Origin of the sequence: Embleya sp. NPDC008237 (genome assembly GCF_042956465.1) — a bacterium.
GTDB lineage: Bacteria > Actinomycetota > Actinomycetes > Streptomycetales > Streptomycetaceae > Embleya.
Genome location: NZ_JBIBGL010000014.1, coordinates 1 through 57104, shown reverse-complemented (window position 1 = coordinate 57104; position 57104 = coordinate 1). Strand labels below are relative to the sequence as shown.

Annotated in this window: 53 protein-coding genes, 1 tRNA gene and 1 pseudogene (1 of these 55 running past the window's edge); 32 read left to right on the top strand and 23 right to left on the bottom strand. The window is 70.2% G+C overall.

Translation table 11 applies throughout. The annotated features are described in order from the left end of the window. The 3 genes from cydD to ACFZBU_RS32075 all read left to right on the top strand — a co-directional run. Positions 1-1421 carry the 3' end of a thiol reductant ABC exporter subunit CydD gene (cydD, locus tag ACFZBU_RS32085; protein ID WP_391587205.1) on the top strand. Its footprint begins 2140 nt before the window's first position, so only the last 1421 of its 3561 coding nucleotides appear in the window; its start codon lies off the left edge, out of view; it ends in the stop codon at positions 1419-1421. A gap of 228 nt (positions 1422-1649) precedes the next feature. Beyond that, positions 1650-3407, top strand: a complete 1758-nt coding sequence (locus ACFZBU_RS32080; RefSeq protein ID WP_391587204.1) for a GAF domain-containing protein — start codon at positions 1650-1652, stop codon at positions 3405-3407. Between the two features lie 93 nt (positions 3408-3500). Further along, positions 3501-4571 carry a medium chain dehydrogenase/reductase family protein gene (locus ACFZBU_RS32075; RefSeq protein ID WP_391587203.1) on the top strand — a complete coding sequence of 357 codons (1071 nt, stop codon included), beginning with the start codon at positions 3501-3503 and terminating at the stop codon, positions 4569-4571. 282 nt (positions 4572-4853) lie between these two features. Here ACFZBU_RS32075 and ACFZBU_RS32070 read toward each other — a convergent pair whose 3' ends face one another. Beyond that, positions 4854-5510, bottom strand: a complete 657-nt coding sequence (locus ACFZBU_RS32070) for a response regulator (RefSeq protein WP_391587202.1) — start codon at positions 5508-5510, stop codon at positions 4854-4856. Positions 5511-5873: 363 nt separating this feature from the next. On the opposite strand from ACFZBU_RS32070, the gene pdhA reads away from it, so the two are divergent. The 4 genes from pdhA to ACFZBU_RS32050 all read left to right on the top strand — a co-directional run bounded on the left by pdhA (position 5874) and on the right by ACFZBU_RS32050 (position 10888). Further along, positions 5874-7001: a pyruvate dehydrogenase (acetyl-transferring) E1 component subunit alpha gene (pdhA, locus tag ACFZBU_RS32065; protein WP_391587201.1), complete on the top strand. Its 1128-nt coding sequence runs from the start codon at positions 5874-5876 to the stop codon at positions 6999-7001. A 35-nt stretch (positions 7002-7036) separates the two neighbouring features. Continuing rightward, the gene (locus tag ACFZBU_RS32060; RefSeq protein ID WP_391587402.1) at positions 7037-8002 is read left to right on the top strand and encodes an alpha-ketoacid dehydrogenase subunit beta; all 966 of its coding nucleotides are present in this window, start codon (positions 7037-7039) and stop codon (positions 8000-8002) included. A 32-nt stretch (positions 8003-8034) separates the two neighbouring features. Beyond that, on the top strand, positions 8035-9435 hold the full coding sequence (locus ACFZBU_RS32055) for a dihydrolipoamide acetyltransferase family protein (protein ID WP_391587401.1): 1401 nt from the start codon (positions 8035-8037) through the stop codon (positions 9433-9435). 172 nt (positions 9436-9607) lie between these two features. Then, positions 9608-10888 carry a nitrate/nitrite transporter gene (locus ACFZBU_RS32050; RefSeq protein WP_391587400.1) on the top strand — a complete coding sequence of 427 codons (1281 nt, stop codon included), beginning with the start codon at positions 9608-9610 and terminating at the stop codon, positions 10886-10888. A gap of 19 nt (positions 10889-10907) precedes the next feature. Here ACFZBU_RS32050 and ACFZBU_RS32045 read toward each other — a convergent pair whose 3' ends face one another. After that, complete coding sequence (locus tag ACFZBU_RS32045; RefSeq protein ID WP_391587200.1) at positions 10908-11720, bottom strand: maleylpyruvate isomerase family mycothiol-dependent enzyme; 813 nt, start codon at positions 11718-11720, stop codon at positions 10908-10910. A gap of 148 nt (positions 11721-11868) precedes the next feature. Between ACFZBU_RS32045 and ACFZBU_RS32040 the strand changes: the two genes are divergently transcribed. Next, positions 11869-12642, top strand: a complete 774-nt coding sequence (locus tag ACFZBU_RS32040; protein WP_391587199.1) for a carbon-nitrogen family hydrolase — start codon at positions 11869-11871, stop codon at positions 12640-12642. A gap of 724 nt (positions 12643-13366) precedes the next feature. Here ACFZBU_RS32040 and ACFZBU_RS32035 read toward each other — a convergent pair. After that, positions 13367-13915 carry an LURP-one-related/scramblase family protein gene (locus ACFZBU_RS32035; RefSeq protein WP_391587198.1) on the bottom strand — a complete coding sequence of 183 codons (549 nt, stop codon included), beginning with the start codon at positions 13913-13915 and terminating at the stop codon, positions 13367-13369. A gap of 159 nt (positions 13916-14074) precedes the next feature. Between ACFZBU_RS32035 and ACFZBU_RS32030 the strand changes: the two are divergent. Then, a pseudogene (locus tag ACFZBU_RS32030) lies at positions 14075-15523 on the top strand (thioredoxin-like domain-containing protein); the annotation flags it as partial. Positions 15524-15698: 175 nt separating this feature from the next. Here the strand turns inward: ACFZBU_RS32030 and ACFZBU_RS32025 are convergent. From ACFZBU_RS32025 to ACFZBU_RS32015, 3 genes are all read right to left on the bottom strand, one after another. Further along, positions 15699-15989 carry a hypothetical protein gene (locus ACFZBU_RS32025; RefSeq protein ID WP_391587197.1) on the bottom strand — a complete coding sequence of 97 codons (291 nt, stop codon included), beginning with the start codon at positions 15987-15989 and terminating at the stop codon, positions 15699-15701. A 131-nt stretch (positions 15990-16120) separates the two neighbouring features. After that, positions 16121-17407 (bottom strand): M18 family aminopeptidase, encoded by a 1287-nt coding sequence (locus ACFZBU_RS32020; protein ID WP_391587196.1) that lies wholly within the window; start codon positions 17405-17407, stop codon positions 16121-16123. 302 nt (positions 17408-17709) lie between these two features. Continuing rightward, on the bottom strand, positions 17710-17880 hold the full coding sequence (locus ACFZBU_RS32015; RefSeq protein ID WP_391587195.1) for a hypothetical protein: 171 nt from the start codon (positions 17878-17880) through the stop codon (positions 17710-17712). Positions 17881-18144: 264 nt separating this feature from the next. Between ACFZBU_RS32015 and ACFZBU_RS32010 the strand changes: the two genes are divergently transcribed. Further along, positions 18145-19026: a hypothetical protein gene (locus ACFZBU_RS32010; protein WP_391587194.1), complete on the top strand. Its 882-nt coding sequence runs from the start codon at positions 18145-18147 to the stop codon at positions 19024-19026. 93 nt (positions 19027-19119) lie between these two features. Here the strand turns inward: ACFZBU_RS32010 and ACFZBU_RS32005 are convergent, their stop codons facing one another. Next, positions 19120-20181, bottom strand: coding sequence for a PP2C family protein-serine/threonine phosphatase (locus ACFZBU_RS32005; protein ID WP_391587193.1), 1062 nt, complete (start codon positions 20179-20181; stop codon positions 19120-19122). Positions 20182-20435: 254 nt separating this feature from the next. Here ACFZBU_RS32005 and ACFZBU_RS32000 point away from each other — a divergent pair, with 254 nt between their 5' ends. After that, the gene (locus ACFZBU_RS32000) at positions 20436-21059 is read left to right on the top strand and encodes a TetR/AcrR family transcriptional regulator (RefSeq protein WP_391587192.1); all 624 of its coding nucleotides are present in this window, start codon (positions 20436-20438) and stop codon (positions 21057-21059) included. A 249-nt stretch (positions 21060-21308) separates the two neighbouring features. Continuing rightward, entirely contained in the window at positions 21309-23009 is a 1701-nt protein-coding gene (locus ACFZBU_RS31995; RefSeq protein ID WP_391587191.1) for an amidohydrolase family protein, read from the top strand. A gap of 315 nt (positions 23010-23324) precedes the next feature. Here the strand turns inward: ACFZBU_RS31995 and ACFZBU_RS31990 are convergent, their stop codons facing one another. Next, positions 23325-23723, bottom strand: a complete 399-nt coding sequence (locus ACFZBU_RS31990; RefSeq protein ID WP_078976240.1) for an SseB family protein — start codon at positions 23721-23723, stop codon at positions 23325-23327. A gap of 232 nt (positions 23724-23955) precedes the next feature. On the opposite strand from ACFZBU_RS31990, the gene ACFZBU_RS31985 reads away from it, so the two are divergent. Then, entirely contained in the window at positions 23956-25782 is a 1827-nt protein-coding gene (locus ACFZBU_RS31985; RefSeq protein WP_391587190.1) for an acyl-CoA dehydrogenase, read from the top strand. 138 nt (positions 25783-25920) lie between these two features. On the opposite strand, the gene ACFZBU_RS31980 is transcribed toward ACFZBU_RS31985, so the two are convergent. Both ACFZBU_RS31980 and ACFZBU_RS31975 read right to left on the bottom strand, forming a co-directional pair. Then, on the bottom strand, positions 25921-26112 hold the full coding sequence (locus ACFZBU_RS31980) for a DUF397 domain-containing protein (RefSeq protein ID WP_391587189.1): 192 nt from the start codon (positions 26110-26112) through the stop codon (positions 25921-25923). After that, on the bottom strand, positions 26109-26966 hold the full coding sequence (locus ACFZBU_RS31975; protein WP_391587188.1) for a helix-turn-helix domain-containing protein: 858 nt from the start codon (positions 26964-26966) through the stop codon (positions 26109-26111). The genes ACFZBU_RS31980 and ACFZBU_RS31975 overlap by 4 nt, the downstream gene beginning before the upstream one ends. 438 nt (positions 26967-27404) lie before the next feature. On the opposite strand from ACFZBU_RS31975, the gene ACFZBU_RS31970 reads away from it, so the two are divergent. The 3 genes from ACFZBU_RS31970 to ACFZBU_RS31960 all read left to right on the top strand — a co-directional run bounded on the left by ACFZBU_RS31970 (position 27405) and on the right by ACFZBU_RS31960 (position 29205). Continuing rightward, positions 27405-27695, top strand: a complete 291-nt coding sequence (locus ACFZBU_RS31970; protein WP_391587187.1) for a hypothetical protein — start codon at positions 27405-27407, stop codon at positions 27693-27695. Positions 27696-27937: 242 nt separating this feature from the next. Then, positions 27938-28726, top strand: a complete 789-nt coding sequence (locus ACFZBU_RS31965; protein ID WP_391587186.1) for a phosphotransferase family protein — start codon at positions 27938-27940, stop codon at positions 28724-28726. A 281-nt stretch (positions 28727-29007) separates the two neighbouring features. Continuing rightward, on the top strand, positions 29008-29205 hold the full coding sequence (locus tag ACFZBU_RS31960) for a hypothetical protein (RefSeq protein WP_391587185.1): 198 nt from the start codon (positions 29008-29010) through the stop codon (positions 29203-29205). Positions 29206-29450: 245 nt separating this feature from the next. Here the strand turns inward: ACFZBU_RS31960 and eda are convergent, their stop codons facing one another. Genes eda through edd form a run of 3 tightly spaced genes read right to left on the bottom strand, consistent with a single transcriptional unit; the run spans position 29451 to position 32958 of the window. Beyond that, positions 29451-30071 carry a bifunctional 4-hydroxy-2-oxoglutarate aldolase/2-dehydro-3-deoxy-phosphogluconate aldolase gene (gene eda, locus ACFZBU_RS31955; RefSeq protein ID WP_391587184.1) on the bottom strand — a complete coding sequence of 207 codons (621 nt, stop codon included), beginning with the start codon at positions 30069-30071 and terminating at the stop codon, positions 29451-29453. Continuing rightward, positions 30068-31087 carry a glucokinase gene (gene glk / locus ACFZBU_RS31950; RefSeq protein WP_391587183.1) on the bottom strand — a complete coding sequence of 340 codons (1020 nt, stop codon included), beginning with the start codon at positions 31085-31087 and terminating at the stop codon, positions 30068-30070. The genes eda and glk overlap by 4 nt, the downstream gene beginning before the upstream one ends. Then, positions 31084-32958 carry a phosphogluconate dehydratase gene (gene edd, locus ACFZBU_RS31945; protein WP_391587399.1) on the bottom strand — a complete coding sequence of 625 codons (1875 nt, stop codon included), beginning with the start codon at positions 32956-32958 and terminating at the stop codon, positions 31084-31086. The genes glk and edd overlap by 4 nt, the downstream gene beginning before the upstream one ends. 231 nt (positions 32959-33189) lie before the next feature. Between edd and ACFZBU_RS31940 the strand changes: the two genes are divergently transcribed. From ACFZBU_RS31940 to ACFZBU_RS31915, 6 genes are all read left to right on the top strand, one after another. Beyond that, positions 33190-34377 (top strand): ROK family transcriptional regulator, encoded by a 1188-nt coding sequence (locus ACFZBU_RS31940; RefSeq protein ID WP_391587182.1) that lies wholly within the window; start codon positions 33190-33192, stop codon positions 34375-34377. A 503-nt stretch (positions 34378-34880) separates the two neighbouring features. Next, the gene (locus ACFZBU_RS31935; protein WP_391587181.1) at positions 34881-35837 is read left to right on the top strand and encodes a pirin family protein; all 957 of its coding nucleotides are present in this window, start codon (positions 34881-34883) and stop codon (positions 35835-35837) included. A gap of 406 nt (positions 35838-36243) precedes the next feature. Next, a complete protein-coding gene (locus tag ACFZBU_RS31930) occupies positions 36244-36609 on the top strand; it encodes a hypothetical protein (RefSeq protein ID WP_391587180.1) in 366 nt (121 codons plus the stop codon). A 3-nt stretch (positions 36610-36612) separates the two neighbouring features. Then, complete coding sequence (locus ACFZBU_RS31925) at positions 36613-37581, top strand: hypothetical protein (protein ID WP_391587179.1); 969 nt, start codon at positions 36613-36615, stop codon at positions 37579-37581. A 102-nt stretch (positions 37582-37683) separates the two neighbouring features. Continuing rightward, a complete protein-coding gene (locus ACFZBU_RS31920; RefSeq protein ID WP_391587178.1) occupies positions 37684-37977 on the top strand; it encodes a hypothetical protein in 294 nt (97 codons plus the stop codon). Positions 37978-38096: 119 nt separating this feature from the next. Further along, positions 38097-38894: an endonuclease/exonuclease/phosphatase family protein gene (locus ACFZBU_RS31915; RefSeq protein ID WP_391587177.1), complete on the top strand. Its 798-nt coding sequence runs from the start codon at positions 38097-38099 to the stop codon at positions 38892-38894. A 42-nt stretch (positions 38895-38936) separates the two neighbouring features. Here ACFZBU_RS31915 and ACFZBU_RS31910 read toward each other — a convergent pair whose 3' ends face one another. After that, entirely contained in the window at positions 38937-40223 is a 1287-nt protein-coding gene (locus ACFZBU_RS31910; RefSeq protein WP_391587176.1) for a carotenoid oxygenase family protein, read from the bottom strand. Between the two features lie 84 nt (positions 40224-40307). Beyond that, positions 40308-40850: a hypothetical protein gene (locus tag ACFZBU_RS31905; protein WP_391587175.1), complete on the bottom strand. Its 543-nt coding sequence runs from the start codon at positions 40848-40850 to the stop codon at positions 40308-40310. 109 nt (positions 40851-40959) lie between these two features. Between ACFZBU_RS31905 and ACFZBU_RS31900 the strand changes: the two genes are divergently transcribed. After that, a complete protein-coding gene (locus ACFZBU_RS31900) occupies positions 40960-41484 on the top strand; it encodes a PadR family transcriptional regulator (RefSeq protein ID WP_391587174.1) in 525 nt (174 codons plus the stop codon). A 96-nt stretch (positions 41485-41580) separates the two neighbouring features. Here the strand turns inward: ACFZBU_RS31900 and ACFZBU_RS31895 are convergent, their stop codons facing one another. Beyond that, entirely contained in the window at positions 41581-41931 is a 351-nt protein-coding gene (locus tag ACFZBU_RS31895) for a hypothetical protein (RefSeq protein ID WP_391587173.1), read from the bottom strand. A gap of 169 nt (positions 41932-42100) precedes the next feature. Here ACFZBU_RS31895 and ACFZBU_RS31890 point away from each other — a divergent pair, with 169 nt between their 5' ends. Next, complete coding sequence (locus ACFZBU_RS31890; protein ID WP_391587172.1) at positions 42101-43027, top strand: alpha/beta hydrolase; 927 nt, start codon at positions 42101-42103, stop codon at positions 43025-43027. Positions 43028-43269: 242 nt separating this feature from the next. Next, positions 43270-43560 (top strand): MTH1187 family thiamine-binding protein, encoded by a 291-nt coding sequence (locus ACFZBU_RS31885; RefSeq protein WP_391587171.1) that lies wholly within the window; start codon positions 43270-43272, stop codon positions 43558-43560. A 271-nt stretch (positions 43561-43831) separates the two neighbouring features. On the opposite strand, the gene cspE is transcribed toward ACFZBU_RS31885, so the two are convergent. Further along, positions 43832-44041, bottom strand: a complete 210-nt coding sequence (gene cspE, locus ACFZBU_RS31880; protein WP_355544882.1) for a transcription antiterminator/RNA stability regulator CspE — start codon at positions 44039-44041, stop codon at positions 43832-43834. Positions 44042-44241: 200 nt separating this feature from the next. On the opposite strand from cspE, the gene ACFZBU_RS31875 reads away from it, so the two are divergent. Together ACFZBU_RS31875 and ACFZBU_RS31870 are read left to right on the top strand one after the other, a co-directional pair. After that, positions 44242-44721 carry an RrF2 family transcriptional regulator gene (locus ACFZBU_RS31875; RefSeq protein WP_391587170.1) on the top strand — a complete coding sequence of 160 codons (480 nt, stop codon included), beginning with the start codon at positions 44242-44244 and terminating at the stop codon, positions 44719-44721. A 529-nt stretch (positions 44722-45250) separates the two neighbouring features. Beyond that, positions 45251-45619 carry a VOC family protein gene (locus ACFZBU_RS31870; protein ID WP_391587169.1) on the top strand — a complete coding sequence of 123 codons (369 nt, stop codon included), beginning with the start codon at positions 45251-45253 and terminating at the stop codon, positions 45617-45619. 239 nt (positions 45620-45858) lie between these two features. On the opposite strand, the gene ACFZBU_RS31865 is transcribed toward ACFZBU_RS31870, so the two are convergent. Beyond that, entirely contained in the window at positions 45859-46944 is a 1086-nt protein-coding gene (locus ACFZBU_RS31865; protein WP_391587168.1) for a LysR family transcriptional regulator, read from the bottom strand. A 267-nt stretch (positions 46945-47211) separates the two neighbouring features. On the opposite strand from ACFZBU_RS31865, the gene ACFZBU_RS31860 reads away from it, so the two are divergent. Next, positions 47212-48222 (top strand): nitrilase family protein, encoded by a 1011-nt coding sequence (locus ACFZBU_RS31860; protein ID WP_391587167.1) that lies wholly within the window; start codon positions 47212-47214, stop codon positions 48220-48222. A gap of 1002 nt (positions 48223-49224) precedes the next feature. On the opposite strand, the gene ACFZBU_RS31855 is transcribed toward ACFZBU_RS31860, so the two are convergent. Then, entirely contained in the window at positions 49225-50229 is a 1005-nt protein-coding gene (locus ACFZBU_RS31855) for a zinc-binding dehydrogenase (RefSeq protein WP_391587398.1), read from the bottom strand. 602 nt (positions 50230-50831) lie between these two features. Here ACFZBU_RS31855 and ACFZBU_RS31850 point away from each other — a divergent pair. Both ACFZBU_RS31850 and ACFZBU_RS31845 read left to right on the top strand, forming a co-directional pair. Beyond that, positions 50832-51947, top strand: a complete 1116-nt coding sequence (locus ACFZBU_RS31850; protein ID WP_391587166.1) for a helix-turn-helix domain-containing protein — start codon at positions 50832-50834, stop codon at positions 51945-51947. Beyond that, on the top strand, positions 51944-52495 hold the full coding sequence (locus tag ACFZBU_RS31845) for a hypothetical protein (protein WP_391587165.1): 552 nt from the start codon (positions 51944-51946) through the stop codon (positions 52493-52495). The genes ACFZBU_RS31850 and ACFZBU_RS31845 overlap by 4 nt, the downstream gene beginning before the upstream one ends. A 532-nt stretch (positions 52496-53027) precedes the next feature. On the opposite strand, the gene ACFZBU_RS31840 is transcribed toward ACFZBU_RS31845, so the two are convergent. After that, positions 53028-53098 (bottom strand) — tRNA-Gly (locus ACFZBU_RS31840). Between the two features lie 148 nt (positions 53099-53246). Here ACFZBU_RS31840 and dcd point away from each other — a divergent pair. Beyond that, positions 53247-53828 carry a dCTP deaminase gene (gene dcd, locus ACFZBU_RS31835; RefSeq protein WP_020557430.1) on the top strand — a complete coding sequence of 194 codons (582 nt, stop codon included), beginning with the start codon at positions 53247-53249 and terminating at the stop codon, positions 53826-53828. 207 nt (positions 53829-54035) lie between these two features. Then, on the top strand, positions 54036-54533 hold the full coding sequence (locus ACFZBU_RS31830) for a phosphoribosyltransferase (protein WP_391587164.1): 498 nt from the start codon (positions 54036-54038) through the stop codon (positions 54531-54533). Positions 54534-54658: 125 nt separating this feature from the next. On the opposite strand, the gene ACFZBU_RS31825 is transcribed toward ACFZBU_RS31830, so the two are convergent. The 3 genes from ACFZBU_RS31825 to ACFZBU_RS31815 form a co-directional block, all read right to left on the bottom strand. Next, entirely contained in the window at positions 54659-55261 is a 603-nt protein-coding gene (locus ACFZBU_RS31825) for a bifunctional DNA primase/polymerase (protein WP_391587163.1), read from the bottom strand. 418 nt (positions 55262-55679) lie between these two features. Then, positions 55680-56666: a Yip1 family protein gene (locus ACFZBU_RS31820; protein WP_391587162.1), complete on the bottom strand. Its 987-nt coding sequence runs from the start codon at positions 56664-56666 to the stop codon at positions 55680-55682. Between the two features lie 240 nt (positions 56667-56906). Further along, the coding region (locus tag ACFZBU_RS31815) for a hypothetical protein (protein ID WP_391587161.1) at positions 56907-57104 on the bottom strand (198 nt) is incomplete at its 5' end.

Here is a 57104-nt window from a genome sequence, read left to right as displayed (position 1 = left end):
TCCGACGCGGTGACCTGCTCTCCCGGCTGGTCGCCGACGTGGACGCGGTACAGGACTTCTTCCTGCGCGCGCTGCTGCCCGCGTGTGTGGCGGCCGTGGTCGGCGCGGGCGCGGTGCTCACCGTCGCACTGGTGCTGCCCGAGGCCGGCGCGGTGTTGCTGCTCGGTCTGCTCGCCGCAGGCGTGCTGGTGCCGTGGCTGGCCGGCCGGGTCGCCCGGCGGGCCGAACGCCGGGTCGCCGCGGTCCGCGGCGAACTCGCCGGTGCCGTGGTCGACCTGCTGCGCGGCACGCCCGAACTGATCGCGGCGGGCCGCGCGCCCGCCCGGCTGGCCGAGGTGGCCGAGGTGGACGCGCGGTTGCGCGCGACCGAGGCGGGGCAGGCCCGGGGCGCGGGTGTCGGGGCCGGGCTGGCCGCGCTGGTGTCCGGCGCGACGGTATGGGCATCCGCCCTGGTGGGCGTCGCGGCGGTGCACGCCGACCGGTTGAGCGGTGTGTTGCTCGCGCTGGTGGTGCTCACCCCGCTCGCCGCGTTCGAGGCCACCGTCGTGCTGCCCGCCGCCGGCCGGCACCTGGAGAGCTCGCGCCGGGCCGCGGCCCGGGTGTTCGAGGTGATCGACGCGCCCGAGCCGGTCCACGAGCCGGCCGCGCCGCGCGCCCTGCCCGCCGCACCGCGCCCGTTGCTGGTGCGCGACCTGCACGCGCGCTGGACCCCGGACGGCCCGCCCGCCCTCGCCGGCGTCGACCTCGAACTCACCCCGGGCAAGCGGCTCGCGGTGGTCGGCGCGAGCGGGTCGGGCAAGACCACGCTGGCCAACGTGCTGCTGCGCTTCCTGGACCCGGCGGCGGGCGCGGTGACCCTGGCCGGCGTACCGATCACCGACCTCGCCGGGGACGACGTGCGGCGCGTGATCGGGCTGTGTGCGCAGGACGCGCACGTCTTCGACAGCTCGCTGCGGGAGAACCTGCGCCTGGCCCGCCCGGGCTGCGACGAGGACGCGATGCGCGCGGCGCTGGCCCGGGCCCGGCTGCTGGACTGGGTGGACACGCTGCCCCAGGGGCTGGACACGATGGTCGGCGAACACGGCGCCCGGCTGTCCGGCGGCCAGCGGCAACGGCTCGCGCTGGCCCGCGCGCTGCTCGCCGACTTCGAGATCCTGCTGCTGGACGAGCCCGCCGAACACCTCGATCTGCCCACGGCCGACGCGCTGACGGCCGACCTGCTGGACGCGACCCGGGGACGGACCACCCTGCTGGTCACCCATCGGCTCACCGGGTTGCATGCGGTGGACGAGATCGTCGTGTTGGCCGAGGGGCGGGTGCTGCAACGCGGGACGTGGGGGCGGTTGAGTACCGAGCCCGGAGCGTTTCGGGCGCTGCTCGACCGGGAGTCCGCGGTGGGGGCGGTCGCGGCGGAGGCGTGAGGCGGGCGCGCGCGGATCGGCAACGGGTATGCCCGGACGCGGGTTCGGGTGCTCGGGTGCTTCGGGTTGTGCCGCTCGGGTGCGCGTAGGTGGGCTCGTTGCACGCGCGGCCGGATGCGCGTGCATCTGCGTGTGCGGACCGGTACTCGTGATTCGTGGGCGGGGTCCGCACGCGTGTCCGGGATGTTCTGTCGCTTTCATCAGTATTTGCCCACGTAGGCTGCATCCATGGTGAACGCGACCGGCAGCGGTGCCGACGGCGGCGACGAGCCCGACGGGACGGATCGGTCCGACCGCACGCCCGAAGCGGCCGTAACCGCCCGGGCCTCGCTCGGTCTGGAGGACCTGATGGCCGAGGTGGCCGAGCGGCTCGGCTCGGCGGCGGCGGTCGGGGATCGTCTCCAGGGCCTCCTCGAAGCGGTGATCGCGGTCGGCGCCGACCTGGACCTGCACACCACGCTGCGCCGGATCGTCGAGGCCGCCGCCGACCTGGTGGACGCGCGCTACGCCGCGCTCGGGGTGATCGGCACCGAGCACAACCTGTCCGACTTCATCACCGTCGGCATCGCCGAGGAGGACCGCGAGCGGATCGGCGAACTTCCGCACGGGCGGGGGATTCTGGGGCTGCTGATCGACCACCCCGAGCCGCTGCGGCTGGACGATCTGAGCCGGCACCCCGCGTCCTACGGCTTCCCGCCGAACCACCCCGCGATGCACTCGTTCCTGGGTGTGCCGATCCGGGTGCGCGACGAGGTGTTCGGCAATCTGTACCTGACCGAGAAGCGCGGCAGGCCGGACTTCAGCGTCGAGGACAAGCAGGTGGTCCGGGCGCTCGCGGCGGCGGCCGGGGTAGCCATCGAGAACGCCCGCCTGTTCGAGAGCGCGGCCCGCCGGGAGAAATGGATCATGGGCTCGGCGGACGTCACCACGGCGCTGCTGACCACGCAGGACCCGGACGAGGCACTCGCCGTGGTGGCCGAGCACGCCCGCAGCCTGGCCGAGGCGGACTTCGCCGCGATGTACCTGCCCCAGCCGGACGGCTCCTACCTGGTCGAGGTCACCTCCGGCGAGGACCTCGCGGGGCTCGGCGGCACGGTGGTCGCGCAGGGCAGCCCGATCGCGGAGGCGATCAACACCGGTCGCAGCATCTTCATCGCGGACATGAGCACCGATCCGAACGTGATGCTGGACCAGTCCCGCTGCTTCGGGCCGGGCCTGTTCGTGCCGCTGATCGCCAACGGCCGGATCCTGGGCGCGCTCGAGTTGGACAAGCGCATCGGCGCGGTCCCGTTCAACCGGACCGAGCGCTCGATGGCCCAGGCGTTCGGCGGTCAGGCGGCGATCGCACTGATGCTGGCGAGCGCACAGCGCGACCGGGAACGGCTGGCCGTGTTCGAGGACCGCGACCGGATCGCCCGGGACCTGCACGACCTGGTCATCCAGCGGCTGTTCGCGACCGGGATGATGCTCCAGGGCGCGGCCCGGTTGGCGCGGGTGCCGGCCGCGACCGTCCGGATCAACCAGGCCGTGGACGAACTCGACGCGACGATCCGCGAGGTGCGCAGCACCATTTTCGCGTTGCAGAATTCGCCGCGCGAGGAGCCGGTCGGGGTCCGCGGCCGGGTGCTGCGCGAGGTAAGCGTGTCGGCCGCCACGCTCGGCTTCGAGCCGACGGTCACCTTCGCGGGTCCGGTCGACTCGACCGTGCCGGACGAGATCGCCGAGCAACTCCTCGCCGCACTGCGCGAGGCCCTCTCCAACGTCTCGCGCCATGCGCACGCGTCCCGGGTCGAGGTGAACCTGGCGGTGGCCGGCGGCACGGTCGACCTGACGGTCACCGACGACGGCGTGGGCATCCCGCCCGGCGGTCGACGCAGCGGCCTGGCCAACCTGGCCGGTCGCGCGACGGAGCTGGGCGGCCGGGCGGAGTTCGGACCCGGTCCGCAGGGCCGCGGGGCCGCGGTGACCTGGTCGGTACCGCTCTGATCGGAAGTTCGTGAATCGATGCTTGACATGCTAATGGCATGCACTTAAGTTAGATGGCATAACAAACACTACTGGTAATCACCTGGAGTCGTGATGAATGCCATCGCCACCGAGACCACCGCCGAGACCACTGCCGACTCGGTCACCGAGATCGTGCTGCCGGGCATCGTCGAGCCCGCCGGCCTGGAGGTCCGGGTGCGCACGGCGCCGGAGCCGGCGGTCGGGGAGGTCCTGCTCGCGGTCGAGGCGTCGGGAGTTTCCTTCGCCGAGCAGCAGATGCGTCGCGGCAAGTACTACGACCAGCCGGCCTTCCCGTTCGTGCCCGGCTACGACCTGGTCGGCACGGTCCTGCGGGTCGGCCCCGACGGCGATGCCGCGCTGGTCGGCCGCCGGTTCGCCGCGCTGACCAAGGTGGGCGGGTGGGCGAGCCTGACGGTGCTCCCGGCCGCCGACCTGGTCGAGGTGCCCGAGGGCATCGACCCGGCCGAGGCCGAGACGGTGGTCGTCAACGGGATCACCGCGTGGCAGATGTTGCACCGCCGGGCCGCGATCCGCCGCGGGCAGACCATCCTGGTGCACGGCGCCAACGGCGGTGTGGGATCGACCCTGGTCCAGTTGGCCACGCAGGCCGGCGTCCGGGTCATCGGCACCGCCTCGCCGCGCCACCACGACGCGGTCCGTGCGCTGGGCGCGATCCCGCTGGACTACCGGGCCGCCGATCTGCCCGCGCAGGTCCGCGCGCACGCCCCGAACGGTGTCGACGCCGTCTTCGACCACGTCGGCGGCAAGGGGATCGTCGACTCGTTCGGGCTGCTCGCCCGCGGCGGCACCCTCGTCTCGTACGGGACGGCCGCCACCAAGAACGAGCCCGGCTCTTCCCGGCTGCCCGTGCTCGGGCTGATCGCCCGTCTCCTGTGGTGGCACCTGCTGCCCAACGGCCGGCGCACGCACTTCTACAACATCTGGGCCGGCAAGCGCCGCCCGGCGACCTTCCGGGCCCGCCTGCGCGCCGACCTGACCGAGGTCTTCGCCCTGCTCGCCGCCGGCACCATCACCGCCCAGGTCGCGGCCCGCATCCCGCTGAGCCGAGCCGCCGACGCACTCGCACTGGCCGAGTCCGGCACGGTCACCGGCAAGGTGGTGCTGGTCCCGGACGCACGCTGACGCACCACCAGCCGACGCCGCGACCGCTCAAAGGACCCCGCCGTGCACCTGAACCGCTCCCTCACCAACCCGTCGCACTGGACAAGTACCGCCCTGATGACCGCCCTTGCCCTGGGCACACCGCCGCGCCCCTCACCCCGACCGCCCCGGCCGGCGACCCCCGCCCACCTGCCCCGAGCCACCGACACGACATCGACACGACCCCGCCGACACCCGTGACCCGCCGGACGGCACCCGGGCCGGGGCGAGTCTTCGCTCCGCAGCCGAGGCCCCCGCTGCCCACTACCGCCGCTTCTCCGCCTTCTGGCGGGCCACGTACGCAGCCGCCTGGGTGCGGCGTTCCATGCCCAGCTTCGCGAGCAGGCTGGAGACGTAGTTCTTGACCGTCTTCTCCGCCAGGTGCATCTCGGTGCCGATCCGGCGGTTCGTCATGCCCTCGCCGATCAGGTCGAGGATGCGGCGCTCCTGGTCGCTCAGGGCCGCCAGGCGCTCGTCGCCGTGGGTGCCGCCGCGCAGGCGTTCCAGGACACGGGCGGTGGCGGCCGGGTCGAGCAGGGATTTGCCGGCGGCCACGTCGCGGACCGCGCCGACCAGGTCGGAGCCGCGGATGTCCTTCAGTACGTAGCCGGAGGCGCCCGCCATGATCGCGTCGAACAGCGCCTCGTCGTCGGAGAAGGACGTGAGCATCAGGCAGCGCACGTCGGGCAGTCGGGCCCGGATCTCGCGACACACCTCGACCCCGCTGCCGTCCGGCAGCCGCACGTCGAGCACCGCGACCTGCGGCCGGGTCGCCGCGATGCGCACCAGCGCCTCGGCGGCGGTGCCCGCCTCGCCGACCACGTCGATGTCGTCCTCGATCGACAACAACTCGTGGACGCCGCGACGGACCACCTCGTGGTCATCGAGGAGAAATACCCGAATACTTCCCTGATCGCTCACTTGTCCAGGTTCGCATGTACACCGTCCGGGTGCCCGGTTGATGCCCCCGGAAGGGGCGGACGGGTCCGACACGCGGCCATTTGTCGAGGAACGACAAACAGTGCCGCCACGTTCGGGCCGGTCGCCACTACGTGCCGGCGGGACTGGTGGGTAACGTTGCGGTGTGCGGTTTCCGAACCGCATGCCTGTGCGCAGGTGCCTCCCGGATTCACCCGGGAATTCCTAGGAAATCCTAGGAAGTACAGCCACCAATCGCCGTGTCTGCACATCAAGGTAGCCGCGCACACCCCGCGCGGAACCGGGCCCGGCGATCCGGACCCGGTCCACGGCGACCCCGCGGACCGGACAGACGGAGGAGAGAACGTGGCAGTGGACAGTACGGACGGAACATTGTTTCCGCCCGATTCCGGAGCCGGTCCAGAACTGATCCAGTTGCTCACCCCGGAGGGCGAGCGGGTCGAGCATCCCGATTACTCGATCGACCTGTCCGATGACGAATACCTGAGTCTGTACCGCGACCTGGTTCTGGTGCGTCGCTTCGATGCCGAGGCCACCGCGCTGCAACGGCAGGGCGAACTGGGCCTGTGGGCCTCGCTGCTCGGCCAGGAAGCCGCGCAGATCGGGTCCGGACGGGCACTGAGTCCGGACGACTATGTGTTTCCCACCTATCGTGAACACGGCGTCGCCTGGTGTCGCGGCGTGGACCCGTTGAATCTGCTCGGGATGTTCCGCGGCGTCAACCACGGCGGTTGGGATCCGCGCGAGAACAATTTCCAGCTCTACACGATCGTCATCGGCGCCCAGACCCTGCACGGCGTCGGGTACGCGATGGGCGTGCAACGCGACGGCAGCGATGGCGCGGTCGTCACGTATTTCGGTGACGGCGCCTCCAGCCAGGGCGATGTCAACGAGGCATTCACCTTCGCGGCGGTGTTCAACGCGCCCGTGGTGTTCTTCTGCCAGAACAATCAATGGGCCATCTCCGAACCCACCGAACGGCAGACGAAGGTGCCGCTGTATCGGCGCGCCGCCGGATTCGGCTTTCCCGGGGTTCGGGTGGACGGAAACGACGTGCTCGCGTGTCTCGCGGTGACCAGGGCGGCTTTGGCCAGGGCCCGGCGCGGCGAGGGCCCGATGCTGATCGAGGCGTTCACCTACCGAATGGGCGCGCACACCACTTCCGACGACCCGACCCGCTATCGGTTGAACGCGGAATTGGAGGAGTGGCGGCTCAAGGACCCGATCGAGCGGCTCAAGGCATACCTGCACAAGCAGGGCATCGGTACCCCCGAGTTCTTCGCGGCCCTGGAGGTCGAGAGCGAGGAATTGGGCAAGCGCGTACGCAACGGTGTGCGCACGATGCCGGACCCCGATCCGGTGTCGATGTTCGCGCACGTGTACGCCGATTCGCACACTCTCGTGGACCGGGAACGGGCCGAGTTCGAGGCTTACCACGCGTCCTTCGTCGACGCCGGGGAGGACGGGCACTGATGGCTGCCGCACAGGCGACGGGCACGACCCGTCCGATGTCGATGGTGCAGGCGCTCAACACGGGGCTGCGCAAGTCCCTGGAGAGCGACCCCAAGGTCTTGATCATGGGCGAGGACATCGGCAAGCTCGGCGGTGTCTTCCGGGTCACCGACGGTTTGCAGAAGGACTTCGGCGAGGACCGGGTGGTGGACACCCCGTTGGCCGAGTCCGGCATCGTCGGCACCGCGATCGGCCTGGCCCTCGCCGGCTACCGACCGGTCGTGGAGATCCAGTTCGACGGCTTCGTCTTCCCCGCCTTCGACCAGATCGTCACCCAACTGGCCAAGATGCACGCCCGTTCGCTCGGCTACGTCCGACTGCCGATCGTCATTCGCATTCCGTTCGGCGGCGGGATCGGCGCGGTCGAGCACCACAGCGAATCGCCCGAGGCGTACTTCGCGCACACCGCGGGCCTGCGGGTGGTGTCGTGCTCGAACCCGGTGGACGCCTACTGGATGATCCAGCAGGCGATCGCCTCCGACGACCCGGTGATCTTCCTGGAGCCCAAGCGGCGCTACTGGACCAAGGCCGAGGTGGACACCGCCGCGACCCCGGGCCCGCTGTACGGCTCCCGCGTGGTGCGCCCGGGCAACGCCTGCACGCTGGTCGCCTACGGGCCGATGGTGGCGACCTGCCTGGAGGCCGCCGCGGCGGCGGCCGAGGAGGGGCGCGAGTTGGAGGTGATCGACCTGCGCTCGTTGTCCCCGCTGGACGTCGACGCGGTCGAGGAGTCGGTCAAGCGCACGGGTCACCTCGTCGTCGTGCACGAGGCCCCGTCGTTCCTGGGTATCGGCGCGGAGGTCTCGGCGACGATCACCGAACGCTGCTTCTATCACCTGGAGGCGCCGGTGCTCCGGGTCGGCGGCTATCACACGCCGTATCCGCCGTCCCGGGTCGAGGAGGACTACCTCCCCGACCTGGACCGTGTGCTCGATGCCGTCGACCGTTCCCTGGCCTGGTGAGGAATCCCGTGTCCGAGGTGAAGAAGTTCCTGATGCCCGACGTCGGCGAGGGCCTCGAAGAGGCCGACATCGTCGTATGGCACGTCAAGGTCGGCGACGAGGTGAGTGACGGCCAGGTCATGGTCGAGGTGGAGACGGCGAAGGCCCTGGTCGAGCTGCCGTGTCCGTTCGACGGGGTGGTGACCGAACTCCTGGCCGCCGAGGGCGACACGGTCGCGGTCGGCGCTCCGATCATCGCGGTGGCGCCGAGCGGTACGCAGGTGCCCGCCGCCGCGGCCGAACCGGCCGACACCCGGGACGAGGCCCTCGCAGCGGACCTCGTGCCCGAACCCGAGACGCCCGAACCCGCGGCGCCCGAGCCCGTTCCGGCCGCCGAGCCGGAGAAGAAGGACACCCGGACGGCGGTGCTGGTCGGGTACGGCGTGCGCACCACGTCCGGCCGGCGACGGGCCCGCAAGACGGACAACGCCGCGCCCGCGCCGGTGGTTCGTGCGGCCAACGGCTCGGCGCACCCGGGTCCGCCGACGTCGGGCTCGCCCGCGGCCGGCTCGATCGCGCTCGCCAAGCCGCCGGTCCGCAAGCTGGCCCGGGACCTGGGCGTGGACCTCGCGTCGGTGCTCCCCTCGGGCCCCGGCGGAACGGTCACCCGTGAGGACGTACACGCGGCCGCCCGCCCCGCGCCCGCCGCCGCCCCGGCCGCCTTCGCGGCGACCGGACCGGGCGAGAGCGTCACGGGCGAGCGGCGCATCCCGGTCAAGGGAGTGCGCAAGGCGACCGCGCAGGCCATGGTGGCGAGCGCGTTCTCCGCGCCGCACGTCACCGAGTGGGTGACGGTGGACGTGACCCGCACCGTCAAGCTCGTGCGCAAGCTGCGCGAGTTGCCCGATTTCGCGGACATCAAGGTGAGTCCGCTGCTCCTGGTCGCCCGGGCGCTGCTCGTGGCGATCGCCCGGCATCCGGAGATCAACGCGTCCTGGGACGAGCCGAACCAGGAGATCGTCGTCCGCGATCGCATCAACCTGGGTATCGCCGCGGCGACGCCGCGCGGGTTGATCGTGCCGAACATCAAGGACGCGGGCGGCAAGAGCCTGACCGCGTTGGCCGGCGCGCTCACCGAGCTGGTGGCCACCGCTCGGGACGGGCGCACCTCGCCCGCCGACATGGCCGGCGGCACGGTGACCATCACCAACGTGGGCGTGTTCGGGGTGGACGGCGGCACACCGATCCTCAACCCGGGCGAGGCCGCGATCCTGGCGGTGGGCGCGATCCGCGAGCAGCCGTGGGTGCACAAGGGCAGGGTCAAGCCCCGGCAGGTGACCACCCTCTCGCTGTCCTTCGACCACCGGATGGTGGACGGCGAGTTGGGCTCGCGGGTGCTGGCCGACGTGGCCCAGATGCTGGAGCGGCCGAAGTTGTTGTTCGTCCGCGGCTGACGCATCCGGCGCGGGTGGCCCGCGCACGGCGGGTCGTCCACGGGCGTACGGCCGGGTCCCTTTTCGGGGCCCGGCCGTACGTATGTCCGAGGGCGTCCCCTAATGTGTATGTACTGTGAAACCATCTGCGGACACAGCCCCCTCCCGGCCGGGCGGCGGCATCGCCTGGGTCATGTGGGCGGTCGCGGCTTCGGTATACGTCGTCGCGGTGTTCCACCGCAGCAGTCTCGGCGTGGCCGGGATCGACGCGCAGGAGCGGTTCGGCGTCTCCGCTTCGCAGCTCTCGCTGTTCCCCATGCTGCAACTGCTCGTCTACGCGGGCCTGCAGATACCCGTCGGTGCGCTGACCGACCGGCTCGGTGCCAAACGGGTGCTCGGCTGCGGGCTGGTGCTGATGACGGCGGGTCAGTTCACCTTCGCGTTCGCGCACGGCTTCACCGGCGCCGTACTCGCCCGGGTGCTGGTCGGCATGGGCGACGCGATGACGTTCGTCAGTGTGTTGCGGGTGGTGTCGGTGTGGTTCCCGGCGAACCGGGTCGCCGTGTTGACCCAGTTGACCGCACTGCTCGGGATGGCCGGCAACCTCGCCGGTGCCACGCCGCTGGCCGGCGCGCTGCACGCGTTCGGCTGGAGCCGGACCTTCGCGGTCTCCGCCGGGGTGGGGGTGGTGGTCCTGGTCGTGGTGCTGCTCGTGCTGCGTGACAACCCCGGAGCGACGAGGCGGGTGCGGCCGGCCGGCGGTCCGGGCATGTGGTCCCAGGTGCGCGCGGCGTGGGCCGAACCCGGCACCCGGCTCGGCCTGTGGGCGCACTGGGCGTGCGGCTGTCTGCCGCAGGTCTTCCTGATGTTGTGGGGTTTCCCGTTCCTGGTCGAGGGCCAGGGCCTGGCCAAGGGCACCGCAAGCGCGCTGCTGACCGTGGCGATCGTGATCAACATGTTCGCGTGCCTGGTGGTCGGCCCGCTGGTGACCCGCCGGCCGGGCAGCAGGCTGATGTTGTGTGTGGGGCAGCCGATCCTGGCCCTGGTGTTGTGGGCCGCCGTGCTGATCCCGGCCGAGCCCTCGCCGCTGTGGCTGCTGGTCGTGCTCGCGCTGGTGATCGGCCCGGGCGGGGCGCTGTCCCTGGTCGGCATGGAGTTCGCCCGGGACGGGAATCCGGCGCAGCGCCTGGGCACGGTGTCGGGCATCGTCAACGTCGGCGGGTTCGCCGCCGCGACCCTGTGCCTGTTCGCGATCGGCCTGGTCCTGGACCTGGTCGAGCCGGGCGGCGGCGCGCACGGGTTGAACGCGTACCGCGTCGCGATGGCCGTCCAGGCCGTACCGCTGCTGCTCGGCGTCGTCCAGGTGCTGCGCTACGCCCGCAAGGTCGCGGGGCGGGGCCGCCGGGCCGAGCCGGTGTGTGTGGTGGCGGCGGGGCGCGCACCGGAGCGGGAGAGCGTTCCCGACGCCGGCTGACGCCCCGCCGTCGGCGGCGTCAGGGCGTGACGGCCATGTTGTCCAGGATCCGCCGGGCCAGATCGGGGTCGCCCTCGACCTTGACGTCGGCCCGGCCGGCGGCGACCCGGCCGCACATCAGCCGGACGAACGTCTCCCAGTCGGTGGAGATCAGCACGAGCGGTCCCAGTGGCACCCGCCCGTCCAGCCGACCCCGGCCGTTCTCGTCGACGGTGACCGTGCGCATGAACTCCACCGGCCCGTTCACGTCGAACACCACCGATGCGCCGGCGGGCGCCTTGGCGTCCTTGGCCACCACCCGGGCCAGTCCGGTGAGCAGGAAGTCGCGGGTGATCAGCGCGGCGGGCGAGTCCAGGTTGCCGGGCACCCCGATCGCGCGCCGCACGTCCTGTTCGTGCACCCACACGTCGAACACCCGCTGGGTGAGCAGGAACCGGTACGGGACGCTGCGGCCCATGATGCCGCGCACCTCGTCGTCCGGCCCCCGATCGCTCTCGTCGAGCATCCGGCGCCGACGCAGGATCACGTACTCCAATTCGCCGGTCATCTCCGGCGACGTGTGGCAGCGCCGCACGTCCACGGGTATCTCGGTGTAGCGGCTGAATTCGTCGTGCACGTGTCGCAGATCACGCGGCAGCGTGTGGATCGGCCGCGGATCGCCGAGCAGTTCCAGCTCGATCCCGATCACGTGCGACACGATGTCGCGGACCGACCAGCCCGGACATTCGGTCGCGCTGCTCCACCGACCCTCGGTCAGGGTGGAGACCAGATCTTTGAGGGAGCGAATCGAGTGCTCCCAGGCGTCGGCGTGCGTTTTCAGGTCGTTGGTCACGAACTACCTCTTGTCGCTGCGTCACCGGTCGGGTGGGGGGTGCGACCGTTGCTTTGACGTGGTCCCGGATCCTGGCAGGCACGTTACGCTGCAAAAGATCCTGCGGTCAGCCCGTTCGCGGGAAGCAAGCGGTGTAGGTGAGGGGAAAGTGCGCGTTTCGCTCGTACAACTCGACGTCGACCCGGCAGTGCCCGCCCGGGAACGCCTGGCCGAGGTCTCCGCCCTGGTGCGCAGCCGGCGCGGTGACCACCTGGTGGTCCTGCCCGAGCTGTGGTTGCACACCGGTTGGGTCTACGACGGTTGGGAGTCGGATGCCGAGACCGTACGCGGACCGGTCGCCCAGACCATGGCCCGCGCGGCTCGCGACGCCGGGGTCTGGCTGCACGCCGGCAGCATCATCGAGCGCGGTGCGGATCAAAACCTCTACAACACCTCGCTGGTCTTCGACCCGGACGGCGCGCTGCGCGGCACCTACCGCAAGATCCACCGCTTCGGCTTCACCGGCGGCGAGGCCGCGCTGATCTCGCGCGGCACCGAGCTTGCCCAGGTGCGCATGCCGTGGGCCGCGGTGGGCCTGGCGACCTGCTACGACCTGCGCTTTCCGGAACTGTTCCGGCGGATCCTGGACGCGGGCGCGGAAGTGCTGGTGTTGCCCGCCGCGTGGCCGGCGCGACGGGTCGAGCACTGGCGGGTGTTGTCCCGCGCCCGCGCGATCGAGAATCAGATGTTCGTGCTCGCGTGCAACGCGACCGGCACCCAGGGCGGCGAGGCGATGGGTGGGCACAGCATGGTGATCGACCCGTGGGGCGAGATCGTCGCCGAGGCCGGCACCGAACAGACCGTGCTCACCGCCGAGATCGACCCGGCGCTGGTGGCCAAGACCCGCGAGGACTTCCCGGTCCTGCAAAACCGGGTGTTCTGAGTCCGCACCCAGGTCCGCCGGAGATGACCTGGAGGCGGGTGTTCTCGATCTCCTTGCCCGCCGCGTCGTACGCCTTGAGGTCGTACGCGGGGTCGGACTTGCGCGAGGTCACCACGAGTACGTAGACGCGCGTGGTGGGGTCGAATTTGCACCGGCCGGATCACCACCGGCTCCTTGTGGCCCTGCCAGGTGACCTCCAGGTGGTCCACGTCGGGGGACACCTCGGCCTGGAATATCGCCACGTACAGGTCTTTCTCACCCGTCACCGGTCCGGACCCGCCACCGCCGCCGAAGCGGTTCCGGTCGGCAGCCTTGTCCTGCGCGGTTCGACCCGGCCGGGTGTCGCACGACTTCCCCGCCTCGCTGAACACCTGCTGCTCGACCTCCTCGAAGCACGTGCGTTCCGGGCCCTCCGTCCAGGCCCGGAACTTCCACGGCTTGCCGGCCACCACGCCCGCGCCCACGATGTCCGGCCCGGCGCCGAGGGGCCTGGTGCCGCCGTCGACCGAGACGATGTCGGTGGACCTGCCGTCCTCGTCCAGCACACCTCCGGCGATCACCGCGCTGCCGCCGCCGACCACCAGCGCGGTCGCCAGGGTCGCTCCCAACGTGTATCCGCGCGCCACCTGCGGCGCCGGCCCGCCCGCTCGATCACCCGAACAGACGTGTGGAAGGGGGCCGTTCCATGCCGCCCAGCGGCGATCGCCGACGGATCGGCGGCCGTTCAGTCGTCGTCCTCGCTCAACCGGTCCACGCACACCGCGATCGCGATGATCAGCGCATGATCCCACCCGGGTGCGATGTCGACGCCGTAGGTGTCGCGCACCCGCAGCCACTTACGGGTGATCTGTGCGACCGGCCCGTTCGGCCCGGTGATGCCGTACTCGTGATTGAACATGTCGCCACGCACCGAGAGTTCGATGCCGACCGCGAGATCGACCTCGAATGCCTCGTGCAGCGGCGTGAACATCTTCTTGCGCACCGTGGCGACCGTCTCGCCGGTCGCGTCCTCGATCTTCATCGAGTGGTGGATGCTCATGATCTTCTTTTTCACGGTGGCCAACACCGTGCCGGCCGCGTCCTTGAGCTCCAGCCGGTCGTGCAGCGTCAGCGCCTTGCCGTCGACCAGATAGACCTTCTCGCCGGATTCCGTCGTGACCCAGAAGTCGTCGCCGATCGCGAACATCTTCTCGCGCACGAGATAGCGGCCGGGAGCGACTCCCGGATAGAGCTGCGCTCCGTCGTACTCGTCCCCGAACACTGCTGCCTCCACGATGACTACGCCTTGTCGGGCAGACTGCCCGAAATGGCGGCGTTCAGTCGTGCGGGCGCACGTGCGAGCGGCGCGCGGATACACCCGGTTGGGTGGGGTGCGGCCGGTACACGCGCCGGCCGGGGGTCGCCGGCCGACCCGGATGGTTCACTTCGGATCATGAGCAGCACCGCGCGCCGAGCCCGGATCCGGGCCCCCGAGTTGTCCGGTTCCGGCGGCTGGATCAACACCGACGGACCCGGACCGACACTGGCCGGGCTGCGCGGGCGGATCGTGCTGCTGGACTTCTGGACCTCGGCGTGCGTGAACTGCCACCACGTGCTGGCCGAACTGCGCCCGATCGAGGAGCGCCACCGCGACGTGCTGACCGTGATCGGCGTGCACTCGCCCAAGTTCGAGCACGAGGCGGACCACGGCACGGTGGTCTGCGCGGTGCAGCGACACGAGTTGCGGCATCCGGTCCTGGACGACCCCGAGCTGAGCACGTGGAAGCAGTACGCGGTGCACGCGTGGCCGACCCTGGTGGTCGTCGACCCCGAGGGCTACGTGGTCGCGCAACTGTCCGGCGAGGGCCACGCGAGCGAGATCGAGGCGCTGATCGCCGACCTGGTGATCGAGCACGAGGGCAAGGGCACGCTGCACCGGGCCGCGGAGGACTTCGAGCGACCCGACGCGCCGCGCACCGACCTGCGCTTCCCGGGCCAGCTGCTGCGGTTGCCCTCCGGCGCGCTGCTGGTCGCGGACACCGGGCACCATTCGCTGGCCGAACTCTCCGACGACGGCCGTACGGTGCTGCGCCGGATCGGTACCGGGCGGCGCGGGCTGCTCGACGGCGGGCCCCGGCACGCGATGCTGGCCGAGCCGCACGGGATGGCCCTGTTGCCACCCGAGGTGGCCGCGCACGTGCGGTACGACGTCGTGGTCGCGGACACCGCCAATCACGCGCTGCGCGGCGTCTCGCTGGCCACCGGATCGATCCGCACGGTCGCGGGCACCGGACGAGCGCGCCGGCGCGGCGCGGAGGACCACGGCGCGGCCCGCACGATCGACCTCTCCAGCCCGTGGGACGTGGCGTGGTTCGGCGGCCGGATCATCGTGGCGATGGCGGGTGTACACCAGCTGTGGGAGTTCGACCCGGTCGGCGAGGGCATGGGGGTGCTGGCCGGCACCACCGACGAGAGCATGGAGGACGGCCCGGTCGACACCGCCGGCTTCGCCCAGCCGTCCGGCCTGGCCGTGTCACCGGATCGGCACACGTTGTGGGTGGTGGACGCGGAGAGCTCGGCGCTGCGCCGCCTGGTGGACGGCCGGATCGAGACGGTGGTCGGCCGCGGATTGTTCGACTTCGGCCTGCGCGACGGACCGGCCGAACACGCGCTGTTCCAGCACCCCTTGGGCGTGGACACACTGCCGGACGGCTCGGTCGTGGTCGCGGACACCTACAACGGCGCACTGCGCCGCTACGACCCCTCGGACGGGTTCGTGTCCACCGTCCTGGGCGACCTCGCCGAACCGGTCGCCGTGGCGGTGGTCGCCGACCTGGACGAGGACCTCTACCTGACCGTGGTCGAGTCCGCGGCCCACCGGGTCCGCAAAGTCCGCCTGCCGCACATCTGAGGCCGCGCGGGCGGCGACGAGGCCGTGCGGCGGCCTGCCTCGCTCCCGGGCCCGGCCGCCCGGGCATGTCCCGCGACCACCCGCAACGGAAACGACCGCGGCTCCGGAGTGGGAGGGGGAGGACTCCGGAGCCGCGGTCGTCGGGGGGTGGTGCCGAGATGGTCTGTCAGCGTCGGTAGTAGCGGCGCCTCGGCCGCTCCTCGACGATCTGTTCGACGGGCGGCTCGACATAGCCTCCCGTGGGCGGCGGCTGCACATAGCCGGCCGGCGGCGGGTTCAGCACGGCGTCGCGGCGCCGCGGCCCCCACACCATCAGGAACAGTGCGATGCCCACGACTCCGGCGATCATCAGCACGACGCCGACCACGTCGATGTTGATGCCGGACACGCTCCAGTCGGTGGCGAAGGTCAGGATCGCGCCCACCGCGATCAACAGGATGCCCGCTCCGATGCCCATGAGTCCGTTCACTCCGATCCGCTGATGTGCGGCGGGTTATCGCGGCGCCCGATCAACCGGACGCCCGATTGACTGTCGGCTCGCGCCTACCCGGAGTCCCGGAACCCATGCCCACGCATTCGCGGCGACGTTCAGCCCTCCAGGAACGCGGCGGCGGCCGAGGCGAGCAGGAACGGGTCGTCGGCGCCGCACAGTTCACGGGAGGAGTGCATGGACAGGCACGCGGTGCCCACATCCACCGTCTCGATGCCCAGGCGCGTCGCGGTGATCGGGCCGATGGTGGAGCCGCACGGGATCGAGTTGATCCCGACGAAGATCTGCGCCGGCACCCCCGCGCGTTCGCACGCCGCGGTCCACACGGCCCGGCCGCGGGCGTCCGTCGCGTAGCGCTGGTTGGTGTTGACCTTCAGGATCGGGCCGCCGTTGGGCACCGGGTGGTGGCCCGGCTCGTGCCGGCCGACGTAGTTCGGGTGCACCGCGTGGCCGACGTCGCTGGAGAGGTGGAACGAGTCGGCGAACGCGCGGGCGCGGTCCTCCAGCGATCCGCCGCGGGCACTGACGATCCGGGTCAGCACCGTCTCCAGGAGCGGACCGGCGGCGCCCGTGGTGGACTCGCTGCCGGTCTCCTCGTGATCGAACGCGCCGAACACCGGGATGTGCGTCACCTTGTCGTGCGCGGCGGCGAGCAGCGCGGCCAGGCCCGCGTGCACGGACAGCAGGTTGTCCAGCCGGGGCGAGGCGACCAGTTCGCGATCGCGGCCGAGGTAGCCGGGCTTCTGCACGTCGTGGACCATCAGGTCCCACCCGGTGACGTCGCCTGCGGCCACACCGGTCTCCTCGGCGACGAACCGGATCAGCGCGCCCTCGTCCACCGTGCCCAGCCCCCAGATCGGGGTCATGTGCTGCTGCTTGTCCAACTGCAGCCCCGCCTCGTTGACCGAGCGGTCGAGGTGGATGGCCAACTGCGGCACCCGCAGCAACGGCCGGTCCACGAACACCAGATGCTCGCTGCCGTCGCGCAGCACGATCCGGCCGGACAGACCGAGGTCGCGGTCGAGCCAGGAGTTCAACAGCGGCCCGCCGTACACCTCGACGGCCACCTGTCGCCAGCCCGCCGCCCCGGTGTCCGGACGCGGCTTCACCCGCAGCGTCGGCGAGTCGGTGTGCGCGCCCACGATCCGGAAGCCGCGCGTGCTCTCGGCGCCCTCCGGCACGTACCAGGCCACGATCGCGCCCCCACGCAGCACGTACCGCCCGCCCGTCCCGCCGTCCCACGCCGCCGTCTCCACCAGCCGCCGAAAGCCCGCCGCCTCCAGCCGCGCGGCCACATTCGCCGCCGCGTGGTAGGGGGAGGGGCAGGCACCGATGAACTCGATCAGGTCGTCGGTGTGACTCCGGTCGAAGCGAGGCGAGGGCATACATACTCCAAGGGCCACGGCCGGCCGGCCGCGAAGATCGTCAGGGGCTCTCCGACCACGAGACTACGCCCCGCCGAACCGCCGAGGCCGCCCCCACACCCCCAGCCGAAAGGGGTGGGGAACGGCCCCGAAGACCCTCGCACCGGCGCCGCCCGGGCCCGTCGTCTGCCCGAACCCCGCGCTCGTACGACCGCCCGCGCCGGGGCTGCGGGACCGGCGGTGCCGCCTTCGAACCTCGACCCTCGCTCCCAGCCCCGGTCGCGGCCGGCGGGTACCCGGTCCGAGCCGGCCCGGACGTCTGATCAGCCGAAGCTCACTCGTTCCAACCAGAAGTTCAGCAGTTCGGCGTCGCCCTGAGCCGCCTCCCGGCCCGCGTACAGCAGTGCCCGGGACGCGCGGCGGGGCCCAGCCTGCGGGGGCGCGGGGTGGCCTGCCGGCCCGCACGGGCAGGACCGCGTCGACCACGTGGTCATCGCCGCTCGATTCGTCCCGCACATCGCGCCCGTCCCGATCGCCCACCTCGCCGGCCCCGGGGGGTGATCGGTGTACACGGAAGGAAATCGGTCGGCAACCCGCCGCAACCCCCCTCGGGGTCGGGCGTCTCAGTAGTCGAGGGCAAGGAAGACGGCGGCGGAGCCCCGGAGCGGGAACCCGCCCGGCCGCCGGCCCGACTCCGTGTCGACATTCTTGGAGACACCGATTTCCCAGGGGAGAACTCCGCCATGCAAATGCCCGCTATGAGCCGTTTCACGAAGAAGATCGGCATCTCCGGCGCGGCCGCCGTCACCCTCGCTCTCCTCACCCCGATCCTGCCCGGCATGGCCGGAACCGCCTACGCCTGCGGGGACGGCGACGGCACGGCGCAGGTAGCCGCGACCACGGCCACCCAGAAGGACTGGGACAAGGTCTCCGCCACCCTGTCCGGTGTGCCGGCCAAGGTCACCCGAGGCGCCACCTTCACGGCCCGGCTCACCGTCACCAACAACTCCAAGGTCGAACTCGGCCAAATCCCGGTGGGCGTCGGTCTCGGTCTGCTCGACGACGGCGAGATCGACTCGCCCGACGGCCGCCTGCACCACGGCGGCGCGAAGGACGTGGACATCCGCTACACACTCCCGGGCCGGGCTCCGCAGCGCCTCGCGGTCAGGCCCGGGTGCGACCCCGTTCTCGGCGGGCGGTTCGTCATCAGCGGCGGGGGCCACCCCGGCAACACCACCACCGTCACGATCCAGGTCACGGTCAAGACCACCACCCCCGTACAGGTGACCACCGGGCACCTCGCCGCGGGAGCCGTTCGCGGCCAGGCGGCCTACCGGGAGTTCGCGCTCGACAAGGCCGCTCCGCAGCCGACGCCTCCCACCAGGCCCACGGCCAAGCCCACGCCGGCCAAGCCCACGCCGGCCAAGCCCGCTCCCGCGAAGCCCGCCGGGGTCCTGGGGGACGCCGAGCCTGCCGTGACCGCTTCGCCCGCCACGACCGCCGCCGCTCCGCTGCCGGCCGCCCTTGCCGAGACCGGCGGACCCGAACACGCCCCCGCGCTCGTCGCCGCCGCGGCCGGCCTCGCCCTGCTCGGCACCACCACGATCGTGCTCGCCAAGCGCCGCCGCCCGACCGCCTGACGGCCCGGCGTTCGCGGGCAGGGCCGGGGCCCGGCCGCGAACGACGGCGAAGGTCGCCGGCCGGACACCCGACTCCGCAACCCGGGCGATGAGTCAGGCCGGGTTGCGGAGTGCTTCCAGGGTCCGAGCCGGCTTGACCACCTTCTTCAGCGGGCCGGTCAGGGTCACCGCGAGCAGGGCCGCGTCGTCCTCGAGTTTGCCGCCCACGTGGGCGAGCAGGCCCTGCTCGACCGCGTCCAGCATCGCCGCGGCGTCGTTGTGCGCGTGGACGGCCAGGTGATGGGCCAGTGCGTAGAAGGTGCCGGAGGCGTCCCGGGCCTCGGTCACCCCGTCCGTGTGCAGCAGCAGCACGTCCCCAGGCCGAAAGCGGACCTCCTCCACCGAGCGCGCCGTGGCCGCCGGCAGCAGGCCCATGCCCAGCGGCAGTCCCGCCTCGGCGATCACCTCGCCGACCGTGCCGCCGCGGACCAGCAACGGCGATGGATGGCCGCAGGTCAGGACCTGCATCGTGCCCTCGCCCGGACACAGCTCGACCATCACCGCGGTGACGAAGTCCTCGCTGCCGAGTTGTCGATTCAGGCTGCGATCCACCCGCATGCCGACCTCGCCCAGGGTCGGCGCGTCGTAGGCCGCCTCGCGGAACGCGCCCAGCGTCCGGGCCGCCATGTCGACCGCCTCCAAGCCCTTGCCGCGCACGTCGCCGAGCAGCACCCGCACTCCGTACGGCGTCTCCAGCACCTCGTACAGATCGCCGCCGATGGACGCCTCCTCGGCCGCCGCCCGATAGCGCACCGCGAAGCCGAACCGGCCGATCGTGCGGGGCACCGGCCGCAGCAGCGCGCGCTGGGCCACCTCCGCCACCGACTGCACCCGGTGCAGCCGGGCGTCCTGGCGGCGACGCTCCCAGCCGACCCAGCAGCCGAACAGGGTGACGATCAGGATCGCCGCCGAGACGCCGGTGGAGTTCTTGTACTCACCGTAGTCACTGCTGTACATTTCCGGCCGCAACAACAGTCGGGTGATCAACGCCACGGCTCCGGCCACCGCCGTCATCCACGGTCGGTAGGCCATCGCCACGACCGCCGGCACGGCGATCAACACCGCGTGCATGTCCAGGTAGGGCGGAGCGAACACCCGACTCAGCAGCACTGCCACATACAAACCCGCTGCCACCGGAACGGCTCGGCCGGCGGGGAGGGCCATGGCAGGCATGTATCGGGACCTTTCGTTGACGCGAGGGGGGACGACCGACGACCGACTGCCCTCCATCGTCACGTGCGCCGTGGCACTCGGACAGGGGCGAAGGTCCCATTAGGTCCAAAACGTATCCAAACCTGGCCAAACAGGCACTTGACAGCACCGCCATTCGTGTCGGAACCCGGCCCTCACCCAGGCCATATGCTGCGCGCATGCCGCGTGACTCCGGCCCCACCAGGCGCCGCATCGTCGAGGCCGCCGAGCTCCTGTTCGCGCGGCACGGTCTCGACGTGCCGTTGCAGGACATCACCCGCGCGGCCGGACAGCGCAACGCCGGCGCGATCCACTACCACTTCGGCGGTCGCGAGGGACTGCTGCGCGCGATCGTCGAACAGCACGTCCCGATCGTCTACGCACGCCGCCAGGCGCTGCTGGCCGAGGCGCGCGAGCAGCCGCACCTGTCCGGCTTCGCCCGTGCGATCGTGCTGCCGATCACCGAGTTGCTCAACGGTTCGCCCGCCGACCGGGCCTACCTCCAGATCTCGGTCGAGCTGCTGCGCGACGCGACCTCGCCGGTGACGCCGCTGCTGGGCGGCGAGGACGTACAGGACGTGGTGGACGCGGTCGCCGCGGCGCGGCCCGACCTGCAGTCGACGGCGTTGCAGACGCGCACCTTCCTGGTCACCCAGATGGTCGGCATGCTGTGTGCGGCCCGCGCCGCGCGGCACAGCCGGCCGGCCCGCCCGGACGCGATCGTGCCCACCGGCCTGCTCGGTCCGGATGCCTTCGACGACCACCTGACCTCGATCGTCGCGGGCGCACTGGCCAGCGACTGAACCGGCCGGCGGACCGGGCCGGCCCTCGCGCCCGCTGCCGACGCCGCCGCCCGCCCGTCCGCCGCCGACTGCCCCCCGCTGCCGCAGCCACCGCCGGCTCCCGGCCCCCACATCCGCTCCCGCCCCGCCTCGCCGCGCCGATCCCGCGCCGAACACCCCGCTCCCGGAAGCCCTTGACTCCTTCGACACCTCGTATTAAACACACTCATTAATTAACTGAATCAAGGGCTCTGCCGAGGAAGGGACGCCATGGCGAACTACGACGTGGTCATCAAGGGCGGCATCGTCGTCGACGGTTCGGGAAACCCGCGTTTCCGGGGCGACATCGCGATCACCGACGGCGTGATCAGCCGGATCGGACGGATCCCGGCGGCGGACGCGGACCGGGTGATCGACGCGAGCGGACTGATCGTCGCGCCCGGCTTCATCGACCTGCACACGCACTACGACGGCCAGGTCTTCTGGGACCCGTACCTGACCACGTCCGGTCCGCACGGGGTGACCTCGGTGGTCACCGGGAACTGCGGCTTCGGCTTCGCGCCGGTACGCGAGGACATGCGCGAGCGCGCGATGTTGTCGATGACGGCCGTCGAGGACATCCCCACCGAGACCCTGCGCGAGGGCATGCCGTGGGACTGGGTCACCTTCCCCGACTACCTGGACAGCGTCGACCGCACCCCCAAGGCGGTCAACGTACTGCCGTACGTGCCGGTGAACCCGTTGCTGATCTGGGTGCTCGGCCTGGAGCGGGCGAAGGCCGGCGCCGAGCCCACCGACGCGGAACACGCCGAATTGGCCCGCCTGTTGGAAGAGGCGATGGACGCCGGCGCGTGCGGCTGGTCGGCCCAGTGTCTGGGCGAACCGGGCAACCCGAACGGCCGGCTGATGCAGGGCGACTTCGACGGCACGCCGATGCCCACCGACATCATGTGGCCGCAGACCCGACTCGCGCTGGCCCGGGCGCTGGGCCGACAGGGCCGCGGCTTCATGCAGGTCTCCGGGACGCAGATCACCGAGGAGGAGTACGAGCATCTGGTCGAGGTCAGCGGCCGGCCGCTGATCTGGAACGCGGTGATCGCCAACTCGCGCAGCGGCGGGTTGTACAAGCGCAAGATCGAGTGGCTGCGGCGCTGCCAGGAACGCGGCATCCCGATCTACGGCCAGGCGATGACGACCGACGTCCCGGTGCCGTTCAGCTTCCTGTACGGCGGCGTGTCCACCCGGCCGCCGGTGGCCGACATCTTCGCGGCCGAGACGGTCGAGGAGAAGATCGCGATGCTGAACGACCCGGCGGTACGGGCCGAACTGCGCGAATTCGACCCGCTGTTCTACCACCTGTACCCGGACATGAAGCTGCACCGCACGTTCACCGACGAGTACAGGCAGTACGAAGGCCTGTCGTTCAAGGAGATCGGCGCCCGGCTGGACCGGCACCCGGTGGACGTGCTGTGCGACGTGACCGTCGCGGACGGGCTGACCACGCAGGTGCACACCGGTCAGTTCAACGCGACCCTGGAGGGCCTGAAGGAACTCGTGGACTACGAGTACCTGTTGCCCGGCCTGTCCGACGGCGGCGCGCACCTGAAGACGCTGAGCGCGGGCATGTACGGCACGGAGTATCTGGTCGAGTACGTCCGCAAGCACGCCTGGACCTCGCTGGAACAGGCCCACTGGCGACTCTCCGGCCTGCCCGCCCGCTGCGCGGGCTTCACCGACCGAGGCGTGCTCGCCGAGGGCGCCGCGGCCGACATCATCGTCTACGACTACGACGAACTCGCGTACGGAGATCCCGAATTCGTCCACGACCTGCCCGCCGGCCAACTCCGCACCGTGATCGACGCCAAGGGCTACCGCTACATCCTGGTCAACGGCCGGGTCACCATCGAGAACGACGAACCCACCGGCGTGCACAGCGGCGAACTCCTGCGCCACGGCCGCCGCTCCCGCTGAACCCGACGCCGCCGAATCGCGCGGATCGGGGCTTGGGCACGGGCCGACCCCGGGTAGGCATGCGGCACGACGACCAAGGGGGCGCGATGTCGAGGAAGACCCGCAAGCGCAGGTCCCGTCGCAAGAACAGAGCCAACCACGGCCATCGGCCGGCCTGATCCGGGCACCACCGAATCCGACCACGAGCGCACCCGGCCCGCGCACAGCGGGCGCGGGTGCGCTCCCGCGCGATACCCGCCACCGCGGCGGCCTCGCCGGCCGCCGTCCCGCCAACCGACGGCCCGACCGGGGCCTGCGGTCGATGTGACGGACGGCTCAGCCGTACATCCGGCGCATCGCGAAGGCGATCATCTGCTCTATGGCCTTCGCGTCGAACATCACCCGGTGCTCGCCGTCCAGGTCGAGCACGAAACCGTAGCCGTTGGGCAGCAGGTCGAGGACCTCGGCCCCGGTGACGGTGAAGTGGCGCGACTCCTCGCCTGCGTACTTCTTGAGTTCGGCGAGCGAGCTGAACATCGGGATCACCGGCTCGGGGGTGTTGTGCAACGCCAGGAATCCCGGGCGGTCGCCCCTCGGGCAGAAGACCTTCGACGCTATGAAGATGGACTGGAAGTCCTCGCCGTTCATGACGCCCGTGGCGAACGCGCGCACGGCGTCGGTGAGCGCCGGCGCCTCCGCGCGGGCCTGGGGTTCTTCCGTTGCGTAGCCGTACACACCACGAGGCTAGCGGGTCGAGAGCCCGGGTTTGAGCCCTCCGTCGAGACGGTCACATGTACCTGGTGGTAACCCGATGGGAACCTCGTGGGCATTGAAAAAGTTACCCATGGGTACGATCATTATGTTACTGACCAGTACACTGGGCTTCGGTTCGGTCGATCGGTTCGGTCGATCGCTTCGGAGTTCAGTCAGCGCAGTCCACAGGACGCAACCACGGGCGGAGCCTGTCATGGGTCACTACAAGTCGAATCTCCGCGACCTGGAGTTCAACCTGTTCGAGGTCTTCGGACGCGAGCAGGTCTATGGCACGGGTCCGTTCGCGGAAATGGACGTCGACACCGCGAAGTCGATCCTGGCCGAGGTCGAGCGCCTCGCCGTGAACGACCTCGCCGATTCGTTCGCGGAGGGCGACCGCAACCCACCCGTGTTCGACCCCGCGACGCACTCGGCCACGCTGCCCGAGGCGTTCAAGAAGTCGTACAAGGCCTACATGGACTCGGAGTGGTGGCGCCTCGCGCTCCCCGAGAGCATGGGCGGCACCAACTGCCCGCGTTCGCTGCGCTGGTCGGTGGCCGAACTGGTGCTCGGCGCCAACCCGGCGCTGTGGATGTACGCGGCCGGTCCCGACTTCGCCCAGGTGCTGCACACGCTCGGCACCGAGGAGCAGCGCAAGGTCGCCGGCTTCATGGTCGACCGCCAGTGGGGCTCCACCATGGTGCTGACCGAGCCCGACGCGGGCTCGGACGTGGGCGCGGGCCGGACCAAGGCGGTCCGGCAGGAGGACGGCACCTGGCACATCCAGGGCGTCAAGCGCTTCATCACCTCCGGTGACCAGGACATGACCGAGAACATCATCCACCTGGTGCTCGCCCGCCCGGAGGGTGCGGGTCCCGGCACCAAGGGCCTGTCGTTGTTCGTGGTCCCGAAGTTCCACTTCGACCCGGAGACCGGCGAACTCGGCGAGCGCAACGGTGCCTTCGTGACCAACGTCGAGCACAAGATGGGCCTCAAGGTCTCCACGACCTGCGAACTCACCTTCGGCGAGCACGGCATCCCGGCCGTGGGCACCCTGGTCGGCGAGGTGCACAGCGGCATCGCGCAGATGTTCAAGATCATCGAGTACGCGCGGATGATGGTCGGCACGAAGGCCATCGCGACGCTGTCCACCGGCTACCTCAACGCGCTCGAGTACGCGAAGGAGCGCTACCAGGGCGCCGACCTCGCGCAGATGACGAACAAGGCCGCGCCGCGCGTGACCATCACCCACCACCCCGACGTGCGCCGCTCTCTGCTCACCCAGAAGGCATACGTCGAGGGCATGCGCGCGCTCGTGATGTACACGTCCTCGTGGCAGGACCGGATCGAGGGCGCCGCGCTCGCCGGCGAAAGCGACGAGACCGCGGACCGGGTCAACGACCTGCTCCTGCCGATCGTCAAGGGCTACGGCTCGGAGAAGTCCTACGAGCAACTCGCGCAGTCGCTGCAGACCTTCGGCGGCTCGGGCTTCCTCCAGGAATACCCGATCGAGCAGTACATCCGGGACGCCAAGATCGACACCCTCTACGAGGGCACCACCGCGATCCAGGGTCAGGACTTCTTCTTCCGGAAGATCGTCCGCGACCAGGGCAAGGCGTTGACCGTGGTGGCGGGCGAGATCCAGGAGTTCATCGCCGCGCACACCGAGGGCGAACTGGCCGCCGAGGTCAAGCTGCTCGCGACCGCCGCCGAGGACGTCCAGGGCATGGTCGCGGCGATGATCAACCAGCTGATGGCGTCCGAGCAGGAGATCGACTCGATCTACAAGGTCGGCCAGAACACCACCCGGCTCCTGATCGCCGCCGGCGACCTGGTGGTCTCCTGGCTGCTGCTGCGCCAGGCCGCCGTGGCGCTCACGAAGCTGGCCGGCACCCCCGGCCGCGACGAGGCGTTCTACCGGGGCAAGGTGGCCGCGGCGAAGCACTTCGCCCGCGAGATCCTGCCGCTGCTGACGCCGCAGCGCCTGATGGTCGAGCAGATCGACAACACGATCATGGACCTCCCGGAGGCGGCCTTCTAACCGGCCCACGCCACAGCGGACCCCCCGAGGCGCCGCCTCTCGTCCCCGACGAGAAGCGGCGCCTCACCGCGTTCCCGGAGGACAAGCCCACACCCGGGGTTTCGCCGCCCGTGGCCAAGGTGCCGAGGCGTCCGGGGTCTAGTCGTTCCGTGTGACGCCCAAGAGCGCCTTCCAGGAACCGGGCGGCACAGTAATGTGACCCCGGCCGGGGTCCTTGCTGTCGCGGACGGCAGTCACGGCGAGATTGAACGGCGCAACCTCGACGCACTCGGCGTTGGTGGCGCTGTAGGACGATGTACGCCACTGCAAGGAACGAACGTCGGAGTTCATCTCGTACTCATCTCTGCGTGATGCTTGATTATCTGCATGGACTCGACGTAAGAAGCCGCCGCAGCCGAGATCGTGCGGAACTGTTCTTCGTAGATGGCGACTTCCGAGGGATCCTCGATATACAGCGTGCCGCTCAGGCTGTCCACGTAGGCCACATCCGTTTCGGGTGGATCCAGGAAGCGCAACATCTGGAACGACCCGATCACCGCAGCGTGCATGCCGGAATCCTCGCGCAGAACCTGCACGTGTACGTTGGGCCTGCGCGCCATGTCGGCGAGGTGTTCCAACTGCGCACGCATGACCGCAGCACCGCCGACAACGTGACGCAAGGCCGATTCGGAGATCACGGACCATACTCTGAGCGGGTCGGGTCGAGTCAGGACCGATACACGTTCCTGGCGGACCTTCGTCAGTAGTTCGATTCGATGCGGTGCAGCATCGGGCCGCTGGATCTCCACCACGGCTCGGGTGTAGTCCTCGGTTTGCAGAAGTCCCGGAATCAGTATCGTTTCGACGCTGTACTGATCGGACGCGTCGGATTCCAAAGCGATGTACTCCGCGTGTGTACGCGTCAGTTCATATTGATCCCACCATCCACGCCGACGCCCGTTCCGCGCCAAGTCCTCCAAGTGGGCACGCTGTGCCGCGTCCTGCACGTTGTACGCGTCCAGCAGCAACCGGAGATCAACAATTCGCACACCGGATTGCGCGCTCTCGATCCGGCTCACCTTGGCGTCGGAGCACGCCAGAATTTCCGCCGCTTGCAACAGCGTCATACCGGCGGCCGCGCGGTACTGCTTCAGCGTTCGGGCAAGTCTCCGCTGTCGCACGGTCGGGTTCTTGTTGACCGCCACCCGTCCCCCTTCTTCTGCGTGCCCCCGGTGGGCGCGGCACCGGTCAGTCTGCCCGCCGCCAGGTGCACCCGCCAACGAGGGGGAACCTAGCCTGTGCGGCATTACAAGGTGAGGGACTTGCACCTGGTGGGCTTGCGGGTGCACGCTACGTAGTGCGATGACACCGGTACACGCTGGTGGTCTTGGGAATTGCCGTGTCCTGCCTTGCGGCTATTTCGTCGCGCTCTGAACCGCCCCGGCGTCGGTCTCGATCGCGCGTGGTCCCGGCGCCGGGGTGCCTGGTCTCGAAGGGAGTGGCATGACGCGGTCGATGCATCCGCCCGATGTGATGCGGACGTTGAGCCCGGACCAGTACGCCATTCGGAGGTGGATCATCCGCCGTCTCCGTGCCCGGTATCCCCGCCTGGTTGTTCGGCGCGCTCCTCGTGAGCGGTTGCCGTGAGCCGCGAAGCGGGCTTCGTCGTCGGTGCGGACGGGGAAGCCGTTCCGATCGTCACCGCTCGTGAACTGCCCCCGCGTGCACCCCTCTTGCCCCTGCGGTACGTCCTCGGCGAATGGGTTGCCCCGCGTCCGGGGCTCGGCCACGACATGTACCCCGCCGGACGGGTCGAACGGGCCGAGGACTGCACCGGGCTCGACAACGACCAGGTCGTCATGGTGCTTCCACCCGGCGGCATGCCGTACCTGCTGAAGGGCTCCGAGCTGTATCGGATCAAGCCGCCGCGCTGACCCCCACATCTCCCGCCCGGATGCTCGGGGAAGAACACCGGCCGGGACTCTGCACCATCCGAGCACTACCGACACGAGAGGTAGGGCACATGGCGGACGACGAGTACGAGATCACCGGCGGGAACGCGAACTGCTCACACGAGTGGTGGCACTGGTCGGGCGAGGACAGGTGCAGGAAGTGCCCGGCGGTCCGCAGGAAGAAGTAGACCACCCGACCCCGTGACCGACACGAAAGGCAATCCATGGCACACCGCTGGACATGGACCGAACTACCCGCCACGGTCCGCGCGGAGATCGAGTCGGTCACGGGACCGGTGCACACGGCAGAACCCCTCGCCGAGGGGCTGACATCACCCTTCACGGCCGTGCTGCGGGCACCGGGGCGACGGGTGTTCGTCAAGGGCACGCCGAATACGAACGGCAAAGCCGTCACCCATCAACGACGGGAAGCGTTGGTTGCCCCCTCGGTCGGCGGACACGTGGCCCCGACCATGCTGGCCCACCTCACGCCCCCCGGTTGGGACGTGCTCCTGTTCTCCCACGTGGCCGGGCGGTACGCCGACGTGAGCCCCAATGGGGCCGACCTGCCTTCCCTCGCGCACGCCTTGAGTCGGGCGGGCCGTATCCGCACACCACACGGGCTCGAACTGCCACCACTCGCCGAACGATGGGCCGAACACCTCACCCCGGCCGAACGCTCCCTACTCGGCGGAACCCACCTGCTGCACACCGACCTGAATCCCTGGAACGTGCTCATCGGAGACGACGGGAACGGCAAACGCGCCTGCTTCGTGGATTGGGGCATGTCCGCCATCGGACCCGCATGGGCGGAACTCGCCTACGTCTACATGTTGTTGTTGTGGTCCGATCACACCCCGGAATCCGCACGGGCATGGCTGCGACAGTTCCCGACATGGCGCGCGACATGCAACGCGGGTATTCGAGCATTCGTCACCGGCGCAACGGCGGAAGCGAACGCGCGGAACCTGCCCGACCAGGCCGAACGGTGGACTTCGCTACTCGCACGGTGACGGCTTGGCGGTGACCCACACATGAAAAAGCCCCGGCGACCGCTGGAACGGTCCCGGGATTGGCCGACAGCTTAAAAGGAGCTGACGACGTGACCCACTTTATCGCTGCCATTTTCGGATGGCTCCGCAAACTGCCCGCCCCGTCGACGCCGTCCGGAAGGCACGCCCGGGCCGCCGAACCGCAGCACCCCCGACCGAGCCGCCCCACCAACCCGAAGCCCCGAACCCACCCCCAATGGCGCGACTTCGCCCCGCCCGCCCCCGCAGACGATGCCCCGCCGATGCAGGACTCGGCAACCGTCGTCCCGCCCTACCTGATGACACCGGAAGAACTCACCGCACGGCGCCGGCAGCGCGTCGAAGCCGAAACGCGCGAAGGCCGGGAACAGGCCGAACGGCGAGCCGCACTCGCGCACGCCGCCACGCGACCCGCCCATGACCGGACCGTGGCAGCACGCGCGGCGGGAGTGATGGCCTGAGACCGGGCCCGTCCGAGAAAGGCGCGTCAGGGTCCCGAAAGTGGTGCCTCGCGAGCCGGCGGCGAAAGCGCCCGAAAAAGAAGAGACCCGCTCTCCTCGCCGAAGAGCGGGTCCCTATTCGCGGTCTCCGCAGGTCGAACCCTCATACGACCTGCTCGTTCGTGGGCCGAACCCTCATACGGCCCACCATCCGCGGTCCGTGCCCCTGGCGCACCTCAGGGCAGAGCGCGCCAGGGGACGATCCATTACCCGCGCAGCCCCGAGGCTTCGCGAGCGAGCTTTTCCACCCGCGCCCAGTCGCGCGAGGCGACCGCGTCCGCGGGAAGCATCCAGGACCCGCCGACGCACGCCACGTTCGGCAGCGCCAGGTAGGTCGGGGCCGAAGCCGGGGTGATTCCGCCCGTCGGGCAGAACCGCACATCCGGCACCGGCGAGGCCAGCGACTTCAGGTACGGCGCACCGCCCGAGGCCTCGGCCGGGAAGAACTTCATCTCCCGCACCCCGAGTTCGCGCAGCCGCAGCACCTCGGACACCGTCGACGTCCCGGGCAGGAAGGACAGCCCGGTGTCCACCAGCGCGCCGTACAGCGTCTCGGTGCAGCCCGGCGTGACCAGGAAACGCGCGCCGGCGTCGGCCGCCGCCTTCGCCTGATCCGGCGTCAGGACCGTACCGGCGCCCACGAACGCACCCTCGACCTCGGCCACGATCCGCTCGATCGCGCCGAGCGCCGCCGGCGTCCGCAGGGTGACCTCGACGGCCGGCAGTCCGCCCGCCACCAGCGCACGCGCCAGCGGTACGGCCGACTCCACGTCGTCCACGATCACCACCGGGATCACCGGGGCCAGGTCCAGAGCGGACGTGCTCACGCCGCCACCTCCACGAGTCGAGTGCTGCGCGCGTCCAGCCACGCGGACGCGCCGCGCAGGGCCGGATGCGGGGCCACCACGAGCGCGGTGGAGATGCGGTGCAGGTACGGCGCCATCGTCGGGTTGGTCTCGAAGCCCATCCGGAACTCGCTCTTCAGCAACATCTCCGTGATCCGGGGCAGAATGCCGCCGGCCAGGAAGACGCCACCGCGAGCGCCCATCGTCAGGGCCACCCCGCCGGAGAACGTGCCGAGCAGTCGGCAGAACGTCTCCACCGTCGCGACACACACCTCGTCCGAGCCGTCCAGCGCGCGGGCGGAGATGTCCGCCGGGCTGAGCGCCTCGGCCGGGACCCCGTGTACCGCGGCCGTGCAGCGGTGCAGGCGGCACAGTCCGGGGCCGGAGAGCACGTGCTCGGCGGTCACCGTGCCCAGGCCGCCGCGCTCGTCGCGCAGCACCTCCAGGGCCGCGGCGTCCGGGCCGTGTGCCGGGCGCAGCAGCACGTGGCCGCCCTCACCCGGCAGCGGCACCCAGCCGCCGCCCGGGATCGGCACCAGGCCGGCCACGCCGAGTCCGGTGCCGGGGCCGAGCACGGCCATCGGCAGCGTCGGGTCGGGCAGGCGGTCGCCGACCACGATCAGGTCGTCGCCCGCGAGGTGCGGCAGCGACAGCGCCAGCGCCTCGAAGTCGTTGATCAGGTGCAGGTCCGGGACGCCCAGCTTGACCCGGGTCTCCGCGATGGACAACACCCAGGCGCCGTTGGTCAGTCGGAACCGGTCGCCGTGCACGGGGCCGGCGACCGCCGCGCAGATCGCGCCCGGTCGGGCCGTGCCGGAACGGTCCAGGTAGTCCTCGATCGCGGCGGCCAGGTCCGCGTGGTCCTCGCTGCGCAGCCCGAGCACCCGTTCGGGTTGCCCGCCCGGCTCGGTGACCACGGCGAAGCGCGCGTTGGTGCCGCCGATGTCGGCGACCAGCCACGGGCGGTCGGGGGTCGGCTGTGCCACGGTCGGGTTCATGCGCTCGCTCCGTCGAAAGCCACGGTCGCGACCGCGCCGAACACACCGGCGCCCAGGTCGGCCGGGCCGACTCCGGCGCGCAGCGCGGTGAACAGTTCGCGTCCCGTACCGACCCACTCGGCGTCGGTCGGAGCCGCTCCGGTGACCTGGCGCCCGGCCAGGTCGGCCTGCGTGGTCAGCGTGCCCGCGACCGCGTCCACGGTCACGATGTCGCCGTCGCGGACCTTGGCGATCGGGCCGCCGGCCGCCGCCTCGGGTGTGCAGTGGATCGCGGCGGGGATCTTGCCGGAGGCGCCGGAGAGCCGACCGTCGGTGACCAGCGCCACGTGGTGGCCCCGGTCCTGGAGCACGCCGAGCGCGGGGATCAGCTTGTGCAGCTCGGGCATGCCGTTCGCCCGAGGGCCCTGGTAGCGCAGCACCGCGACGAGGTCGTGGTCGAGCTCGTTGTTCTCGAACGCGGCCAGGAACTCGGCCTGCCCGTCGAACACGCGCGCCGGCGCGGTCACCACGTGGTGCGACGGGTCGACCGCGGACACCTTGATCACCGCGCGACCGAGGTCGCCGTGCAACATCCGCAGCCCGCCGTCGGGCGCGAACGGCTTGTCGTACGGCCGCAGCACGTCCAGGTCCAGGCTCTCGGTCGGGCCGTCCACCCAGACGATCGAGCCGTCCTCGGTGAGCTGCGGCTCGCGCCGGTAGCGGTTCAGCCCGTCGCCGGCGACCGTGCGCACGTCCTCGTTGAGCAGCCCGCCGTCGAGCAGCGTGCCGATCAGGAACGCGGTGCCGCCCGCGGCGTGGAAGTGGTTGATGTCCGCCGGACCGTTCGGATACATCCGGGTCAGCAGAGGGACCGCGGTGGACAGCTCGGCGAAGTCGTCCCAGGTGAGCGTGATCCCGGCGGCGGCGGCCATCGCGACCAGGTGCAGCGTGTGGTTGGTCGAGCCGCCGGTGGCCAGGAGCGCGACGACCGCGTTGACCCAGGCCTTCTCGTCGAGCACCTCGCCGATCGGCGTGTACTCGCGGACCAGCGACGTCGGGTCGCCGAGCGACGTGGTGGCCGCGACCCGGCGGCCCGCCTCGTCGGTCAGCGCCTTGCGCAGCGGCTGGTCCGGGTGCACGAAGCTGGCGCCCGGCAGGTGCAGTCCGAGCACCTCCATGACCAGCTGGTTCGTGTTCGCGGTGCCGTAGAAGGTGCAGGTCCCGATGCCGTGGTACGCGCCGGCCTCGGCGTCGAGCAGTTCCTCGCGGGAGACCTTGCCCTCGGCGAAGCGCTGCCGGACCCGGGCCTTCTCCTTGTTGGGCAGACCCGAGGACATCGGGCCGGCCGGCACGAAGATGGTCGGCAGGTGCCCGAAGGACAGGGCACCGATCACCAGGCCGGGAACGATCTTGTCGCACACGCCGAGCATGAGCGCGCCGTCGAACATGTCGTGCGCCAGCGCGACGGCCGCCGCCATCGCGACCACGTCGCGGCTGAACAGGGAGAGTTCCATGCCTGCGCGGCCCTGGGTGATCCCGTCGCACATGGCGGGCACGCCGCCGGCGAACTGGGCCACGCCACCGGCCTCGGCGACCGCGGCCTTGAGCTGCTCGGGGTAGGTGCGCAGCGGCTGGTGCGCGGAGAGCATGTCGTTGTAGGAGGAGACGATCGCGACGTTCGGCTTGACCGGGCCCTGGGGGCCGGTGCCGCGCAGAGCGAGCTTCTCGCCGGGCGAGCAGGCGGCGAAGCCGTGGGCGAAGTTGGCGCAACCGAGCTGACCGCGTGCGGGAGCCTCGGAGGCCGCCGCCCGGATCCGCTCCAGGTAGGCCGTACGCGTGGCGGCACTGCGGCGCGCGATGCGCTCCGTCACTGCGGCCACCGTCGGGTGGATCCTTTGCTCGCTCACGATCTTCGTGCCCCTGCTGTCAGCGGCCTGCTCTGCCGGTTCGGGTACCAAACTAGGGGTACTTTTGCCTCTTGGCAAGCAAAAGAGTGACGCTCGGGTGTCGAAGTAGTGAACTTAGGGCTTTGACCGAGGGAAAGCCGCCCTGGTTCACTGGATGGCATGGCCCGACGCGCGAATCCCATCCCGCACAGCAGTGCAGGCGAGGTCCTTCGCCTTGTGCGTGACGGGGAAGCCGAGACCCGGGCCGACGTCGCCCGGCTGACCGGGCTGTCCCGATCCGCCGTGGCGGCTCGGATCGACGAGCTGGTCGACGCCGGCCTGCTCGCCGAGCGGGCCGATGGCGTGTCCACCGGCGGCCGACCGCCGATCCGCCTCGAACTCAATCCCGACGGCGGCCTGGTGCTTGCCGCCTCGCTCGGCAGCAGCCGCGGCCAACTCGCGGTCTGCGACCTGACCGGCCGGGTGCTGGCCAGCCGGGAGACCCAGATGGCCGCCCAGGGTGGGCCGGACGCGGTGCTCACCGGACTGCCGGCCTGGATCGACACGATGCTCGCGGAAGAGGGCTTCGACCCGGCGCGGGTGCGCGGCGTCGGGGTGGCCGTGCCCGGCCCGGTCGAACTGGACACCGGCCGCGCGGCCGGCGCGCCGACGCTGCCCGGCTGGGACGGGGTGGCGATAGCGCCCACCCTGCAACGCCGGTTGCCGGTACCGGTGTACGTGGACAACGACGTGAACGTGATGGCCCTGGGCGAGTACCGGGCCCGGGCCGACGCGGGCGACCTGGTGTTCGTCAAGGCCTCCACCGGCATCGGCGCGGGGATAGTCGCCGACGGCAAGGTGTACCGGGGCGCGCTCGGCGCGGCCGGCGAGATCGGCCACATCCCGGTGGCCGGCGGCACCGGCGTGCGGTGTTGGTGCGGGAACGTGGACTGCCTCGAAGTACTGGCCAGCGGACGGCACTTGATCGAGACCCTGGCCGCGCACGGAGCGCGCTTCCCGGACGGGCGCGAGGTCTCCAGCGTGCGGGACGTGGTGGCGCTCGCGGCGGCCGGTCAGCCCGAGGCGGTTCGACTCGTGCGCGAGTCCGGGCGGATGCTCGGCGAGGTGCTGGCGAGTGTGGTCAACGTGCTCAATCCGGCGGTCGTGGTGCTGGGTGGCGACCTCGCCGACGCGGGCGATCCGCTGCTGGCGGGGGTGCGGGAGGTTGTGTACAAGCGGTCCACGGCCGTGGCCACGCGGGAGCTGCGGATCGTGCCGAGCGTGTTGGGGGAGGCCGCGGGGCTGACCGGCTGCGCCTTCATGGCCCTGGACCAGATCCTGTCGCCCGACTCGGTGGACACGACACTCGCGCGGCTCGCGGGTGGGCGATCGTTGCCGAGCGTGAATCGGGCGCTCCCGGCCTGAACTCGGGCCGGCGGCTTCCGGGTTGCCTCGGGCGCACTCGGACCTGGCGGTGGCTGGTCGTCCTCGGGCGCGGGCCTCAAGCGCCGGCCGGCTGCTGTGTGTTCGTCCGCCGTTGAGCGTGGGTTGCTTCGGGTTCGCCTCATGCGCCGGCCGGGCTGGTTCGCCTCAAGCGCGGGCGAGGCTGAGTGGCCTCAAGCGCCGGCCGGGCGGGGTTCGCCTCATGCGCCGGCGGGGCTGGGTGGCCTCAAGCGCCGGCCCGGCTGGGTTCACCTCAAGCGCCGGCGGGGCTGAGTGGCCTCAGCGCCGGCCCGGGCTGGTTCGTCTCAAGCGGCGGCGGGCCGCGTCGCCTTGGGCACCGGCCGCGCTGCTTCGGCCCGCGCACGCTGGGCCGAGTGCTGCGCGGAAAGAGATCCTCCGCGTGGGGAATGTTGAGTGGGCAACTACTGTTGGAGCGAGCAGGGCCCGGGAAAGCCGGGACCGTACTCGTATCCGAGGAGCAGGCCATGCCCGCCGTCACCGTTTCCAACCCGCTGGCCCTGCCGCGTCTGCCGGAACCCGGTCTCGACGCGCGGCCGCGCCCCGTGCTCGCCGTCACCACCGCGCCCACCGGTGTCGAGGGCGAGGGCTTCCCGGTTCGCCGCGCCTTCGCCGGGGTCGATCAGAGCCATCTCGACCCGTTCATCATGATGGATCAGATGGGCGAGGTGGACTATGCGCCGGGCGAGCCCAAGGGCACCCCGTGGCACCCGCACCGCGGCTTCGAGACGGTCACCTACCTGATCGACGGCGAGTTCGTGCACCAGGACTCGGCGGGTGGCGGTGGCGTGATCACCGACGGCGACACGCAGTGGATGACGGCCGGCTCCGGCCTGCTGCACATCGAGGCGCCGCCGGAGGCGCTGGTGACCAGTGGCGGTCTGTTCCACGGCATCCAGCTGTGGGTCAACCTGCCGTCCGCGCAGAAGATGGCCGATCCGCGCTACCAGGACATCCGCGCGGGTGACGTCAAGCTGCTCGCGTCGGACGACGGCGGCGCCCTGGTGCGGCTGATCGCCGGCTCGGTCGGCGGCTTCGACGGGCCGGGCATCACGCACACCCCGATCACGTTGCTGCACGCCTCGGTCAATCCGGGTGCACGACTTTCGCTGCCGTGGCGCAAGGACTACAACGCCCTGGTGTACGTGCTCGCGGGCTCCGGCACCGTGGGGACCGATCGTCGACCGATCGAAACCGGCCGGCTCGCGGTGTTCGGGGCCGGGGACACGATCAACCTCCAGGCCGATGCGCGACAGGATTCGAACAAGCCGAACCTCGAGGTGATCGTTCTCGGCGGACAGCCGATCGGCGAGGAAGTCGCCTGGTATGGCCCGTTCGTGATGAACACGCACGCCGAACTGGCGCAGGCGTTCGACGACTTCAAGGCGGGTCGGATGGGAAGGATCCCGGCGGACCGGATCTGACGGCCGGTCAACAGTGGCCGAAGATCATCGGCGGGGAATCTGACGGGTCGTCAGAGCCCTTAGGGTGCAAGGGAATGCCTCACAGGGGCGAGCGCGTGGGCTACGCAACGGAGCCGACCGGTCGCCCCTTGACGCTGTCCCGCCCACTGGCCACACTGAACAAGGTCAAATGGAACGTACCGGTTTGCCGCGCTATGAGCGCGGCCTGCGGAAAGAGGAGTGGAGCCGTCACCTCACCACCGTGAGCTCCGCCGCCGGGCCGAAGTGGCCCCGGTCGACGGCGCGATGTGACACCGGACGAGAGGAGTCCGCGTATGTCCTGGCCCTCCCGGGTGGCACACGGCATCGGCGACGGTGACCGACGGCCGCCCCACGCTTCATATTTCGCCATCTCCCCGACCGGTTCGTGGGTGATCGGACCGGCTTCGACCGGTACGTCGCCCACGGGTTTTCCGTCGACCCGTGCGTGGCCCGGTGCGACCGGGCCCTGGGGGCCCTGATGGCCACCGACTGGCGCAAGAAGTTCGTGGAGAGCACGGTCAAGACCCGGGCCTCGTCCACGAACTGGATCGCGCTGAAGATCATCCACTCGAACGCGCTCACGATGCTCATCCTCGGCACCGCCGCGCTGTTCGCGGTGGTTCTGCACCTCAAGGGACGTGCGCGCGACGGTGAGTTGTTCGCGCTTGCGATCGCGGTGCCGTGGATACTGGCGGCATATCGGCACAGCCGTGCCTGCAAGCCGTGTCCACGTCAGTCGGGAGGGGGATAGGCGATGAGCGCGTACGAACCGCCACCGCCCCCCGAGGCACGCGGACTTCGGCTCGGGGACCTGGTCCGTCGACGCCAACTCGCCGACCCCGACGAGGAGGAGCCGGCCTTCCCGGCGCCTCGCGCGGAGCGTGCGAGCAAGCCCTCGCGCGCGTCGAGCGCACCTCGGGTCGACGAGGAGCCCTCGTGGCGGCGGGACTTGCGGGAGCGTCGGAAGCACGAGCGGGACGCGGCGGCCGCGGCCGAGACCCGGCGTACGACCGAGCGCGCGGGCGGTCCGCCCACGCGCCCCGGACGCGCCGCCGAGGACCGACGCGCCGAGGAGGTCCGCCGGGCCGAGGCGCAACGGGCCGAGCGCGGCACCGCCGGTGCGGCGGATCGGCCGGCGCGGCCCACGGTGCGGCACGTGATGAAACCCCGCGACCCGGGGCGCCTCAACGCCCCCGCGACGCCCGTCGAAAGCGCGCGCAAGCTGCCGTGGCGCAAGTCGGCCAAGGCGGCCGGCCCGGCCGCGGGCGCCGCCGCGGCGGGTTCCGCGGCCGAGACCGCACGCGGCGCGACCGCCGCCTCCGGGCTGAGCAGGTTCGTTCGCCGAGGTCCCGCGGCCGGAGCCGCGGACGATGCCCCCGGAGCCGCCGATTCCGGTACGCAGGGCGCGGGTTCGGGTACACCCAAGGTGCAGCCGCCGTTCGTGGGGGGTGCCGACGGGAGTGTCGGACCCACCCGGGGTCCGTTCGGTGGAACCGACCTGATCATGCTGGTTCCCGCCGGATTCGCCGCCTACTACGGTGCGGGGCTCCTCGTGAGCTGCTCGTCGGAGGCGAACTTCATGGCGGCCTTCTGCCTGTGGCTCATGATGGGCTTCTGGATCGTGATCGTCAGCGCGAAGTGGCCGCTGCTGCGGCTGATGCGCTGGGCCTGGGTGCTCGCCGGTCTGATGGCCGGCGCATCCATCCCCATCGGTGGCGGGTGACGGTGCGTGCGACGTGAGTAGCTTACGAACCGTCATATCACGGGTACGCCAAGGCAAACAGGGACCGGCGGACTACCGCAGGACCGGAGGGGAATCATGCACATGTCGCTGAGCGCCGTGGCCGCTGCCGCGCCCGACTCCATCGTCGAGCTCCAATTGGCGCTGCCCAACGAGACGAGCAGCGCCGGTCGTGGAGTGACCGTCGGTGTCCCGATCCTGATCATCTTCATTCTCTTCTACCTGGTCACCCACAAGAACTACAAAATCGGTGGCCTGGTTCTGGCCTTCGTGGCCGGCGTGATGTTGTCCGGTACCCAGGTGGCGTCCTCGCTCTCGGAACTGGTCGACCACTTCGTCACGGCCGGCGTCAACGCGGTCAGCGACGTGTTCAGCTGAGCCGGGGCCGCACGGGCCGGGCCGCACCGCGGTCGGGCCCGACGGCCGTGGCACGAACGCGCGTGGTCGACGGGTGACGTCCGGCGTGCGGTGGTCGTCTCGGTGGTAGTCCCCAGGACATGAGCGATGGTCCTTGGGACATGAGCGATCCGCTGCACGTGATGACGTTCAATCTGCGCGGCCCGGAGAACCCGGCGCCGAACTCGTGGCGGGAGCGCTTTCCCCTCGTGGTGGAGACGATCCGCCGCGAGCACCCGCACGTGCTCGGCACCCAGGAGGGGCGCTGGCATCAACTCCGGCCGCTGGCCCGCGAACTGCGGGCCGAGTACGACTGGATCGGCCTCGGGCGCGAAGGGGGCAGCGGGTCCGAGTTCGGTGCGGTCTTCTACGACGTCGAACGTCTGGAGCCGTTGGCCTTCGACCACGTGTGGTTGTCCGCGTTCCCGCGCCTGATCGGATCGCGTACATGGGGCAATTGGCGGCATCCCCGGATGATGACCTGGGTCCGCTTCCGGGATCTGGACTCCGGCGGGGAGTTCGCCTTCGTGAACACGCACTGGGATCACGTCTCGGCAAATGCCCGGCGCAAGAGCGCGCACGCGCTGCGGGCACTGTTGGCACGCCGGTTCGCCGGTGAACCGGCGATCGTGGTGGGCGACTTCAACGTCGGTACCGACAGCGTTCCGTACGCCATCCTGACCGCGGGTGGGCTGCTGCGGGACGCGGACCCGACCGGCACGACCCGGACCTACAACAACTGGGAACCACCGGTCGACGGCGAGCGGATCGACTGGATCCTGGCGACCGCCGATTTCGACGTGGTCGACGCGCGCACGCTGACCTGGACCAGGGACGGCCGCTGCCCGTCCGACCACTGGCCGGTCCAGGCGTGGCTGCGTCGGCGAACGACGTCCTGAACCGGAGTCGGTCGGCCCACGCGCATCCCGTGGCCCGGACGGTTACGCCCGATCCGCCAGCCAGTTGCCGTGGAACCCGAACGGCACCCGGCACGGCAGATGCACGGTGGCCACCGGGTCGGCGCCGAGGTCGTCCGCGTCCAGCACGACCAGGTCGCTGGTATCACTCGCCGCGTCGTACACGTAGGTGAGCAGCCAACCGGGCCCGCCCGGCCGCTCGTCGGCGGGCACGAACGTCGCCTCCCCGGGCGTACGACCGGCACCGAAGTCGTGGGCGAGCGCGGTCCCGTCGGTCAGGTCGTAGCGCAACACCGCCTGCTCGGTCACGGTGAAGCCGTGACGTGCGGACAACCCGGCGAGTCGATCGTCCACGCGGGGGAACTCCGATGCCCGATCGTCGAGTTGCTCCTCGCGCACGCTTCCGCCGGCCAGGTCGATGGTCCACCGCCACAACGTGGCGGCGCCGTCCGGCGCATCCTGGCGGTACAGGTGCGAGCGGCGCATGACGTACAGCACGATCCGGTCGGTGCCCTCGTCGTGCGCGTTCAGCGTGTGGAAGACGTAGCACGGGTCGATGTCGAACCAGTGCACGGCGCCGTACGGGTCGTCGCGTCGCAACACGCCCAGGCGGGCGCCGTAGTCGTCGTCCCACGCGTACGGCATGGTCCCGGCCCGAGCGCGGTCCGGGTCGAAGACCACCGGCAGGTCCATGAAGACCACGTGGCCTTCGGTGAGGTTGAAGTCGTGCATCATCGTGTGGCCCGGGACGTCCAGGTCGCGGCTGACCACGAGTTCACCGGCGGCGTCGGCGCGGTGGTAGGTCACATACGGCGGGACGAACGACCCGTAGCCGAAGAAGTGCAGCTCGCCGGTGGTCGGGCAGGTCTTGGGGTGCGCGGTCATCGCGGTGCGCAGCCGGCCGGCGAAATCGTACGGCCCGATCGTGTCCAACGACTCGGTGAGCTCGTAGGGGTACGAGCTCTCGACGAGGGCGAAGGTGCGGCCGGCGTGTCGCACCACGTGCGTGTTGGCGACGCCGTCGGCCGGGTTGCGGGCGCCGTCGGCACGGCGGAGCGGGGCGCGGGTGTCGAAGTTGTTCGTGCGCACGTAGCGATTGCGGTACCACGCGGCCCGCCCGGCCGTCAGCCGCACGCCGTGCACCATGCCGTCGCCGAGGAACCAGTGGCCGCTGGGGGTCCGCGGGTTGGGGCCGTTGCGCAGGTAGGAACCGGTGAGTTCGACGGGGAGTTCGCCGCTGACCCGCAGGGCGGTCTCGGTGCGCTCCTCGGTGACCGGGGCGTGGTTGCCGGTGAGGTGGAACGGCGTCATGATGCGGGCTCCTGGCGGGTGTGCGGGCGGCGGACGTGCTCGGCGCGGGGTTACGAGCGCGGGCTTACCGGTGCGGGGCGCGGGTCAGCCGGCGTGTCGGGCCTGGACGATCGCCGGGTAGCGGGCGGTGAAAATCGCCGGGACCACGAATCCGGCGGCCTGCACGGCGATCGCCACGCCGCCGGCGAGGTCGTCGGCCTTGACCAGGTAGAGCGCGAGCGCGGTGACCGTGAAGCTCGCCGCCCAGACCGCGGTGATCACCACGTTGACCCGCAGGAAGCCGGGCAGGCCCCAGATCTCGCGCGGGGTGGAGCGGCGGGCGATCACCAGGGTGAACGGGTTGCGCAGGGCCAGCGAGCCCCACGCGGTGATCGCGAGCCACGCGAACGAGGCGGCGCCGACGTAGCGGTGGAAGGCGGCGTCCGGCGCGGCGAACGCGATCGGGGTCAGCACCAGGAAGAAGGCCGCGCTGCTGTAGGCGAGCAGGTCGACCCCGCGGCCGGCCCGGTGGTCCTGGGCGGCCATCGCCACGGTGACGGCCAGGGCGGCCAGGGCGCCCCACTGCCAGTTCGTCGAGGGAATGGCGGCGAAGACGATCCACGGTGCGAAGTTGCGTACGTAGTTCACGGGATTCCCCTGGCTCGACCTGGCGCTCGGCACGACCCTGCGCTGCTGACAGGTCAATCATGGACGTTCCTATTTCGACATGTCAATGCTGAGTGGTAAAGTCCGGGTCATGAGCCTCCGTCATGCCCTCCTGGGACTCCTCGCCAATCGGTCGGCCAGCGGCTACGACCTGTTGAAGGCATTCGAAACCTCGCTGGCCAACGTGTGGCCTGCCACCCAGAGCCAGGTCTACGGCGAACTGGGCAAACTCTCCGCCGAGGGCCTGCTCGACGTGACCGCCGAGGGCCCGCGCGGCCGCAAGGAGTACTCGATCACCGCGAGCGGGCGGACCGAGCTGCGGCACTGGCTGGTCGAGGTGGAGCCGGAGCGGGTCCGGCGCAGCGGCATGCTGCTGCGGGTCTTCTTCCTGGACACACTGGATCCGGCCGAGGCCCGGGACTATCTCGCCGCCCAGGCCGAGGCCGCGGCCGGGACCCATGCGGGTCTCGAGGCGGTACAGGCGAACGTGGAGTGGGACGACAGCCCGCTGTCGGTGTACGGGCGGATCGCGCTGGAGTACGGGCTGCGGTTGTCGCAGGTACAGCGCGAGTGGGCGGAATGGGCGGCCGAGCAGGTGACGCCGCCGACGCCGTGAGCCGGCGCGACGGGCCCGCCCGCGCGGTGTGCGTCGCGCGGGCGGGCAGGGTCCGTCACTCGGGCGCGCGGCCGGCCGAACCCGGCCGCGCGCGGCTCAGCGGAACTCGTGCACGACCTCGATCGGGCCGACGATGTGCCGGTTGAACTCGGCCAACTCCTCGGCCGGCACCCACAGTTCGAGCACGGTGCGGCCACCTGCCTGCCGCACCGGGTAGCGGATCACAAACTCGGTCTCGATCCGAAAACGGGTCACGTAGCCGACCCCGGAGGCCGGCACATTCCAATCGCGCGCGATCTTGATCGCGTAGTCCTCGTTCAGCACCGGATAGAAGATCGGCTGGTCGGGCAGCCTGGCCGGCCAGGCGGTCCAGCCGGACTCGCGCACGAGCTCCAACTCGGCCGGTCCGGTCGGCCGCCAGAGCGTCGTGGTGGGGATGGCGTTCATGGCCACATGGTGCGTCCGCAGGGGGTCGGGGTGGAAGCGGATTTCGCAGGTCGGGGCGGTCGCCGGCGGCTCGGCGGGGTACCGCCGACGGAGTGACTTCCGCCTCGCTTCGAATGGATCTGACGGACCGTCATGGATCTTGCCGGCATCCGCTGCTAGTTTCCGCGGCATGGAACACCGCATAGACCCCGAATTGCTCGCGGTCCTCCCGTACCTGCCGACCGTGGACATCGCCGACCCGGCGGCCTTCCGCGCGGCGCAGCGGAGCCGCACCCAGCAGGTGCAGCGTCCGGACGGCCTGCTGGTCGAGGACCGGATCGTGGCCGGGGGCGTACCGGTGCGGATCTACACGCCCGAGGACGCGGCCCGGGCGACCGGTCCGGACGGCTCGCTCGGGGTGCTGGTGTGGTTCCACGGCGGCGGCTTCGTGTTCGGCGACATCGACAGCTCGGACGGCGGCTGCGTGGCGACCGCGCTGGAGGTCGGCTGCATCGTGGTGAGCGTGGAGTATCGGCTCGCGCCCGAGCACCCGTTCCCGGCCGGCTTCGAGGACGCGTGGGCGGCGCTGTGCTGGGTGGCCGAGCACGCGCCCTCGTTCGGCGCCGACCCGGCGCGGATCGCGGTGGGCGGGGTCAGTGCGGGCGGGTGTCTGGCCGCGGCGCTGGCGTTGCGGGCACGGGACGAGGGCGGGCCGACGCCGGTGTTCCAGGTGCTCGACACGGCCGTGCTGGACGACCGCCTGGACACCCCGTCGATGCGCGAGTTCGAGACGGCGCCGCTGTGGGACCGGCGGCAGGCGGCGCTGAGTTGGCAGTACTACCTGGCCGGCGCCGAGCCCACCGCGTACGCGGCACCGGCCCGCGCCACGGACCTGACCAACCTGCCGCCGGCGTACATCACTGCCAACGAACTGGACCCGCTGCGCGACGAGGCGATCGAATACGCCTCCCGGCTGATCCGCGCCGGCGTCCGGGTCGAACTCCACCACCGCCCGGGCACCTTTCACGGCTCCAACGCCATCCCGACCGCGGACGTCTCGCGCCGCGCGACGGCCGACATCCGCCGGGCCCTGCGGGCGGCGTTCGAGGTCGCGTAGCCGGCTCGGCCTAGGCCGTGTCCGGTGGATCCTGGTGGATGAGGTCGCGTCGTCCGGTGCCGTGGCTCGGCGTGCCGGAGAAGCGGCCGCATAGTGGTTCCATGCGGCTGTTTCTCCGGTGCGGCGAGACGAGCGCAGCGAGGAGCCCGAAGGGCGGATGCCAGGCGGCGCGACCCCACCAGGATCCGCCGGACACGGCCTAGGCTGGGGGCTTCGGTGTTCGGGCTGCGGAAGGTGTTGTCGTGATCGTCGCGTTCTCGGTGTCCCCGCTCGGTGTCGGTGAAGACGTCGGGGAGGCGGTCGCGGAGGCCGTCCGGGTGGTGCGGGCCAGCGGGCTGCCGAACCGGACCGATGCGATGTTCACCTCGATCGAGGGCGAGTGGGACGAGGTAATGGCCGTGGTGAAGGCGGCCGTCGAGGCGGTCAAGGCGCACTCGAACCGGGTCAGCCTGGTGCTCAAGGCGGATATCCGCGACGGGGTCGTGGACGGGCTGACGGCGAAGGTGGAGACGATCGAGCGGTACCTGGCGTAGGGCGGCGGAGGCCGAAGACGAGTGCGGGGCTTCGGGTTCGGCTTCGGCTTGGCTTCGGGTTCGGCTCCGGCTTCGTGTTCGGGTTCGACTCCGGCTTCGGGTTCGGCTTCGGTTCGGAGCCCGGAGGCCCTTGGCCCGGAGTTTTGGGGCCGGCAGTCTCGGAGCCCGGGTCGAGGCCCGAGTCGGGAGCGGCCTCGGTGTGGGTGCCGTCGTGGCCACGAGTCGGCGGACCGGGTTCGTGGCCACGATCGCATGTCCGCGGTGCTTCGGGTCAGATGGCGAGCACGTTGGCGGCGCTCGGGCCCTTCTGGCCGTCCTGGATCTCGAACTCGACCGACTGGCCCTCGGCGAGCGTCTTGAAGCCGTTGCCCTGGATCGCGCTGAAGTGCACGAAGACGTCCTTACTGCCGTCCTCCGGGCTGATGAAGCCAAAACCCTTGGCCTCGTTGAACCACTTCACGCTCCCCTTGATCTTGGCCATCTGGTCGCCTCTCCCGAACTCCGAAGTACCGCGTGGGTACGCGCGCATCGAGCCTGCCCAACACGACGGGTACCGGAAACCAGGAACCCGGTCGGGCGGGCCGTAACGGATCGTCGGGTCCACCCCATTCCTCTCGGAGCGTTCCCTCCGATGGGTGATCGAGGTTGTTCCGGATATTCTGGATGGGTAGCGTCCAGCATATGCACATGAGCGAAGGCGTGGAGTGGGCCCTGCACAGCTGCCTGAACCTGGCGTGGGCCGAATCGGGAACTGCCGTGACGGCGACGAAACTGGCCGCCTTCTACGACCTGCCCGCCGCGTACCTGAACAAGCAGCTCCAGGCGCTCGCCCGGGCCGGCATCGTCACCTCGACCTCCGGCCCACGCGGTGGCTTTCGCCTCGCCCGCGCCCTCAAGGACATCACCCTGATGGACGTCGTCGTCGCGATCGAGGGCCCCGACCCGGCCTTCCGTTGCCAACAGATCCTGCACAACGGCCCCGACGCCGACCCCACAGCCGACTACCGCACCTCCTGCGTCATCGCCCAGGCCATGTCCCGAGCCGACCTCGCCTGGCGCCACGAACTGGCCGCCCAGACCCTCGCCGACCTCAGAGCCACGGTCGAATCCCGCTCCCCGGACACTCCGGAACTCACGCGCGCCCGCCTGGCGAAGAAGTAACCGCGAGGAATGTTGGTGTGCCGGCGCCGCGGCCGAGCCGGCCGTTGAAGCCACGGCAGAGCCCGCGGCCGAGCGTGCCTCGGGATCGGCGGCGGCATGGGCGTCCGCCATCGGGGTGGTCGGCACCGGCCATCGGGATGGTTGTGGGCACTGGGCGAGCCTCGGCGAGGCGTCCCGGCGCGCGAAAACGTCGGCAGGAGGCCACCACCGCGTGCGGGTGGGCGGGGCGTGGCCGCTCGCAAGGCGTGTCCTCGATCCCCCGCCGACTACCCGGCCGCCGGGCATCCGCCCTGCGGGCTCCGCATTTGTGTGCGCCGCTTCGGCGAAATGCCCGAATGGAGCCCCAGGCGGGTGCCGTCCCGGCACGTGCGGGTGATGCTACGGCCTGGCGGCCGGCGGCCCGGCGGCCCGGCGACGCACCGGCACACCGACACACCGACACGCGGTCGCTGCGGAACCCGGCGAAGGAGTGAAGTCACGCCCTAGGTTTGGGCATTGCAGAAGGCCATCGATCCGCTCCGGAGGTGCCATGCCCCTGCCGATGAAGTTGTGCGCGATAACCCTCGATTGCCCTGATCCGCAGGCTCTGGCGGCGTTCTACCAGCAAGCCACCGGCCTCGAACCGCACCCGAAATCCGACGCCGACTTCGCCGGTCTCAACAGTGTGGACGGCCTCTTCATCGGCTTCCAGCGGGTCGACGACTATCGGGCTCCTTGCTGGCCCGATCAGAGCGTCCCCCAACAGTTCCACTTCGACTTCGAAGTCGAAGACCTGGACGAGGCCGAAGCCCTACTGCTGGAACTGGGCGCAGGCAAGCCGGACCACCAGCCGAACGAGGACAGGTGGCGCGTCCTCACCGACCCGGCCGGCCATCCCTTCTGCCTGGTCAGCCGCTGATTGCTCGTACTCGGCGCGCGACCTGTCGAAGTGCCCGAGGCCGCCGCCCCCCCAGCACGACGAAGCCACGCGGGCCGGCCCCGGACCGGGCCGCGTCGCCGACCACGACGTTCCAGCATGCGCGTTTCCCTCAGCTGCCTTCCGCCCTCCGCCTTCGGCCTTCCGCCCCCGCCCTCCGGCTTCGCCGGCTCGCACGCTGCTGCGTATCCGCGTCCTCGCCCGCCCCCGGCCCGTGTGCATCACGGACCGGTCGCAGAGGCGTCGCGTCCGCGGTCCCGGCCGGGCGTCCGTACCGAACCGGCGCCGGCGGTGCCCTCGTTGCGGCGGCGGCCGGCGAGTTCTCGGACGACGGCGAGGAAGTTGTCCCGGACCCGAGTGGGCCGAGCCGGATCCCAAACTGCGCCGATCCGCCAGGACACCGCATCGGATCCGCCGGTTCGCTCGCCACCGAACCTGCCGAGCGTTCCGCCGTCCGCCCCGCCGTCGGATCCACGGCCGGACTCGCCACCCGCCCCGCCGTCGAGCCCGTCACTCGACCCGCCACCGGACTCGATCGGGGTCACCGTGACCGTGGCCGCCGCGATGTCGGCGGCACCGGCCGGCACCAGGGCCGCGCCCACCCCGGCCGCCACCAGAGCAAGCACCGTCTGCAGGTCGGACGCCTCCTGGACGAGCTCGGGCCGAGCCCCGAATTCGCTCTCGAACAGCTCGATCTGCCGTACCAACCCCGGCCCCTTCGCCCGCGTCAGCCGCACCACGGGCCGGCCGCGCAACCACGCGGCGACCCCGACCGCATCCGTCGGGGGCGGATCCTGGTCCCCGGGCGAGGCCACCGCCAGGGTGTCGGTCAGCACCACCAGCCGCCCCAGGTCGTCCGGCGCCGGCAGCCGTACGAAACCCACATCGAGATCGCCGGCTCGTACCGCCTCGACCTGTGCATCGGACGACATGTCCTCCAACGTGATCCCGACTCCCGGGAAGCGCCGCCGAAAGGCCGCCACGGCATGCGGGGCCAGATCGATACCGGAGAGCCCGAACCCGACCGCCAGCGTCCCCGCCTCGCCACGCCTGAACTGCGCGGCCCGGCGGCTCAACACGTCGACGCGCCGCACCAACTCCCGCGCATCCGGCAACAGCGCCAGCCCGAGCCGGGTCGGCTCGGCCCCCCGCCGTCCGCGCGTGAACAACGCGCCACCGACCTCGGCCTCCAGGGCCTGAATCTGCTTGGTCAACGCGGGCTGAGTGATCGACAAGCGCCCCGCCGCGACTCCGAACCCGCCGGAGTCCGCGACCGCGACCAAGGCTCGCAGCAGCCGCACGTCCATACCCGGAGTCTAGGCGGCGATCCATTCCTCCCGGTTATCGAAGCGGCCCAAACATTCATTGGACCGCAGCCCGCCGCACCACTGTGATGGGGGAGAGATCGGACCGGTAAGCCCGACCACACGTATCCAGACGTATCCAGGTACCGAATACCACGTACCGAACTCCGGATACTCGCCTACCGCCTACCGCCTACCGCCTACCGCCTACCGCCTACCGCCTACCGCCTACCGCCTACCGCCTACCGAACCCGAGAGCGGGAGCCATCGATGGACCAATTGTTGCGTTGCGCGTCGGTACAGTTCGAGCCCCGCCCCGACGACAAGGGCTACAACCTCGCCCGCGTCGAACACTTCGTCCGCGAAGCCGCCGCCGACGGCGTCCGCCTGGTCGTCCTCCCCGAGATGTGCCTCCTGGGCTACTGGCACCTCCGTCGCCACACCCCCGACCGCCTGCGCGAACTCGCCGAGCCGAGCACCGGCCCGTCCGTCACGCACGTGCGCCGGCTCGCCATGGAACTGGGCATCGCGGCCGGCCTCGGCTTCCTCGAAATCGACGAGACCGACGGTCGCCTCTACAACTCGTACGCCGTCTGCCTCCCTGACGGCCGAGTCCACTGCCACCGCAAACTGCACGCCTTCGAACACGAGGCCATCTCCAGCGGCGACCACTACACCGTCTTCGACACCCCGTGGGGCGCCCGCGTCGGCATCCTCATCTGCTGGGACAACAACCTGGTCGAAAACGTCCGCGCCACCGCCCTCCTCGGCGCCTCGATCCTGGTGGCCCCGCACCAAACCGGCGGTACGGCCTCGCGAAGCCCGCACGCCATGCGTCCGATCCCGATGCCCCTGTGGGAGGCGCGACACCGCGACCCCGCCGCCATCGAAGCAGCCTTCCGCGGCGAAAGCGGCCGGGCCTGGCTGATGCGCTGGCTTCCCGCCCGAGCCCACGACAACGGCCTGGCCCTGATCTTCAGCAACGGCGTGGGCCGCGACGACGACGAGGTCCGCACGGGCAACGCGATGATCCTGGACCCCTACGGCCGCATCCTCACCGAGACCTGCGCCGCCGAAGACACCATGGTCACCGCCGACATCGACCTGTCCCTGATCCCGATGTCCACCGGCCGCCGCTGGCTCAAGGGCCGCCGGCCCGCCCTCTACGACATCCTCACCCACCACTTCGGCGACGAACGCCCACCCAGAACCGCCCGCTTCTCCACGGAGCCGCCCACGCTGGAACCCCCGCCCGCTCAGGGCGAGTCCGCCTCCACCTGATCCGGCCGCGCCGATTCAGCCGTGAACGCGCCCTGCCCGGATCTTGCACGCCTCAAGGGTCCACGGCCGCCGTTCGGCTCAAGGACCGCCGGCCTGCCTCCCACGGCCTTCTCATCCACCACTTCGGCGACGAACCCTCCCCGGAATCGCCCGCTCCACCACGGGGTCGGCCACCCTCGGACCATCGCCGGCCCAGGGCGAGTCCGCTTCCACCCGATCCGGCGGCACCTGGCGCCTGGCGCGGGTCGTGGGTGCGCCTGGCCCAAGTCGCACGTGCCGACAGGGTCTCTCCGGCGCGGGCCGCCGCCGGCCCACCCTCTACGGCATCCCCACTCACCACTTCCATCCACTTCCATGCGAAACGTGCCCCCGAAGAGCCGCCCGCTTCTCCACCACCCCGCCCACGCCGGAACCCCACCGACTCAGGGGCCGGCCTCGGACGAGCCCTCCTCCGCCCGGGCACGTGTGCGATACGACTCGTGGAGGTCGATGGTGTCCCTGAGCGAACACCCCTGCACCCGCCGGATCACCGCGATCGCCTGCACGGCACCCCAACCCCGAGCGCGCAGAAACGCCGAAACGCATCGTGGTCACGCTCCGCCTCCCAGACGGGCCGTGCCAATTTCGCGGCCTCGGTCAACCACTCTTCCGACCGTCGAAGCCGGTCGGCACTCGTGACATCCATACGCCGACTCTCGGTGGTTCCGCCGCGACCGTCCACGCGTTCTCGAAGGCCAGGGACGTACAACCGCCCTGCCCGCCGCCACGCGGCCATCCAGACCAGACCGCAGCCCAGGGAGGGCAACGAGGCCGAAGCCCACCTGGGCGTCGACTCGTCGGCATGCCACAGGACGTGGCCGTGGCCGGACCCGGCCGGACCCGGCCCGCAGCGTGCCGCCGCCGTGACACGCCAAGGGCGCACCGTCGCCGATCGATCCACATCCGCGTCACCCGCCACTTCGGCGAACGCGGACGGCGGCGTCATGACCCCACCCTCCGCGTTCATCGACCGGTCAGCACGACCAACTTGCCCACGGTGCGGCCCATTTCCATGTCCATATGAGCCTGCCGAATGTCGTCGTCATCGAGCCGATAGACGTGCGTCGGCCCCAGCGAAATCCGCCCTGCGGCGATCTCGTCGAGGTAGTGCTGCAACACCTCGCCCGGCAGATCACCGCTCTCGCCCCCATAGGCGGTCAACCGAACGCCCTTCGGCAGATAACCGATGGGATAGAAGTCCCGCACGAGCCACTCATTGGACAACATGCCGGTAAAACACACCGTCCCGTGCACCCGCGTGGCGGCCAGGGTGTCCGGCAACGTCGGCGTCCCGACCAACTCCAACGCGGCATCGACCCCATCGGGATACAGCGCCCGAACCGCCCCGGCCACACTCCCATCGTCAACCAACACGTGGTCGACCCCCTGAGCCTTCAACACATCCACATTCGCGGCCTTACGAGTGGTCGCCAACACGGTCGCCCCAAGCCCCTTCGCCAGCGCCGCCGCAGCCAGCCCGACCGACGAAGTGCCGCCACGAATCAGCAGAGTCTGCCCCGCAGCCAAATCCAACCCGGTGGTCAGCGACCCATAAGCGGTCTGCAACGTCTCCGGAACCGCCCCGATCACCTCCCAAGCCAACTCCGACGAAAACGGAATGACCTGCCCCACCGGCACCAACGTGTACTCCGCGTACCCACCGTCGTAGGTCCGCCCCATATTCCCCATCATCGTCACCACCTGCCGCCCAACCGCCGGCCCACACCCCTCATCGGCCGGATCCAGCTCATCCACAACCCCCACAGCCTCAATCCCCGGCACCCGCGGAAACGTGACCCCCTCCGCCAACCCGAGCCGCGTATGCAACTCCGACCGATTGAGCCCAAACGCCTTCACCGCAACCCGAACCCACCCCGGCCGCACCTCGGGAACCGCCACATCCCGCACCACCAGGTTCCCCACCGGCCCGGGCCCACCCAAAACCACAGCCCGCATCGTCCCGCCCATCAAACCCGTCAACCCCATTGCCTCAGCCGACAGCACCGGCACACCCACCCCACCAGCATCCCTGTTCCGATCCACCCAAGCAGTCGACGCCATCGCAAGGCGGATCAGGAACGTCACCCCAAGCCCGCCAAGCAAGCCCGAACAAACTCGGAAACAACGAAGTCCCAATCCAACGAAGTCGCCAGTCCACGGAGACCATCCGTGACCCGGGCCTCATCAACGAGCGGGTTTCACCGGAACAAGGTCAGATCCCACCGGGCCGAGCCAGGATCGGGCGGAAGCGCAACCTGCCCGTTCCACCGGGCCGGGGATGCGGGGGTCGAACTCATCCCACGGTCACTCCACGAAGACGTGCGTTTGCGTATCACCCACTCACTGCGGCAACCCTCGCACCGGCCGGGGCGCAACTGGACCTCAGAACATTGCTCCTCGGTAGGCCGAAGCCACATTGGTGGAGGCCACTACGAGGCATGGGCGGCTGGGTCCCGCGCTGTCAGTCGAGCAAGCAGACAACATCGCAGCAGCTCGGCGCCCGGTTCCGCCGGCGTCACTCTTCGTGGAGCCCCGTGGTCTCGAAACCTTCGATGTGCGATATTGGCACAATGGACGCCGAACTCACTTGGTCTGACGTCGGAGCGCGGGTAGCCACCGCTCGGCGCTTGGTCGGCCTGAGCCAGGAGCAGGTGGCCGAGGCCCTGAACGTCGACCGCAGCGCTGTGGCCAAAATCGAGGCGGGGCGGCGTCAGTTGAGTTCTCTTGAACTCGTTCGCCTGGCGGAGCGCTTGGAGCGCCCCCTTGCATGGTTCGTGACGAGTCCACCACCGGCCGTGGCCAGCCGGAGGGCACAGCAGGCCGAGCAACGCTCCGATCCAGTAGGAGACCTCGTCCTTGAGGACGTAAGTCGGGACGTGGCCCTACTCGTCGAGGTCAAATCGATTCGGCCCCCGCATCAGCCTGGACGCTACTCCGCGTTCGGTGCGGATGACGTGGAAGCCGTCGGAACGATCGCGACATCGGTGCGTGACTGCATGCGTGTCGACCGGTCGAAGCCGCTGCTGGCCTTGTCTGACGCGGCGGCCCGCATTGGCCTGTACGCGTACTCGCTGAGGCTCGGCGAGGGTGCTGTCGACGGATGTTATGCCGAAGTTGGCGATGGTATCGGGGTTGCCGTAATCAACGGCGACCGAGACTCGGGCCATCGTCGGTTTGTCCTGGCGCATGAGATTGGGCATCACGTACTGGGAGACGCCTTTTCTACCGACTGGGGCGGGGCAACCGGGGAGCATGAACGTGCGATTGATGCGCTGGCCAGGTCGATCCTGATTCCGCCGGGTATCAGCCGGCGCTGGTCGGAGCTCACTCTCAAGTATGAAAAACGCAGCAGTGCAATTATTCTTGGCGCCGAGTATCGCGTGAGCTGGTCTCTCCTCTTGTTTCGTCTCAGAGAGCTCTCGCTGATCACCGGAAGTGACTTGCGGGTTCTCGACTCTCGATCTCCGACGCGCGCAGACTACCTCGAAGCGGGTGTCCGGGTGGAAGAAGAGTTGGTAGCGCCCGAAGTTTCTACAGGAGTTTTGCAGGCTGCCATTCGCGCGTACAAGAAGCATAAGATCTCTGCTGAGCGAGCAGTTGAAATTGCGCGTGGAGCCGTTACCGTGGACGAGCTTCCGGCGCGAGATGAGATCCCGCTCGAGGCACTGAGGAATGAGTTGGCTTGACAGCCTTGCTCGGGGGCGGGCGCCTGGTGTTCGACAGCTCGCCACTAAACTACTTCGCGCGCTCAAACCAGCTGGACAAGCTCGGCCGGCTCGTTGATGGGCATCGGTGCGTCATCACGCGCGTCGTCGAGGAGGAAATTTTAAACGGCACGACCAAGAGCAGTCGGCTTCATCACGTCCTTGCCACGCCTTGGATCAGTGTTGTCGACGAACCGAGTCTTGGGTACATAGCGCGATTCAGTGAATATCATTCACGAATGGGCGGAGGCATGCGCAACCTGGGAGAGTGCGCAACCCTTGCCTATGCGGAGTTTCACGGAATTTGCGCCGTGGTGGACGACCGCGCCGGCAGGGCGATGGCGATCGAGCGTGGTACTCAAATCACCGGATCCCTTCAACTGATCTGCCGAGGGATACGCGACGGGATGATCACCGAAGACGAAGCTTCCGGCGTGGTCGATATTCTCGCCGACCACGAAGCATTCTTGCCGTGCTCCGGTAGCGAGTTCATTGACTGGGCGCGAGGCGAGGGGTTGCTTGATCTCTGACCCACGCGAGGGGCCATGGGAGTCGCCCATTATGGCGCTGACAGCTGGTATGGAGTGTCGGGCCTTTCGGGGGCGAGCGTGATGCTGCAGTTGACGACTCGTCAGGCCAGTGGATGAGGTCTGCCGGAAGAGCCTCGGACCGGGGTTGGGCGCACCTCGGTTCGCCCTTCGCCGTCCGGCACGCAGGCCCGGAACTCTCCTTCCGCCACCTCCGCTGTTTCCCGGTGCGGTGAGACGCGGTGCCGGGCGGCGTGGCCCCACCAAGATCCGCCGGACACGGCCTGGTCGTGTACGACCGCCCCTCTGGTGCATCGGCTCAGGGTGGATGTGTAACGGGTAGAACCGGACGCTGCGTCCACAAGCCGGCAGTCGCGCTGCCAAGCCGTTGCCGACACCATCGCGAAGCGAGTCAAGTTCACCGCCGACATCGACCCGCATCCGGCACGGACCCTGCGTGCGAGGCGCGGCGAGTCCGGAAACGACGAAGGCCCAGCCCACGGAAGTCCTCCGTGACCTGGGCCTTCTTCACACGAGCGGGCGACGAGAATCGAACTCGCGTTCTAAGCTTGGGAAGCTCATGTTCTACCATTAAACTACGCCCGCATCAGGCGCCCCGAGGGGAACCCTGCATCGTCACTCTACCGGATGGTCGAGCGTGGTTGCAGCAACGTTTCGTGGTGGGGGTGGGTGTGGCGGGTGGGTGGTGCGGAGCGTTTGGGTGGATCCGGGGGCCTGCGATTACCCTTTCCACGTGCTTCTATCGGACAAGGACATTCGCGCGGAGATCGACTGCGGTCGGGTTCGGATCGATCCCTACGAGCCGGCCATGGTTCAGCCGTCGAGTGTGGACGTTCGACTTGACCGGTTCTTTCGGGTCTTCGAGAACCACAAGTACCCGCACATCGACCCCGCCGTCGAGCAGCCGGATCTCACTCGCATGATCGAGCCCCCCGAGGGCGAGCCGTTCATTTTGCATCCCGGTGAGTTCGCGCTCGGCTCGACCTACGAGGTCGTGTCGTTGCCGGACGACGTGGCCTCCCGGTTGGAGGGGAAGAGTTCGCTCGGGCGGCTCGGGCTGTTGACGCACTCCACCGCCGGGTTCATCGACCCGGGCTTCTCGGGGCATGTGACGCTGGAGCTGTCCAATGTCGCCACGTTGCCGATCAAGTTGTGGCCGGGGATGAAGATCGGCCAGTTGTGCATGTTCCGGCTGTCGTCGCCGGCCGAGTTCCCGTACGGGTCCTCGGTGTACGGGTCGCGGTACCAAGGGCAGCGCGGGCCCACTCCCTCCCGCTCGTTCAAGGACTTTCATCGGACGAACGTCCGCGACTAGATCGCGGTGAGGTGGCGATCCCGCCGAGATCGCGACCGCGACCGCGACTGCGGGCATTGATCATGACTGCGAGCACCGATCTTGATCGCGAGCGATGCTCATAGCCGTGAGCGCTGCTCGCGAGCGTGAGCACTGCTCTCGCCTCCACTCTCCCGCCGCGACCACCACCCGCGGCCGATCCCGAAGCGAAGATAGGCATACCCGGACATGAGTGACGTGCGTGAAAACCTCACTTGGCCGCTCTTCGGCCAGGCCACGCGTGAGCTGGCGACGCAGGTTGCGGAGGACGGGTACGAGCCCGACATCATCCTGTCGATCGCCCGCGGTGGCGTGTTCGCGGCCGGTGCGCTCGCGTACGCGCTGGACGTGAAGAATCTGCACCTGGTCAACGTCGAGTTCTACACCGGCATCGGGACCACGCTGGACATGCCGGTCATGCTCGCGCCGGTGCCGGACGTGGTGGACTTCTCGAACAAGAAGGTGCTGATCGCGGACGACGTCGCGGACACCGGCAAGACGCTGCTGCTGGTTCGGGACTTCTGCGAGGGCAACGTCGCCGAGGTGCGCTGCGCTGTCGTCTACGAGAAGCCGCAGTCGCTGGTCAAGTGCGAGTACGTGTGGAAGCACACCGACGAGTGGATCAACTTCCCGTGGTCCGTGCAGCCGCCGGTGGTCACCCGCCAGGGCCAGATTCTCGACGCCTGAGCCGGACCGGAGCAGGGTTCGGAAGAGGAAGAGGAAGAGGAAGAAGGGGAGCCGGAGAAGGAGTGGGGGTACCGGCTCCGACATGCGCTGCCACCGGCGCTACCGCCCGCGCTTCCGCCCGCCGGCTACCGTCCCTGTGTGCTGAACCGCATCAACGCGCCCAGTACGTCCACCGCGCCCGGCAATCCCCGCTCGATCGGATCCGGGGGGACCGCCCAGCGGGTGCATTCGCCGCATGCGGTGGACGAGGGCGGGGCCGGTACGAAGTGGCCCACCGCGTGGTGGCGGACGTCGAACCGGGCCGTGTCGTTGTGGTCGACCGTGTACCAGTACATGCTGCGCGCGCCCGGGTCGACCAGGAACAACAGCCGCTCGCCCGGTAGATGCAGGACCGGCCCCAGCGGCAGGCCGGTCACCTCCAACTGGCGGATCGCCGCATAGCCGACCTTCGCCGGGGCGTCCAGGACGTCGAACTCCAGCCCGCTCGCCAGCAGGACCGTGTACGGCTTCCCGCTCCACCATTCCCAGACGTCGTCGGTCGATCGGGTGGCCCGGGTCAGCCCGGGTTCCGCGGCGGGGTGGGCGCCCGGGTCCGGGCAATCGGTGTCGCCGCACGAACATCGACCGTCTTCGACGTAGGCACCGGGCAGGACGGGCCAACCGCGATCCACGACGTAGAAGAGAGCGGCGGCCTGGAGCGCAGCCCGGGTGCGTTGCCGCACAAGCATGTCCGTTCCGTTCCTCACAACCGCGATGACGACGAGATGTCGTACGCGGACAGGTGTACTTCTACGAGTACACCGCCCGAAGCGGTTACCGAACAGATCCGCAACGCGGCCCGGCCGTGCCACTTGTGGTCCGCCCGGTCCACTGCCGGCACGCTTCGCCGCCGGCCTGACTCGACGTCAGAACCGAGGCCGCACCCACGCCCCCACCGCCGCCCACCTCACAACGCCACCAACATGCTGACGCCGTCCGGCCGTCCGGCCGTTCAGGGTCACAACCTCACGACCCCCAACCGCACAACGTCACGCCACCACGCCGCCACGCCGCCACGCCGTCCCGCCCCAAGACGTCACGCCACCACGCCTCACGACGTCACGATCGCACACCGTCACGCCCTCGCGACCTCGCGCCTCCGCAGCCTTACGACGCCAACGGAAGCTTCAACACCAGCAACAACGCGATCAGCTCGACCGACACACACCCCAGCGCCCGAGGCCACGGCAACTCGTGTACCCGCGTCATCAACATCGTCAGCAGCCACGCGGTCAACGCGAACGACGCGATGCCGATGCCGGCCACGATCGGATTGTCGTCGGGTGCGAACAGCGCGACCACCAGCCGTGGTGCGTCCGCGATCCAGACCAGGATCATCGACAGCGTGATGAACGGCGTCGGCGATCCGTTCCCGCCGAACTGGGTCGCGAGCGCATGCGACACCAGCCCGAGCAGTGCGCAGAACGCCGGCACCATCACGATCACGATGCCGAGTGCGGGCACGCTCGTACTCATGGTCGAGTCGACGAGTTCCTTGCGGGACGCGTCGTTCGCGAACACCGCGAGCGCGCCACCGAGCGCGGACATGATCAGCGCCGGCCACCACACCGCCTGGTCGCGGACCGCGTCCATGGTGCGCAACGGGCGCAGCACGAACCCGCTCAGCACCTCTTTCCAGTGCAGGTTCCGCGGCGGTGGACCGCTGTACTGCGGCGGCTGCGGGTACGGCTGCTGCTGCCGGGGCGACACCGCGGGCGTCACCGTCGTGTACTCGTCGGGCGGCGCGCCGTAGATGTACAGACTCGTCTCGTCCGGCAACGACAGAGGCCCGTAGTTCGGGTCGCCCGAGCCGCCCTGTCCACCCTGCGACGACGAAGGCGTAGGCGGCGGTGGCGGCGGAATCTGCTGTCCGTGGCCCTGCTGCCCATGGCCTTGTTGCCCGCCGTAGCCCTGCTGCCCGCCGTGGCCCGGTTGGCCGCCGTAGCCCTGCTGCCCATACCCCTGTTGGCCACCGTACGGGCCCTGTTGGCCACCGTACTGATCGCCGTGAGCCCCGCCGTGCTGAGGTGGGTAACCCTGGCCGGCAGGCGGGGGCTGTTGCCGGTACGGGTCGTAGGGTCCATTGCCAGTCACATCAATGACGGTACCGGCAGTTCGACCCCTCGCGTCGTCCCGGGAAGGTCGTAATTCGGGCACAAAAACGCGATCGCCGTCGACCTCCCGCAGGAGAACCGACGGCGATCCCGTCACCTGTCACCCGTTATCATCCGCCGACCGCCGACCGCCGACCGCCGACCGCCGACCGCCGACCGCCGACCGCCGACCGCCGACCGCCGACCGCCGACCGCCGACCGCCGACCCGTCACACAAGCACTACTTGGCTCCCGCGTCCTCCAGGGCCTCCTCGGCCGCCGGTGGTTCGGGGAGTTGCACGGATTGCAGGAGCAGTTGTGCCACGTCGACGACGCGGAGGTCTTCCGAGGCCTCGCCGGCCTGCTTCTTGGCGTTGATCGAGTCGGTGAACATCACCAGGCAGAACGGGCAGGCGGTGGAGACGATGTCCGGCTTCAG

Bases quoted from the DNA above. Each gene is read 5' to 3' on its own strand.
- ACFZBU_RS32080 (WP_391587204.1), top strand. From the start codon at position 1,650: ATGGTGAACGCGACCGGCAGCGGTGCCGACGGCGGCGACGAGCCCGAC.
- ACFZBU_RS32075 (WP_391587203.1), top strand. From the start codon at position 3,501: ATGAATGCCATCGCCACCGAGACCACCGCCGAGACCACTGCCGACTCG.
- ACFZBU_RS32060 (WP_391587402.1), top strand. From the start codon at position 7,037: ATGTCGATGGTGCAGGCGCTCAACACGGGGCTGCGCAAGTCCCTGGAG.
- ACFZBU_RS32055 (WP_391587401.1), top strand. From the start codon at position 8,035: ATGCCCGACGTCGGCGAGGGCCTCGAAGAGGCCGACATCGTCGTATGG.
- ACFZBU_RS32050 (WP_391587400.1), top strand. From the start codon at position 9,608: ATGTGGGCGGTCGCGGCTTCGGTATACGTCGTCGCGGTGTTCCACCGC.
- ACFZBU_RS32025 (WP_391587197.1), bottom strand. From the start codon at position 15,989: ATGGGCATCGGAGCGGGCATCCTGTTGATCGCGGTGGGCGCGATCCTG.
- ACFZBU_RS32020 (WP_391587196.1), bottom strand. From the start codon at position 17,407: ATGCCCTCGCCTCGCTTCGACCGGAGTCACACCGACGACCTGATCGAG.
- ACFZBU_RS32015 (WP_391587195.1), bottom strand. From the start codon at position 17,880: ATGACCACGTGGTCGACGCGGTCCTGCCCGTGCGGGCCGGCAGGCCAC.
- ACFZBU_RS32010 (WP_391587194.1), top strand. From the start codon at position 18,145: ATGAGCCGTTTCACGAAGAAGATCGGCATCTCCGGCGCGGCCGCCGTC.
- ACFZBU_RS32000 (WP_391587192.1), top strand. From the start codon at position 20,436: ATGCCGCGTGACTCCGGCCCCACCAGGCGCCGCATCGTCGAGGCCGCC.
- ACFZBU_RS31995 (WP_391587191.1), top strand. From the start codon at position 21,309: ATGGCGAACTACGACGTGGTCATCAAGGGCGGCATCGTCGTCGACGGT.
- ACFZBU_RS31985 (WP_391587190.1), top strand. From the start codon at position 23,956: ATGGGTCACTACAAGTCGAATCTCCGCGACCTGGAGTTCAACCTGTTC.
- ACFZBU_RS31980 (WP_391587189.1), bottom strand. From the start codon at position 26,112: ATGAACTCCGACGTTCGTTCCTTGCAGTGGCGTACATCGTCCTACAGC.
- ACFZBU_RS31965 (WP_391587186.1), top strand. From the start codon at position 27,938: ATGGCACACCGCTGGACATGGACCGAACTACCCGCCACGGTCCGCGCG.
- ACFZBU_RS31960 (WP_391587185.1), top strand. From the start codon at position 29,008: ATGCAGGACTCGGCAACCGTCGTCCCGCCCTACCTGATGACACCGGAA.
- glk (WP_391587183.1), bottom strand. From the start codon at position 31,087: ATGAACCCGACCGTGGCACAGCCGACCCCCGACCGCCCGTGGCTGGTC.
- ACFZBU_RS31935 (WP_391587181.1), top strand. From the start codon at position 34,881: ATGCCCGCCGTCACCGTTTCCAACCCGCTGGCCCTGCCGCGTCTGCCG.
- ACFZBU_RS31925 (WP_391587179.1), top strand. From the start codon at position 36,613: ATGAGCGCGTACGAACCGCCACCGCCCCCCGAGGCACGCGGACTTCGG.
- ACFZBU_RS31920 (WP_391587178.1), top strand. From the start codon at position 37,684: ATGTCGCTGAGCGCCGTGGCCGCTGCCGCGCCCGACTCCATCGTCGAG.
- ACFZBU_RS31915 (WP_391587177.1), top strand. From the start codon at position 38,097: ATGAGCGATGGTCCTTGGGACATGAGCGATCCGCTGCACGTGATGACG.
- ACFZBU_RS31910 (WP_391587176.1), bottom strand. From the start codon at position 40,223: ATGACGCCGTTCCACCTCACCGGCAACCACGCCCCGGTCACCGAGGAG.
- ACFZBU_RS31900 (WP_391587174.1), top strand. From the start codon at position 40,960: ATGAGCCTCCGTCATGCCCTCCTGGGACTCCTCGCCAATCGGTCGGCC.
- ACFZBU_RS31895 (WP_391587173.1), bottom strand. From the start codon at position 41,931: ATGAACGCCATCCCCACCACGACGCTCTGGCGGCCGACCGGACCGGCC.
- ACFZBU_RS31890 (WP_391587172.1), top strand. From the start codon at position 42,101: ATGGAACACCGCATAGACCCCGAATTGCTCGCGGTCCTCCCGTACCTG.
- cspE (WP_355544882.1), bottom strand. From the start codon at position 44,041: ATGGCCAAGATCAAGGGGAGCGTGAAGTGGTTCAACGAGGCCAAGGGT.
- ACFZBU_RS31875 (WP_391587170.1), top strand. From the start codon at position 44,242: ATGCACATGAGCGAAGGCGTGGAGTGGGCCCTGCACAGCTGCCTGAAC.
- ACFZBU_RS31870 (WP_391587169.1), top strand. From the start codon at position 45,251: ATGCCCCTGCCGATGAAGTTGTGCGCGATAACCCTCGATTGCCCTGAT.
- ACFZBU_RS31865 (WP_391587168.1), bottom strand. From the start codon at position 46,944: ATGGACGTGCGGCTGCTGCGAGCCTTGGTCGCGGTCGCGGACTCCGGC.
- ACFZBU_RS31860 (WP_391587167.1), top strand. From the start codon at position 47,212: ATGGACCAATTGTTGCGTTGCGCGTCGGTACAGTTCGAGCCCCGCCCC.
- ACFZBU_RS31855 (WP_391587398.1), bottom strand. From the start codon at position 50,229: ATGGGCGGGACGATGCGGGCTGTGGTTTTGGGTGGGCCCGGGCCGGTG.
- ACFZBU_RS31850 (WP_391587166.1), top strand. From the start codon at position 50,832: ATGGACGCCGAACTCACTTGGTCTGACGTCGGAGCGCGGGTAGCCACC.
- ACFZBU_RS31830 (WP_391587164.1), top strand. From the start codon at position 54,036: ATGAGTGACGTGCGTGAAAACCTCACTTGGCCGCTCTTCGGCCAGGCC.
- ACFZBU_RS31825 (WP_391587163.1), bottom strand. From the start codon at position 55,261: ATGCTTGTGCGGCAACGCACCCGGGCTGCGCTCCAGGCCGCCGCTCTC.